Genomic DNA, 57,274 nt, shown 5'->3' on the forward strand with positions numbered 1-57,274 from the left:
CGAGGTCCGAGACGCTTCGTGCCGCGCAGCAATCCGCTGATTGGCAGTTCCGCCGACGGATCGACGAGGCGAGGGCCGCGGCGCTCTATCGGGTGCGGATGCGAGGCGCGATTCTGGCCATGCTGTGGGCGGCGCTCACGGTCGTCCTCGCCGGTTCGGCGCTGTCGGTGCTCGAAAACGGCCTGGCCGCAGCGGTGCCCTGGGGATGGATGGCGCTGGCAGGCCTCGTTCTGACGGTGTGGAGTGCGTCAGCGCAGCGACGAGCGACCCGCGTGACTGCCAGACAACGCAGACGAGGCTGGCCGCCGATCGATGACGAGTCGTGGTTCGTCACCGCGGCTCAGGTGCGAACTCCGAGACAATTCCGACGGCACTTCGCCGCCTGAGTCGTCTCGTGGACGAGTCGCCCTGTCAAGCGACCGCTATCGGGTGAGGGCCGCCCGTTCGTCGTCGCGCGGCGCGAGGACGACGGCGTCGTCGACCCCGTCGAAGGTGCGGACGGGCCGGGTGCCGTCCCAGCGCTGCCAACCCGGGTCGCCCGTCGTCGCGAACGCGACCCAGGCGTCGTGCATCGCGGTCGCGAGCGACTGCGGGGCGGACGGGCCCGCCATGCGGACGGCCTCCGGGGAGTCGAGGTGGTCGAAGACGAAACCGATCTCCATCGCGTGGGCGGCCCCGAGTGCACCGTGGCCGTCCTCACCGACCGGGCTTCGCCACGCGAATTCGTACACCCATGTGTCGGCGCCGGCGGCGGCCCGTGCATCGGCGACAAGGTTGAGCGGGACGCGCAGCAGGACGTCGGTCGCCATCGCGCCGAGGACCTCCCCGGTCGGCGCTTTCGGTCGGTTCCGTCGGAAGGTGCGGACTGTCGCCGCGGAGATCCCGAGCTTCAGGCGTGCCGCGAGCAGATGGACGCGTTTGATCGTCGGAAGGAGTCCAGTCGGGACGAACCACAGTCGGTACTCCTCGGTCGTGCTGCCGATGAGGACGGGGATGCCGGCCGCCCGCCCGGCGAGCAACGCGTCGAACGGACTGTCCGGTACGAGCGGTGCGGCCGTCGCGACCGCGAAGCCGGCGCCGCCGTTCAGCGGGTTGCCGCCCGCCATGACCCGCTCCTGCGCGGCGACGAGCCCCTCCGGTGGAACACGTCGGAACCCTGCTCGGGTGGTGGGGACCCCCAGATCCTTCGCCATGAGCTTCGAGATGCGGCCCGCCCGCTCGCGCGTCTGCGCCTCCAGCGGCCCGCTCTGGATGATCGCCCGCCGCATCACGGCCGGAGCGTCCGGGTGGGTGAGGAGTGTCGCCACCGAGGCTCCGCCCGCGGACTCGCCGAACACGGTGACGTTGTCGGGGTCGCCGCCGAACCGGGCGATCTCGTCCTGGACCCAGGTCAGGGCTGCCAGTTGGTCGGCGATGCCGAGGTTCAGCGGGACGTCGTCGAGCACGGAGAAGCCTTCCGAGCCGAGGCGGTAGTTGACGGACACGAGCACGACGCCGTCGCGGGCGAACGCGGTGCCGTCGTAGGCGTCGAGCGCGTTGGAGCCGTGGACGAACGAGCCTCCGTGGATCCAGACCATCACCGGGAATGGCCCGACCGACGGCTCGGCCGGCGCCCAGACGTTGACGTTGAGGATCTCGTTCCCCGGCACGGTGACCGTGGAGAGGAGGTCGCCGACCGCGCCGGTGTACGGGGCCTGCGGTGCGGTGGCGCCGGGCCGGGTCGCGTCCCGCGGCTCGTCCCAGGGCTCGACCGGCTGGGGGAGCCGGAACCGGTCGTCGCCGAACGGCGCCGCCGCATACGGGATGCCGAGGAAGCTGGAGACACCGCCCGCGCTGCGTCCGGTGACCGGGCCGCTGCCGGTGTCGACGGTGATCGGCGTGGGGTGGTCGTCCGACCGGGTGTCGTCGTCGGCCGGTTCCAGCCCAGGGTCGATGCTCATACGCGTCCGTTCGTCGATGCTCGGGTGACCAACTGTATCGACGGCGGTCGTACGCGTGCCTGTGCATCGGACGGGAGACGGGTGCGGAAGACTGGAACGATGCAGATCCGTCCGTTCACCCCAGCCGACACCGACGCCGTCATCGCCCTGTGGAACACCGTCGGTCTCACCCGACCGTGGAACGACCCGGCGAAGGACATCGAGCGGAAGTCGACGACGCAGCCCGAGCTGTTCCTCGTCGCGGTGGATGCCGATGGCGCCCTCATCGGCACGGCGATGGTGGGGTACGACGGCCACCGCGGGTGGGTGCACTACCTGGCAGTGTCGCCGGCCCAGCAAGGTGGTGGACTCGGTCGGGTGCTCATGGCCGAAGCCGAACGCCTGCTCATCGAACTCGGGTGCCCGAAGATCAACCTCATGGTCCGGACGGGCAACGACCGGGTGATCGGGTTCTACGAGGCGCTCGGGTACGGCACCGACGAGGTCGCGCTGCTCAGCAAGCGGCTCATCCCCGACGCCTGACCGCGGTTCGTTCGCCCATTCTTGGGCGAGGGAGGTCTCGTTCGCCCAAGAATGGGCGAACGAACGGGTCAGAAGAGGGTCGGTTGGACCTGCAGGCCCGTCGTGACGAACTCGGGGGCGCGCTTGCGCAGCTCGGCCCGCTCGCCGTACCCGTCGCGCAACATGCCGAGCGCTGACGAGCGGACGCCCCCGGTGGCGGGGTCCTCGGTGCCGCGCTCGAGCCCGTGCTCGCGGATCATCGGGCGGATACGCGCGGCCAGCCACTTCCGGTACTCCTTCGGGGCGTAGGCGCCGTCGGCGTACATCGAGGTGTAGCGGTCGACGAGCTCGGGGTGCTCCCGCGACAGCCACTGCATGAACCAGGGTTTGACGCCGGCCTTCAGGTACAGGGTCGAGAAGAGGACGGTGCTCGCGCCGGCCTCGCGGATGCGCGACAGGGCGAGGTCGAGGTGGTCGACGGTGTCGGTCAGGTAGGGAGGATCGGCATCATGAAGACCCCGACGTCGAAGCCGAGGTCGGCAGCGGCGCGGATGGTCGCGAGTCTGGCCGCCGCCGTCGGGGTGCCGGGTTCGATCGACTGCTGCAGCTCGTCGTCGTAGATCGCGATCGACATGGCGAGGTCGACCGGCACGCGCTGAGCGACCTCGGCGAGGAGGGGCAGGTCACGCCGGAGCAGCGTGCCCTTCGTCAGGATCGAGAACGGGGTTCCCGAGTCGGCGAGGGCCTTGATGATCCCCGGCATGAGCCGGTACTTGCCCTCGGCGCGCTGGTACGGGTCGGTGTTCGTGCCGAGTGCCACCGGGTGCCTGCCCCAGCTCGCCTTCGCGAGCTCCTTCTCGAGGACCTCGGCGACGTTCACCTTGACGATGAGCTGTGAGTCGAAGTCCTTCCCGGCATCGAGGTCCAGATATGTGTGAGTCGGTCTAGCGAAGCAGTAAAAACACGCATGCGAGCAGCCCCGATAGGGGTTGATGGTCCACCCGAACGGCATCACGGACTGGCCGGGTACGCGGTTGAGTGCGGACTTCGCGAGCACCTCGTGGAAGGTGATCCCGGCGAACTCGGGCGTCTGGACGCTGCGCACGAGGTTGTTCAGCTTCGCGAGGCCCGGCAGCGCCGACGTCGCCTCGACCCCGAGTTCCTGTCCGCTCCACCGCATGTCTCCATTAGAACATATGTTCGAGTTCTACGGACGACTCCGGGTGATCAGTTCCGGGCGACGGGACCCGGACCGACGGCGAGACTCCACCAGAGGAGGGCGGCGCTCACGAGCCAGAACGCGACCATGAAGCACCAGTCGCGGGTCCGGAAGGGGATGCGGGTCCGCTCCGTGCGCTGCGGATGGGCGCCGAACGCGCGGGAGTCCATGGCGAGCGCGACCCGCTCCGCGTGACGGATGGCACCGGCCAGCAGTGGCACGACGGTGCCGGCGGCGCGGCGGACGGCGGCGATCGGTCCGCGACCCTCGGCCATGCCGCGGACCCGGTGGGCGGAACGGATCACCTCCAGCTCGTGCCCGAACCGCGGCACGAACCGGTAGGCGGCGAGCGCCGTGTACCCGATCCGGTAGGGCACGTGTAGCTGCTGGATCATCGCGCGGACGAACTCCGGGCCGGTCGAGGTGAGGCCGCCGATGCAGGCGAGGACGAGGAGGGCCGCGAGCCGCAGTGCCGTCGAGAGACCGACGAGCAGCGCGCCGAGGAAGAACCGGTAGTCGCCGACCTGGAACAGCAGGACGGACTGGTCGACGCGGCTCGGGTCGGTCCACAGGCCGAAGCTGAACGACATGATCGCGACGAGGAGCGGCAGCGCCACGAAGAGCAGGAGGGCGACCGTCCGCGTCAGGCTGCCTCCGACGAGGATGACGACGACCGCGAGGGCGATGAACAGCGCCGGCGTGACCGGGTCCCTCGTGAACGCGAGCAGGATCATCACCGGGAGCGGAGCGCCGAGCTTCGCGAGCGGGTTCAACCGGTACAGGAATCGACCGGCGGGTGCCGTGCTCGAGGCGTACGGGTCGATCGTCGTGGCGCTCATCGGGCGGCCGCCCCGGGCAGGTCGTCGAGTCTCGACAGGTGCCGCCAGTCGGGGTGGTTCGTCAGCGAGCGCATCGCCTGGGCGAGCGGCGGTGGCCGGAGCCCCGCGCGGCGCAGGAGCTCCTCGTCGCTGAGGACCGCGGCGGTCGTGTCGTGGGCGAGCAGGCGACCGCCGGCCATCACCGCGACGTGACTCGCGTGATCGGCGACGAGCTGGAGGTCGTGGGTCACGACGACGACCGTGGTGCCCTGCGCGTTGAGGCCGGCGAGGAGGTCCAGGAGCTCATTCGCCCGTGCCCGGTCCTGACCGAAGGTCGGTTCGTCGAGCGCGAGCACCGGGGCTCCGGCGATGAGGGCGCTCCCGACGGACAGTCGGCGCTTCTGGCCGCCGGAGAGGAGGAACGGGTGCACGTCGCGTGCGGATTCCAGGCCGAACCGCCGCAGCAGGTCGCCGACGCGCCGCTCGATCTCGGTGTCGTCTACGCGCCGGATCCGCAGGCCGTGCGCGAGCTCCTCGTGGACGGTGTGGGCGATGAACTGGTGCTCGGGGTTCTGGAAGACGAATCCGATGTGTGCCGCGATCGTCCGGACGTCGCTGCGCCCCGGGTCGATCCCGCCGACGTCGATGCGGCCGCGGGGTGGCCGGACCACCCCGGCGATCGCCTGGAGCAGGGTCGTCTTGCCGGCACCGTTCGTCCCGATCACCGCGAGGAAGTCGCCCGTCCCGACCTCGAGGCTCACCTCATGGAGGATCGAGGTGCGCCGGCGGCCGCGACCGCGATCGACGCTGAGCCGGTCGACGTGGACCGCCACCGACCGCTCGGCGGTGACCGGGGCGACGGGCGCCGTCGGCAGCGTCGGCAGTGCGGTCGAGTCGAGTGCGGTGGTGAGCTCGGCGGGTGTCAGGGGGAGGTTCGGCACGATGACACCGCCCTCCCGCAGCCGCAGGGCCGCGAGCGTCGCGACCGGCAGCCAGACCCCCATCGCGAGCAGTTCGTCGAGGTACCCGAGCAGGACGTCGCGGGTCGGGCCGTCGAAGGCGAGCCGTCCGTCGCGATCAAGGACGACGACCCGGTCGACGAGGTCGATGGCGGCGTCGAGGTTGTGCTCGACGAGCAGGATCGCGTGCCGCTTCCCGGCGCCGTCCGGTCCGGAGACGAGTGAACGGAGGGCTGCGTATACCTCCTCGATCCCGGCCGGATCGAGGTTCGCCGTCGGCTCGTCGAGGACGAGGAGGTCGCTCCCCATGGCCAGGGCGCAGGCGATCGCGAGTCGCTGTCGGCCTCCGCCCGAGAGCCGGTCGGGGTTCTCGGCCCGGCGCTCCCAGAGCCCGACCTGCCGGAGCGCGCGTTCGGCGCGGGACAGCACCTCCTCGACGGGGAGCAGGAGGTTCTCCGGGCCGAAGCACACCTCGTCGAGGACCGTTCCGGTGACGATCTGCGCGTCGGGGTCCTGGAACACCATCGCCACGTGCTCGCTCAACTGCGCGACCGTCGAGGTGGCCGTGTCGAGCCCGCCGGTGATCACGGCACCCTCGAATTCGGCCGGTACTGCGTGGGGGACGAGACCGTTGAGGGCCAGCGCCAGCGTCGACTTCCCCGAGCCGCTCGGCCCGAGCAGGAGCACCACCTCACCGGGTGCGACCTGGAACGACACGTCGTCCGGGGTCCACTCCTCGCGTTCGTCGTGACGGATGCGCACCCGCCGGACGACGGTGGCGGGGTGCGTCGGCGGTACGGGGTCCACTCAGGCCCGCGTGCCGGCCGAGCCGCGATCGCGCTGCAGGGGTTTCGCGATGGACCGCCCCACGCCGGCTCTCGCGAGGGCCGCTGCGACCGCCCGCCCGAGCGCGGTGAAGGCGATCGGGCTCAGGACGAAGAGGGCGATGTAGACCGTCTGGGCGAGGGGCGCGAAATGCTCGATCCCGAGGACGACGAGCACGGAGCCGCCGAAGACGAGTCCCGCGATGCCCGCTGCCAGGTAGAAGACCCAGGCCTTCCAGACGCGGTAGCGCGACACAGCGAAGGGGATCTCCTGCAGGAGCCCGATCGCGAGGCCGGTGCCGAAGTAGCGGAAGAACCACTGCGGGCTGAACGCCGCCGAGACGAGGCCGGCGGTGAGCCCGGTCATGAGGGCCACACCACCACGTCGGAGGAGCGCCTGCGAGACGACGCCCGGCAGGAAGTACACGCCGATGATGAGGCCGTAGAGCACGGGGGCGGTCGCGGAGATCGTGCCGCCGACGTACCCGGAGACGACGAAGACGAGGCCGCCGCCGACGCCGATGGCGGCGCAGGTCAGCAGCAGTCGCGTACTCAGACGTTGCATGAGCCCACCTTCACGAGCAGCCGATCTCCTGAGGACAGCCTATCCTTTATCAGCCCGTCGAGACGCCGACGGACACCGCTCGGAACGGGGTCCGGAGCGCCCGATCCGAGCGGTCAGATCGAGCGTCGGCGCGGGGTCAGACGGACGTTCGGCAACGGAGGCGCCGGGATGCGGTCCGTACCGTGGCCGGCGACCGACCCGAAGCGCGGCGACCCCGCCTCCCAGTCCTCCCGGGCGGATGCGATGTCCTCGTGACTGCGACCGACGAAGTTCCACCACATGACCAGCTTCTCCGGGAACGGCGTCCCTCCGAGGAGCACGAAGCGGGCACCGGTCGCGCTCCGGAGCTCGAGGCGATCGCACCCGGGCGGCAGGTAGAGCAACGGGCCGGAGCCGAGTTCGACGCCGCCGACCTCGAGCACCCCGTCGAGTACGAGGACGCCGTGCTCGAAGGCCGGATCCACCGGCACCTCGACGACGGTGTCGGCCTCGAGCGTCACGTCGGCACCGAGCAGGGGCGAATGGACGGTCGCGGTCGACGTCACCCCGCCCAGCGTGCCGACGAGGACGGTCGCCTCCAAGCCCGGAGCGCGGTGCACGGGCAGGTCCGTGTGCTGCTCGAACGCGGCCGGCACCGAGGCGGCGGCCTCCGGGAGTGCCACCCACAGCTGGAGGCCGTGCATGGCGGCCTCCTCCTCGCCCACCGAGAACTCGGAGTGCGACACGCCTCGGCCACTCGTCATGAGGTTGAGCTCGCCCGGGCGGACGACCACGTCGCTGCCCACGCTGTCGCGGTGCCGGATGTCGCCGACCAGCGGCCACGTCACGGTCTGCAGGCCGGTGTGCGGATGCGGCAGGACGCGCATCAGCGATCGGTCCTCGTCGAAGCGGTCGAGGAAGCACCAGGCGCCGATCATCGGCAGCTCCCGCTGCGGGAGGGTGCGATGGACGCTCAGGCCGCGGATGCCGCCGAGTGGGACCTCGCGAGCCTCGAGGAGTCTCGTCCCGGATCCGTCGGATGCGTGGCAGACGCTGGGTACGGGGTCGGCGTCGAGTCTCGTCATGAGCGCCTCCTTATCACGGACAACGCTACTCCCGCTCGGCCTGACCTCGGCCCGCACCGACGTGGTTGACTGGGCGCGGGGCCCGTCCGGCTCCGCCGCTGCCGAGATTGGGGATCCCATGGGCCTGTTCGACAAGCATGAGGACGCACCGGAGCCGCTCGCCCGCGGCCTCTGGCACGACCGCATCGGCACGTTCGCGACCCGGAGCATCCAGACGCTCGCCATCGTCGCGGTCGCCGCGCTGATCGTCTTCGCGCTGACCCAGCTCTCGCTCGTGATGATCCCCGTCGTCATCGCGCTCATCCTCGCCTCGGCGATCTACCCGCTCATGCGGTGGATGCGGTCGAAGGGGCTCCCGTCGATCCTCGCCACCTGGATCGCCCTCGTCTCGATCCTCGTCGTCCTCGGCGGCATCGGCTGGCTCATCGTGTGGGCCGTGCGCAGCCAGTGGGACGACCTCGTCGACTCCGCCTCGAAGGGCTTCGGGCAGCTGCAGGACTGGCTCGGCACCCTGCCGTTCGACATCGACGAGAAGCAGATCGAGGACGCCAAGCAGACCGCGGTCGACTTCCTCACCTCGAGCCAGTTCGGCAGCGGGGCACTCGCCGGCGTCTCCGCGACGGCGAGCTTCCTCACCGGCCTGGTGCTCATGGTCGTCGTCCTGTTCTTCTTCCTCAAGGACGGGCCGCGGCTCTGGGAGTTCCTGCTCCGCCCCTTCACCGGAACCGCGTACGACCGCGCCAAGCGCATCGGCGGCAAGACGGTGGACACCCTCGGCGGGTACGTGCGCGGCACCGCCACGATCGCGGCCGTCGACGCGATCGGCATCGGCATCGGCCTCGCGATCATCGGGGTCCCGCTCGCCCTGCCGCTCAGCGTCATCGTGTTCCTGACCGCCTTCATCCCGATCGTCGGTGCGACCGCCGCCGGCATCCTCGCGGCCCTCGTCGCGCTCGTCGCCAACGGTCCGGTCGCCGCCCTCATCGTCGTCGGCATCGTCGTGCTCGTGAACCAGCTCGAGGGCAACTTCCTCCAGCCCGTCGTCATGGCACGCTCGCTCAAGCTGCACGCCCTCGTCGTCCTCCTCGCCCTGACCGCCGGCACCATCCTCGGCGGCATCGTCGGCGCGGTCCTCGCCGTCCCGATCGCGGCGGTCGCCTGGGGCATCATCGGCGTCTGGAACGGGCCGGACCAGCCGGCCGAGCCCATGCGGCAGAAGCGACCCGAGTCCGTCTGAGGGAGCCCGTCAGGGTCGTGGGTCCGCCCGCCGGATAGCATGTGACCGTGGACCCCCACGATCTCCTCGGCCTCGTCTTCGAGGTCTTCACCTGGATCGGCTTCGGCAGCGCCGTCGTCGTGCTGCTCGTCATGCTCATCGCGCGGGCGGCGGACGGCAGCTGGGTGGAGACGCACGGAGTCATAGTGGACGTGCCGGAGGACGCGGGCGGCGGGGACGTCGATCGAGGTCAGGGGCGCGAGGTCCGCTGGATGACCGAGGCGGCCGAGCTGTACTCACGGCCCGTCACGGATGCGGAGTTCGACGCCCTGCGCGACCCCGAGGAGCCGAACGTCTTCTACGCCCGCCGGGAACCGTCTCGCGCACGCTTCCGCCGGACGGCCGACCATACGAGGGCGCTCCGGCTGCTCTTCGGCGTGACCTTCGGCATCGGCGTCGTCTGCTCCATCGCCTCGATCGTGCTGCTGTTCGTCGCCGACACCGGGGCCTGAGCACCTGCTCCTCCTTCCGGTCACTGAGTACCTCTTCCCCGGTCCCTGAGCTCCCGCTCCCCGGTCCCTGAGCTCCCGCTCCCCGGTCCCAGAGCACCCCCTCCCGGTCCCTGAGCCTGTCGAAGGGCCATCCTCCCGGTCATTGAGCCTGTCGAAATGCCCCCGAGTGCCCCCTGGTCCGGGCTCCGATCGTCCTGGCCACCCCCTCCCCGGTCCCTGAGCCTGTCGAAGGGCGACGCTCGGGTAGGCTGTGAACACGAGCGTCGACACCTGGTCCGCTCGCTCTCCCGGAGGCATCGCATGACGGAACGGTGGGCCCGTGTCGCCCGCGGCACCGCCGCAGCCGCGTTCGCCACCTTCGCCGCCGCCCTCTCGCACACGATCGGCGGGGCAGCCGCACCGTCCGCGTTCGTGCTCCTGGTCGGTGGCACCTTCGCCGTCCTGGTCTGCGTCCTCCTCGCCGGCCGCCGCATCACCGCACTCGGGGTCGTCGCCTCCGTGCTCGTGAGCCAGCTCGGCTACCACGCGCTCTTCACCCTCGTCCCGAGCACCGTCAGCGCCACGGTCGCATCCGGCGGTGCGACCGGCCCCGCGAACTGGCACCGGCACGGTGTCGTCGAACTCGCGACCGGCGGCGTCACCGCGGCGCACACCCACGGCGACACCACGATGTGGGCGGCGCACCTCGTCGCAGCCGTCGCGACCATCGCAGCCATCCTGTTCGCCGAACGCGCGACGCTCGCCGCGCTCGCCGCCCTGACGGTCCGGATCCTCGCCCGCCGTGCCGCACCGACGCACCTCGTCCCCGCGCCCCGCCGGGTGCGCTGGGTCCGCGTCAACCGTCGTCCCCGCAACCTCGGGGTGGTCCTGCTCCACCTGCGACACCGCGGTCCGCCGGCGCTCGCCGCCGCCTGACCGACGCACCACCCTCCGACCGGGACGGGTGCCGTGCGTGGCCGGGTCGGCCGCAGCACAGCAGCACCCTTCGGCGCGCCATCCGGCGTGAGCCACCCCTTTCCGCACGCTCGACGCCGTGCGGATCAGTCGACAGGACGATCATGAACGCAACCACCCCCGCCCGACCTTCCGCAAGCCCGCCGTACTCGGTGCCATCGCCATCGGCGCCGGAGCGCTCCTTGCGGTCGGCGCACCGCTCGCCGCCAGCGCCCACGTCAGCGTCACGCCGACCTCCACGGCCGCCGGCTCCTACACGGTGCTGAGCTTCGCCGTCGGTCACGGCTGTGACGGTTCGCCCACGACGAGCCTCTCCTTCGAGATCCCCGAGGAGATCAACGCTGTGACGCCGACGGTCAACCCGAACTGGACCATCGACAAGCAGATGGCCCCACTCGCGAAGCCCATCACCGACAGCCACGGTGAGCAGCTCGCCGAGCGCGTCGGCACCGTCGTCTACACGGCCAAGACGCCGCTCGCCGACGGCTACCGCGACACGGTCTCCTTCCAGGTCCAGCTGCCGGCCGACGCCGAGGGCAAGACCCTCGTCTTCCCGGTGACGCAGACGTGCGAGGTCGGCCAGACCGACTGGACCGACGTCGCGAAGGACGGTCAGACCGAGGACGACCTCGAGTCGCCGGCGCCGGTCGTCGTCGTGACCGCTGCCGAGGCGGGCGACCACCACGGTGGTGCCGCCATGGACGACGACGGTGACGGCGACCACACCGAGGCCGCCGCCGCGAGCGACGCCGGCACCACCGACGTGCTGGGCCGCGTGCTCGGCATCGCCGGTCTCGTCGTCGGCGCCGCCGGCATCGTCATCGCTGCCTCCGCACGCCGCGCAGCGTCCGACGCGAAGCGCCAGGCCTGATGACGGTCTCCCGTCGTCGCCGTCTCGTCGGCACCGCCGCGACCGCGTTCCTCGCGGTCGCGGCGGTGCTCGCGGTGGCCCAGCCGGCCTCAGCGCACAACAGCATCATCTCGACGACGCCGGCCGAGGGGTCGACGATCACGGAGCAGCCGGAGCAGCTCGTCATCACGACGAACGACAACCTGCTCGACCTCGGCGAAGCCGGCCAGTCCAACCAGATCCAGGTGACCGGTCCCGGCGACGAGCGGCTGTACTACGGCACCGCGTGCGCAGCCGTGAACGGCCCTGCGCTCGTCATGCCGCTGCAGCTCGGGCAAGCCGGCGAGTACACCGTCGTCTGGCAGCTCGTCTCGACCGACGGCCACCCGCTGTCGGGCAGCTACACCTTCGAGTGGGCGCCGGCCGAGGGCCAGGAACTCGCCGCGGGGAGTGCGAAGCCCGCGTGCGCGACGAGCGGTGCCTCCACGGTCGAGCCCTCGTCGGAGGCGGGTGGTGTCGAGCCGGAGTCGTCCGCTGGCGGGCTCAGTGGCGATGTGTGGTGGATCGTCGGCGCGATCGGCGTCGTCCTGATCGCCGGCATCGGCGTCCTGCTCGTGACCCGGCGGAAGCCGGAGCCGACCTCGGACGACCAGGGCACGGACACCCCCGCGTCCTGAGCCGCACCCGGTCCGGTCCCTGAGCCGCACCCCGTCCGGTCCCTGTGCCGCGCATCGTCCGGTCCCTGTGCCGGCATCCCGCGCGTTCCCTGAGCGCCACCCCGTTCGGTCCCTGAGCTTGTCGAAGGATAGTCCGGTCGGTGGTGCTTTCGGCTGGTGAGGTTCTTCGGGGGGACTTCGACAGGCTCAGTGACCGGGGGAGGTGACACGCTTCGGTCCCTGGGCTTGTCGAAGGGTAGTCCGGTCGGTGGTGCTTTCGGATGGCGAGGTGTCTCGTGGGCACTTCGACAGGCTCAGTGACCGGGGTCGGGCGAGCGGGTCCCGGTCCCGACACAACGCAACAGCCCCGCCATCCTCGAGAGGATGACGGGGCTGTTCGGTTGTTACCGGTGTAGCGTGCGGGTGAACCCGCGGTCGGCTACTTTGCCGGCGGCATCAGCACCGAGTCGATGAGGTACACGGTCGCGTTGGCGGTCTTGACGCCACCGCAGATGACCTTGGCACCGTTGACGGTGATGTTGTCACCCGAGCCCTCGACCTTGACGGTTCCACCCTCGACGGTGGTCTGCTCACCATCGATGTCGGACGGAGCGATCTGGCCGGGGATCACGTGGTACGTGAGGATCGAGGTCAGCGTCGCGGCACCCTCAGGCGTCTTGAGGCTGTCGATCGTCGCGGCGTCGATCTTCTTGAACGCGTCGTCGACCGGGGCGAAGACGGTGAACTCGGAGCCGTTCAGCGTGTCGACGAGGTTGACGTCGGGGTTCAGCTGGCCGGAGACCGCAGCGGTGAGCGTGGTCAACAGCGGGTTGTTGGACGCGGCGACGGCGACGGGGTCGGCCGACATGCCGGCGACGGAACCAGCACCGTCCGGGACGGCGTCAGCGTAGGCGGCGCAGCCCGAGCCGACGAGGTCCGCTGCGGGGTCTGCAGCCATCGACTCGGTGGGAGCGGAGCTCGGCTCCATCGAGGAACCGCTGTCGGAGCTGGAGCCGCTGGAACAGGCTGCGAGGCCGAAGGTCGCGACGGCGGCGAGTGCGAGCACTGCCATGTGGTTTCGCTTGATGGTACGCATGTGATTCTCCTTTGATGAGGTTTGGACCGGTTGTCGAGTGCCTCTCAGAACCGGCCCTCGATGACACTTCGGAGCCCCCACGGGGGTGGTTTGGAAAAAGATCCGATCGCGTGTCGGGCGGGGTCGTGCATTAAGAGGAATGAAATTCTTCGGATCCGATCCTGTGGAGGGGCGCCTGGGTGTCAGCCGCTGCGGCTACGATCGACGGATGAGCTGGAGCACCGAACCCGACTGGATCCCGGACGACGCGGACGCTCCCGACGACTTCGACGCCCCACCGCCCGACGATGCGTACCTCGGCGGTGGTGTCGCGTGGGGGAGTGGAGCGGTCGCGTCCGCTCCGTCCGCTGTGCCTCCGGTGGCCGCGCGTGCAGCGGGCCAGAAGTTCGCCACGGCGCAGGAGGCACTCCACACGGTCTTCGGGTACGACGCGTTCCGCGGCGAGCAGCAGCAGATCATCGAGCAGGTCGCCGGCGGCGGCGACGCGGTCGTCCTCATGCCGACGGGTGGGGGCAAGAGCCTCTGCTATCAGATCCCCGCCCTGCTCCGACCGGGCACCGGCATCGTCGTCTCCCCGCTCATCGCCCTCATGCAGGATCAGGTCGACGCGCTGCTCGCCGTCGGCGTCCGCGCCGCGTTCCTCAACTCGACGCAGGATCCCGCTGAGCGCTCCCGGGTCGAACAGGCCTACCTCGCCGGCGAGCTCGACCTCCTCTACGTCGCGCCCGAGCGCCTGAGCTCCGAGGCGACGCGCCGGTTCCTCGGCCAGGGCACCATCGCCCTGCTCGCGATCGACGAGGCGCACTGTGTATCGCAGTGGGGGCACGACTTCCGTCCCGACTACCTCATGCTCGGCGAGCTCGCCGAACGCTGGCCCGACGTCCCGCGCATCGCGCTCACCGCGACCGCCACCGACGCGACGCACCAGGAGATCACGCAGCGGCTCCACCTCGGCGAGGCGAAGCACTTCGTCTCGAGCTTCGACCGCCCGAACATCCAGTACCGGATCGTCGGCAAGAACGAGGTCCGCAAGCAGCTCGTCGCGTTCGTGAAGGAACAGCCGGCCGGCACCGCCGGGATCGTCTACTGCCTCAGTCGCAAGACGGTGGAACAGACGGCGCAGCTCCTGCGCGACAACGGGGTGGACGCCGTGGCGTACCACGCCGGACTCGACGCCTCCGTGCGAGCGGCTGCGCAGTCCCGCTTCCTCCGCGAGGACGGCGTCGTGGTCGTCGCGACCATCGCCTTCGGCATGGGGATCGACAAGCCGGACGTCCGCTTCGTCGCCCACGTCGACCTCCCGAAGAGCGTCGAGGGCTACTACCAGGAGACCGGCCGTGCGGGGCGCGACGGCGAGCCGTCCATCGCCTGGCTCGCCTACGGCCTCCAGGACGTCGTCCAGCAGCGGCGGATGATCGCCGAGTCGCCGGGCGACCTCGCGCACCAGCGCAACCTCAGCGCCCACCTCGACGCGATGCTCGCCCTGTGCGAGACCGTCGACTGCCGCCGGGTCAACCTGCTGCGCTACTTCGGTCAGCCCTCCACGCCGTGCGGCAACTGCGACACCTGCCTCGAACCCCCGGTCACCTGGGACGGCACCGTGCCGGCGCAGAAGCTCCTCTCGACGATCGTGCGTCTGAAGCGCGAGCGCAACCAGTCCTTCGGCGCAGGGCAGATAATCGACATCCTCCGCGGCAAGCGGACCGACCGCGTCGCCCAGCAGCGACACGACGAACTCGCGACCTTCGGCATCGGCGAGGACCTCAGTGACCAGGAGTGGCGCGGCGTCGTCCGTCAGCTGCTCGCACGCGACCTCCTGGCCACCGTCGGCGAGTACGGCACGCTCGGCCTCACCGACGGGAGCGCCGAGGTGCTCGCGGGGAACCGACCGGTGGCCATGCGTCGCGAGCCGGAACGTGCCGCCCGCTCCTCGTCGAGGTCGTCCTCCCGCTCGTCGAGCGCGAACGCCGAGCTCGAACCGGCCGCGGCCGAGCTGTTCCAGGCCCTGCGTGCCTGGCGGGCCGGGGTCGCGAAGGAGCAGGGCGTCCCCGCCTACATCGTGTTCGGCGACGCGACCCTGCGGGAGGTCGCGACGGCGAAGCCCGACTCGCTCGGTGCGCTCGACGGCATCAGCGGCATCGGTGCGAAGAAGCTCGACGCCTACGGGCAGGCGCTCATCGAGGTCGTCGCCGCCAACGCCTGACGCCGCTCCTGGGAGCGAGCTGCGACAGCTGTGGGGAGGACCAAGTCGATCGACGACGATCGGGCGGCCCCTTGTCCACATCCCACAGGCGCTTTCACCCATCGTTATGACAGTCCTACCATTGTGGGAGGTTTTCATGGGTGAAAGGCAGGACATAGCGATGGTCGACACAGCGATCCGGACGAGCGTCAGCGGTACCACGGCAGCGACGGTCGAGGTGGCGCCGTCCGACGCGCGGATCGATGTCCCGACGCTCGCGCACCAGCTGCTCGGCACCTGGCCGGAGGCACGTGTCGCGTCGCGCGCACTCGCCGCCAAGCCGGAGATGCAGCGCATCGAGGGCCAGTCGATGGACGACCACCGCGACCGCGTCTTCCACCAGCTGAAGCTCCTCGTCGAGAACGGCCAGGTGCTCAAGGCGTTCCCGAAGCGCCTCGGCGGTGCCGATGACCACGGCGGCAACATCGCCGGGTTCGAGGAGCTCGTCCTCGCGGACCCGTCCCTCCAGATCAAGTCCGGTGTCCAGTGGGGCCTCTTCGGTGCGGCGATCCTGCACCTCGGCACCGAGCCGCACCACGACGCGTTCCTGCCCGGCGCGATGAACCTCGACGTCCCCGGTGCCTTCGCGATGACGGAGTCCGGTCACGGCTCCGACGTCGCCTCGATCGCGACCACCGCGACGTACGACCCGGAGACCCAGGAGTTCGTCATCGACACCCCGTTCCGCGCGGCGTGGAAGGACTACCTCGGCAACGCGGCCGTGCACGGCAAGGCGGCGACCCTGTTCGCGCAGCTCATCACGAACGGCGTGAACCACGGCGTTCACTGCTTCTACGTGCCCATCCGCGACGACGAGGGCGCATTCCTCCCCGGGATCGGCGGCGAGGACGACGGCCTGAAGGGTGGGCTCAACGGCATCGACAACGGCCGGCTGCACTTCACCGGTGTCCGCGTGCCGCGCACCAACCTCCTCAACCGCTACGGCGACGTCGCCGAGGACGGCACCTACTCCTCGCCCATCACGAGCCCCGGGCGACGCTTCTTCACCATGCTCGGCACGCTCGTCCAGGGTCGCGTGTCCCTCGACGGAGCCGCGACGTCGGCCTCCGCCCTCGCCCTGCAGATCGCGATCACCTACGGCAGTGAGCGTCGGCAGTTCAACGCGGGCAGCGACACCCAGGAGGAGGTCATCCTCGACTACCAGCGCCACCAGCGCCGGCTCCTGCCGCGCCTCGCGACGACGTACGCGCAGATCTTCGCCCACGACCGACTGCTCGTGAAGTTCGACGAGGTGTTCAGCGGCAAGGCCGACTCGGACGACGACCGTCAGGACCTCGAGACGCTCGCGGCGGCGCTCAAGCCGCTGTCGACCTGGCACGCGCTCGACACGCTTCAGGAGGCGCGCGAGGCGTGCGGTGGTAACGGCTTCCTCGCGGAGAACCGCCTCACCGGCCTGCGCGCCGACCTCGACGTCTACGCGACCTTCGAGGGCGACAACAACGTGCTCCTGCAGCTCGTCGCCAAGCGTCTCCTCACCGACTACAGCCGGAAGTTCGCGAAGGTCGACGCCGGTGCGCTCGCCCGCTACGTCGTCGAGCAGGCGACCGACCGCGCCGTCCACAGCAGTGGACTCCGGAGCCTCGCGCAGACGGTGAAGGACTTCGGGTCGACGGCCCGCTCGGTGAGCCAGCTGCGCGACACGAACGTCCAGCGCGAGCTGCTGACCGAGCGCGTCGAGTCGATGATCGCCGAGGTCGCGACGAAGCTGCGCGGCGCGAACAAGCTCTCGAAGCAGGCCGCGTCCGACCTGTTCAACGCGCACCAGAACGAACTCATCGAGGCCGCGCGGGCGCACGGTGAACTCCTCCAGTGGGAGGCGTTCACCGAGGGTGTCGAGAAGATCCAGGACCCCGGCACCAAGCAGGTGCTGACCTGGGTGCACGACCTCTTCGGGCTCTCGCTCATCGAGAAGCACCTCGCCTGGTACCTGATCCACGGGCGCCTCTCGCCGCAGCGCGGTCAGGCCGTCAGCGCCTACGTCGACCGCCTCATCGCGCGGCTGCGTCCGCACGCCCTCGACCTCGTCGAGGCGTTCGGCTTCGCCCCCGAGCACGTGCGCGCACCAATCGCGACCGGTCAGGAGGCGCAGCGCCAGCAGGAGGCCGCCGACTACTTCGCCGAGCTCCGTGCCTCGGGCGACGCACCCGTCGACGAGAAGACGCTCACGAAGAAGTCTCGCTGACCACGCGCGGTTGACGGGAGGCAGATCGTCGTCGGCGCAAGGGTCCGGCGACGATATGCCTCACCTCACGCTGCGCGATAGGGTGCCGACATGACGTTCAACGACAACGCCGACATCAGCGAGAACAAGGTCAAGCGACGGGGCCGCACGACCGGCATCGCCGTCGGTGGCGGCGCGGTCGGCGTCATCGTGATCGCCCTCATCTCGCAGTTCCTCGGGGTCGACGTGTCGGGCATCCTCGGCGGCGGCATCGGCGGGGGTCAGCAGGAGGAGAGCCAGCTCTCCGACGAATGCCAGACCGGTGCCGACGCGAACGCGAGCGTCGACTGCCGCATGGGCGGTGCCTACTCGTCGCTCGACGCGTACTGGGCGGAGGAGCTGCCCGCGCTCGGCGCCGACTACACCTCGCCGGCCGACTTCATCATCTTCGACCAGCAGACGAACACGGGCTGCGGCGCGGCGACGAGTGCCACCGGCCCGTTCTACTGCCCGCCGGACCAGACCATCTACATCGACACGAGCTTCTACAACGAACTGCGCGACCGCTTCGGTGCCTCGGGCGGACCGCTCGCCGAGATGTACGTCGTCGCCCACGAGTGGGGTCACCACATCCAGGCGCTCACCGGTGTCATGGACCGCGCCGACCGCAGCGGTACGGGTCCGGCCTCCGACTCCGTCCGCATCGAGGTGCAGGCCGACTGCTTCGCCGGTGCGTGGGTCGCTGCGGCGTCCGACACCGAGGACGCGAAGGGGGTCGCCTTCCTGAAGCCCGTGACCCAACAGGAGATCGACGACGCGCTGAGTGCCGCGGCGGCCGTCGGGGACGACCGCATCCAGGAGGCCGCGACCGGCCAGGTGAACCCCGAGGCGTGGACCCACGGCTCCGCCGAGCAGCGGCAGCGCTGGTTCATGACCGGCTACCAGTCCGGTCCGTCCGCGTGCGACACCTTCTCGGTGTCCGCCGACCAGCTCTGATCGGCGCGCCGGGTGCGGCATGCTAGATGAGACACGTGTCGTGAACACAGGAGGAAGTGGACCGTATGGGTGAGCCATATCCCGAGATCGAGCCGTACGAGACCGGCATGCTCGACGTCGGCGACGGGCAGTCGCTGTACTGGGAGACCTCCGGCAACCCCGACGGGAAGCCCGTCGTGTTCCTCCACGGCGGCCCGGGCGGCGCGACGAGCCCCATCCACCGTCGGCTCTTCGACCCGAAGCGGTACCGCATCGTCCTCGTCGACCAGCGCGGCTGCGGCAAGAGCACCCCGCACGCGAGCGACCCGGCGGCCGACCTGTCGACGAACACCACCTGGCACCTCGTCGCTGACCTCGAGGTGCTCCGGAAGGCGCTGAAGATCAAGCGCTGGATGGTATTCGGCGGGTCCTGGGGCTCGACCCTCGCGCTCGCGTACGCGCAGAAGCACACGAAGCGCGTCACCGAGCTCGTGCTCCGAGGTATCTTCACCCTGCGCGACGCCGAGCTCGACTGGTTCTACGAGGGCGGTGCCTCCGCGGTCTTCCCCGACCTGTGGGAGGGCTACCTCGAGCCGATCCCGGTCGGAGAGCGCCGCCACCTCATCGAGGCCTACCACCGGCGTCTGTTCGACGAGGACCCGGCCGTCCACGGGCCGGCGGCCGTCGCCTGGTCGCGGTGGGAGTCGTCGACGATCACCCTGCTGCCGCAGGAGGAGACCGTCGCCCGGTTCACCGACCCGCACTTCGCGGTGGCGTTCGCGCGCATCGAGAACCACTTCTTCACGAACAAGGGCTGGTTCGAACCCGAGCAGCTCATCCGCGACGCCGGCAAACTCGCCGGGGTCCCCGGCGTGATCGTCCAGGGCCGCTACGACATGTGCACCCCGGTCTTCACCGCGTGGGACCTGCACCGGGCCTGGCCGGAGGCGGACTTCACGATCGTCCCCGACGCGGGGCACGCCTTCGACGAGCCGGGCATCCTGTCGGCGCTCATCGACGCGACGGACCGCTTCGCGAAGGACTGAGGGGCTGCTCCGGTCCCTGACGACGCCCTTCGACAGGCTCAGGGACCGGGGTCGGCTCAGGGACCGGGGATGATCACTCCGTGAAGCGCGCCCGGCGGACGGCCTTGCCCATCCGCAGCGCTTCGCCGAGCGAGCGGCCGACGAGGCCTTCGCGGGCGAACCCGCTCAGCAGCTCGGCTGCGAGCGCACCGCGGTCGACCTCGGGTTCCGGGCCGTCGTCGACTCCGTCGGCCGGGCCGGCGAAGCCGTCGTGGGCGAGCAGGATCGAGCCCTGGTGGCAGTGCCGGACGGCGTGGGCGACGCGCTCGTGCTCACCGACGTCCTTCACGTCCCAGGCGGTCGCCGTCCACAGCACCGTCTGCAGGCCGGCCCGTTTGACCGCCTGCCACGTCTCGATGCTCTGCGCGCCGTACGGCGGCCGGAACCACTCGATCGTCTGGCCGCTCAGCTGTTCGAGCTCCTGCTTCGCCGCGAGGGTGCGCCGGTAGGCGACTTCCTCGGGGAAGTCGGTGAGGCGCACGTGGTCGTCGCCGTGCAGGGCGAGCTCATGCCCGCCTGCGACGATGCGTTCGAGGAGCTCGGGGTGCTTTCGCGCGCGGCCGACGAGGACGAAGAAGGTCGCGGTGGCGCCGGCTTCGGCGAGGGCGTCGAGGACCCCTGGCGTGCCGTCGGGGCTCGGGCCGTCGCCGTAGGTCATGACGACCGTGCGCTCCTCGGTGGCGACACCGACGATGGAACCGTGGACGGGGAGCGAACCGGTGAGGCGTGCGAGCAGTGCCTGCCGAGCCTTCGTCATGTGTCCACCGCCCTGTGAGTCGATCCGTCCAACAGTACCTCGCTGTCGTGGCGAACGGGAGCGCGGGCGCGGCGGCGGGACGGACGGTGGGAAAGGCGGGTGTCAGGCCTGGACGAGCGTGGTGTCGAGCTCGCGCTGCTCGTCGAGGTGGGCGAGCGCCCGGCGGAGTGCCGTGCTCGAGGTGCTCATCGTGTACGGGAAGTAGACGACCTCGACGCCGACCTTGGCGAACTCCGCCTCGAGCCGGAGGCCCTCGGCGGTCCCGCGCCAGTCGTCGCCCTTGAAGAAGATGTCGAAGCGGAGCGCCTCCCACGCCTGGAGCTTGTCCTCCCAGGTCTCCTCGACGGCCTCGTCGACGAAGCCGATGTGGCGGACGATCTCGAGACGCTCCGTCAGCGGGACGATGGGCTCGATGCGCTTGCGGGTGCGCAGCAGTTCGTCCGAGACGACCCCGGCGATGAGGTAGTCGCACGCGCTCTTGGCGTGGCGCAGGATGTTCAGGTGACCGACGTGGAAGAGGTCGAAGGCCCCTGCGGCGTAGCCGACGCGTCCGACTGCACTGCGATCCGTCATGGTCTGCCCCCTGGCATGCTCGTGGTGGTGTGCGCACGGAGCCGTCGGGATCGACTCCGTGCATCCGGCACATCCATCGGGCCTGTTGCGAGCCTATGAGGGTCATCAGCGCTTGCCGAGTCCACTTTCGAGTGGCACCCGGACGGGGCGCAGGGGCGATCCCCGCCGAGCGCAGCCGGGAGTCAGGAGGAGAAGACGGCGCTCTTCACCGCGCGCCCGTGCACGAGCGCATCGGCGAGGGACCGACCGACCCAGCCTCGCGCCCGGAACTCGGCGAGCAGGGTCGCGGTGAGCGCCCCGCGGTCGACCTCGGGCTCGGGGCCGTCGTCGACACCGTCGGACGGGCCGGCGAAGGCGTCGTGCGCCAGCAGGATCGTGCCGGGGCGGCAGGCGGACAGGGCGTGGGCGACACGCTCCTCGGTGGCCACCGCGCGTGCGTCCCAGGTGGTCGCCGACCAGAGGACGGATTCGAGGCCGGCCCGACGGATGGCGCGCCAGGTCGCGAGATGTTGCGCGCCGTACGGCGGCCGGAACCATCGGACGGGCATGCGGGCGAGGTCCTCGAGCTCGTGCTTCGCGTCGACGGTGCGACGGGTGACCTCCTCGGCGGTGAACGCCGTGAGACGACGGTGGTCGACACCGTGCAACGCGATCTCGTGCCCCTCCGCGGTGATCCGCGGGATGAGCTCCGGGTGACGGCGAGCGCTGCTCAGCAGGACGAAGAACGTGGCGGTTGCCCCGGCGTCGGCGAGGGATCGGAGGACGCCGTCCGTGCCGACCGGATGCGGCCCGTCGTCGTACGTCAACACGACGGTCGGGGTGGACGTCTCGACCTCGATGATCGAGCCCAGGGCCGGCAGTGACCGCTTCACGCGGTCCTTCAGCCGTGTTCCGAGACCGCTCATGACCGCTCGTCCCGCGCATACTCCCGGAAGACCACGCCGAAGGCGCCGACGAACATGCCGCCGCCCTTCCGAATGGCTCGCGCGCCACGCGCCCGGTGATGGAGCGAGCCGGTGAGCGTCCCGAACACGGAACGTGCCACACCGACCGCGGCCCGAGCGGCACCGCCCACCGCCGCGACCACACGGATCCGCGCTCGGTCACGGCGCCCCGCCGCGAAGTACCGCTCCACCGTGATCCTGGTGTTGCCATGGCTCCACGCGCGCTGCAACGCCCAGCGCTTCGTCGCGCGGTCCCGTTCGACGAAGTCGTGGGTGACGGACTCGTTGCACCAGACGATCCGCCCGCCACGACGGACGAGGTGCTTGCTGAAGAGCGTGTCCTCGCCGCCGCCCAGCTCGAGCTTCGACTCGAACCGCACGCCGAGGGCGCGGACCTGGTCGAGGTCCAGCAGGAGGTTGCCCGCCGCGGCCTCGCCGATGACGGTGCCCGTCGTGCGCTGCACGCGGTCGAAGAACCCACCCGCGACGACCCACGGGTCGGTGCCCTCCGGCAGGTGCGACTGCACGCGGCCCATGACTGCCGCAGCTCCCGTCGCCCGCCACGTCTCGACGATCGGGAGCAGCCAGTGTTCGCCCGGTTCCTCGTCGTCGTCGATGAAGACGAGGAGCTCGGCCGGGTCCGCCTCCGAGAGCGCGCGGTTCCGCGCCGCCGCGATGCCCGGTGTCGGTTCCACGACGTAGCGGACGCCGGGCGTCGAACCGGCGACCTCCCTGGCGCTCGCCGCGGGGTCGTTGTCGATCACGAGGACCTCGGTGCTCACGACGGACGCGTCGGCGTCGCGGAGCCACCGGGTCTGCTCCAGCACCTTCGGCAGGCTCGCGGCGAGGGTCGCCGGGCGTCGGAAGGTGAGGATGCCGACGACGAGGCGGACCTCGGCCGTGCGGGCGTCGGGCCTGTCGGCGGACGACCCGGTCATCGCGCGGCCTCGACCGCGGGCGCCGGAGTCCCACGTCGCGCGGCGATCGCGCGTCGGTAGGCCTCGACGTGTCGAGCGGCTCCGAGGTCCCAATCGCGGTCGACGAACGTCACCGGGCCGCGCGTTGCGGCGCGGACGTGCTCCATCGCCGAGAGCAGTGCCTCGGCGTCGAGCTCACCGGAGAACCGATGCACCCAGCCGGGCCCGACCTCGGCTTCGAGGAGTCGGTTCACGGCGTTGTCCGGCACGAGCACCGGGCGGTCCAGTGACAGGGCGGCGAGGGTGCTGCCGGAGTTGTGCATGAAGCGGTACGGGAGGACCACGAGCTCCGACGAGGTCGCGATGTCCACGAGTTCGTCGTCACCGAGGAAGTGGAGGTCGAGGAGGACGTCGTCTCCCTCGCCCGCGAGCGCGGTCAGGGTTTCGGCGAGTTCGGTGGTCGACGGCTTGCCGCCGATGCGGAGCGAGAGTCCTCGGGCCGTCGACGCCGCGGAACGGAACGCCTCGATGAGGGTCTCGACACCCTTGTAGCGGCGGATGAGCCCGAAATACCCGAACCGGCCGTCCTGCTGTGCCGCGCGCGGGTGACGGGCGAACCATTCACGGTAGTGGCCGTGCGGGATCAGGATGGACGGTTGGTGCTCGGGCAGGGTCGTCGTCTCGTTGAGCGTGATCCGGAAGTCCGTGCGTCGGTCGATGAGGCGGAGCAGTGCGATCTCGACCCGCGAGATGCCCTGCGGGAGTTCGACGTTGTGCACCGTCCTGACGATGGGGGTCCGGGTGATCGCGAGCCGGATGACGAGCAGCACGGTGAGGCACTGGCGGAGGAACTGCTTCAGCGGGGTGTGCCCAGACACGAGGATCTCGGGCCAGTGGATGTGGAACGCGTCGTACCGCCCGAGGAGCGCGCCCTTCCAGGTGAAGTTCTGGACCGCGACGTCGGGGACCGCGCGGAGGTGATCGGCGAGCATCACGAGATACGGGTTCGTCGTCGGGCGTGGCACGGGGAACTGCTGCAGGACGGTCAGGTGTCCGCTCATGAACCCTCCAGGGGTCGGTGCTCGGGTGCATCGGTCACGCTCGGCGTCCGTCGGTGCCTTCCGGCATCCGAGGGTCCGCTGCGAGATCGGGGAGGCGTCGGGTGGTGTGAGCCATTGTGACATGGGCGACGGCCGAGGTCGCGAGCCGGACGAGGCTCGGGACGAAGCCGAGGCAGTACACTCGGGGCATCGAGCGCCGGGTGGCCGTCGTCGAGGAGAGGTACGGGCGTGAGCGAGCCGGCAGCAGAGCAGCAGGACCATGCGTCGAGCACACCCGACCCGCGGCGCCGACGCCGGGTGGTCGTCATCTCGGTGCTCGCAGCGGTCGTCGTCGTGATCGTGGCCGTGGTCGTGGTGTTCGCGGTGAACGCCAACCGCGTCGGCACCGGCGACGTCGTGAACCCGCCTGCCATCACAGGCACTCCCACGCCGAGCCCCATCATCACCGACCCTGCCGAAGCACTTCCCGAGCGCGACCCGGTCGCCGGCGACGCACCCGTCGAGATCGTCAGCGGCGTGACCGTCAGCCTGGGCGCGCTCGAAGCCGTCGACGGCGAGGCGAACGCACCCGGTGAGACCGCGGGACCGGCGGTCCGGTTCACGGTCACGATCGTGAACGACACCGACGCGAGCATCGACCTCAGCACCGTCGTGGTGACCGCGTACTCCGGAGCTGACCGCGTACCCGCGGAGCCCCTCACCGAACCCGGTGCCGTGCCCTTCGAGCCGGAGGTCGCGGCCGGTGAGACCGCGACCGCGACGTTCGTGTACACGGTGCCCGTCGAGCAGCGGGACGACGTGACGATCATCGTCGACTACCAGGCCGGCGTGCCCGCCGCCGTGTTCCAGGTCACCGCTCCCCGCTGAACCGATCCGGGTCCGCGCTGACCCCCGCAGGATCCCCGAGAAATCGGACCTGTTTTGGGGGTGACGCCCCTGATGCCCCCCGCGTTATGGTTCACGAGCGAGGCACCCCTGCACCTGGCCGGCGATCGTGGATCCGAAACACGATCGCACCCCTCGGCCCGTCCGCGGAGCCCTGTCGCGCCCCGAGCCCGCCTCCAGCGAAACCCGAGAACCCGTGTCCAGATTTCTGCGATCCCAGGATCGACCGAGCGCACACGCGCCGAGCCGCAACGACGCCCGCAGCGTCCCGTCCAAGCTGAAGAAGCCCCTGGCGCTCGGCGTGATCGGTGCGGTGTTCGCCGCGCTCCTCACGTTCACCACCACGGCGGCTCCGGCGGTGGCCGACACGGTCCCCCAGGGCGCAGGCGAGGCGTCGACCGTCTCCGCGGACGCGCTTCCCACGGTGCAGATCAACAAGACCGTGTGGTCGCAGGTCGTCGTCGGGAACACCGTCTACGCGGGTGGAACCTTCACCAAGGCCCGTCCGGCCGGCAACGCAGCCGGCGTCGGCGAGGTCGACCGCACCTACCTGCTCGCCTACGACCTGACCACCGGCGTGCTCATCAACTCCTTCGCCCCGGTCCTCAACGCCGAGGTCAAGGCCGTCACCGCTTCGCCGGACGGCAAGACCCTCTACGTCGTCGGCAGCTTCACCAAGGTCAACGGGCAGGACCGCTCGCGCATCGCCGCATTCGACACGGCGACGGGTGCCCTCAAGTCCTTCGCTCCGATCCTCAACTACATCGGCTACAGCGTCGCGGCGACGAACAGCACCGTGTACGTCGGTGGCGGCTTCACCAACGCGGCCGGCCAGACCCGCAAGGGAGCGGCGGCGTTCACGAACGCCGGTGCTCTCCTGCCCTGGGCTCCCGTCACCGAGGGCGGCGTCGTCCGCGCCCTCGCGATCGCGCCCGACCAGTCCAAGGTGATCCTCGGCGGAGCCTTCACGACGCTCAACGGCAGCAGCAATCCCGGTTACGGCCTCGGCGCCGTGGACGCGACCGCCGGTGCGCTCCTCCCGTGGAACGTCAACGGCCTCATCCGCAACGGTGGCGCGAACGCCGCGATCTATTCGCTCACGAGCGACGCGAACAACGTCTACGGGACCGGCTACGTCTTCGGTTCGGGCGGCAACCTCGAGGGGGCCTTCAACGCCGGCTGGGCGAACGGCGACATGAACTGGGTCGAGGACTGCCACGGCGACTCCTACTCGGTCGCCTCTCACGGCGACGCCGTCTACATCGCCGGCCACCCGCACTACTGCGGGAACATCGGCGGTTTCCCGCAGACGCAGCCGTGGACCTTCCAGAACGCACTGGCGTTCTCGAAGACCACCACCGGCACGGCCACGGCAGACCCGTACGGCTACTACAACTACGCCGGTCAGCCGACGCCGAGCATCCTGAGCTGGTTCCCGGACTTCACGCCCGGCACCGCGACCAACCAGAACCAGGGTCCGTGGAGCGTCGCCGCGAGCACGAACTACGTCGTCTACGGCGGAGAGTTCCTCGCCGTCAACAACAAGTCGCAGCAGGGACTGGTCCGGTTCGCGACGAAGGCGGTCGCACCGAACCTCGAGGGTCCGAAGCTCAAGGGGAGCGCCTTCCCCATCACCGCGATCTCCCTCGCCAGCGGCACCGTGCGCGTCTCCTGGAAGACGAACAACGACCGCGACAACGAACTCCTGAAGTACGAGCTGATCCGCAACAACCAGACGGCCACGCCGATCATGACGAAGTCCGTCCGCTCGACCTTCTGGAAGGTCAGCAACCTCATGTACACCGACAGCGGCCTGGCACCGGGGACGACCGTCAACTACCGCGTCAAGGTGACCGACCCGCTCGGCAACTCGACGATGAGCGACAACGTCCCGGTGACCGTGTCCGCCGACGGGTCGACGTCCGCGTACGCGCAGGCCGTCCTCGCGTCCGGCCCCACGTCGTTCTGGCCGCTCGGCGAAGCCAGCGGCACCGCGGGTTACGACTGGGCCACGGGCGACGACCTGACGCTCACGAGCAACACGACGCGGGGGACGGCGGGCGCGATCATCGGCTCGAACACGACCGCGACGACGTTCGCCGGCACGAGCGACAGCGCCGCCTCGACCACGACGGCACAGCCGTCGCCGAACACCTTCACCGCTGAGACGTGGATCAAGACCACCACCGATCGCGGTGGCAAGATCCTCGGATTCGGTGGATCGTCGACCGGGACCTCCGGGAACTACGACCGCATGATCTTCATGAACAACGACGGGCGCCTGATGTTCGGCGTCTACCCGGGCTCCGTCCGGACCGTCCAGTCCTCGAAGGCCTACAACGACGGCGAGTGGCACCACGTCGTCGCGACGCTCGGCTCCAACGGCATGCAGCTCTTCGTGGACGGCAAGAAGCTCGACAGCCGCACCGACACGACGAGCGGCCAGGACTTCACCGGCTACTGGCGGGTCGGCGGCGACAACCTCGGTGGTTGGCCGGGCTCGCGCTCGAGCGACTACTTCGCCGGCGCCATCGACGACACCGCGATCTACCCGACGGTCCTCGACCGCGACACGATCGTGAACCACTACGTCGCCTCCGGCCGCACCTCGCCGGTCCCTGCTGCTCCCACCGACGCGTACGGTGCCGCGGTGTTCAACCTCGATCCGACGTCCTACTGGCGCTTCGACGAGACGACCGGCACCACGGCGAAGGATGCCGGTAGGAACGAGAGCCCCGCGACGTACTACGGTGACGTCGCCAAGGACCAGAACGGCGCGCTCGCCGGCGTCGCTGGGAACCGCTCCGCACAGTTCGGTCCCGATGGTTCGGGTGTCGCCAGCGACACCGCCTACACGAACCCGACGAGCTACGCGCTCGAGGCGTGGTTCAACACCACGACCACGAACGGTGGCAAGATCATCGGTTTCGGCGCCAACCAGCAGGGCGGCTCCGGCGGGTACGACCGGCACGTCTACATGGAGAACGGCGGTCAGCTGACCTTCGGGACCTGGACCGGTCAGACCAACACCATCACGACCCCGGCCGCGTTCAACGACGGCACCTGGCACCACGTCGTGGCCGAGCAGTCGTCGGCGGGCATGAAGCTCTACGTCGACGGTGTCCTCCAGGGCACCAACCCGCAGACGGGTGCGCAGGACTACACGGGCTACTGGCGCGTGGGATCCGACACGACGTGGGGCGGCACCGCCGGCACGTTCAGCGGGCGCATCGACGAGGTGGCCGTCTACGCACAGCCGCTCACCTCGGCGCAGGTCACGCAGCACCACGACCTCGGCCTCGGCATCCTGCCGAACGTCGCTCCGACCGCCGGCTTCGCCGTCACGAACACCGACCTCACCGCGCACTTCGACGCCTCGAGCTCGGTCGACACTGACGGGACCATCGCGACCTACGCCTGGGACTTCGGCGACGGCACCACCGGCACCGGGGTGACGGCCGACCACGCCTACGCCGCAGCCGGCACCTACACGGTGACCCTCACCGTGACCGACAACCGCGGCGGCACGGGGACGCTGCAGCACCCGGCGACCGTCGTCGCCCCGAACGTCGCCCCTACGGCATCGTTCACCGCAGCGGTCAACGCGCTCGGCGTCCAGTTCGACGCCTCGGCGTCGAGCGACTCCGACGGCACGATCGCCTCGTACGCCTGGGACTTCGGCGACGGCACGACCGGGACCGGGGTCAACCCGAGCCACACGTACGCCGCCGCCGGCTCGTTCACCGTGCACCTCACGGTGACCGACGACAAGGGGCTCCTCGGAGAGACGAGCCAGGCGGTCGTCACGACCGTCCCCGTGAACCAGCCGCCGGTGGCAGCGTTCACCCCGACCGCCACTGGCCTCACGGTCACGGTCGACGGCTCGGCGTCGAGCGACCCCGACGGCACCATCGCCTCGTACGCCTGGAACTTCGGTGACGGCGCGACCGGCACCGGTGCGACGGCAGCCCACGCCTACGCCGCCGGAGGGACGTACACGCTCGCGCTGACGGTCACCGACAACGGTGGGGCGAGCACGACGACCTCGCAGTCCGTGACCGTGGTCGCTCCGCCCGCGGCGACCGTGCTGGCGAAGGACACCTTCGCCCGCTCGGTCACCGGCGGATGGGGTTCCGCCGATGTGGGAGGAGCCTGGACCCTCGATGCGGCGTCCAACTACTCCGTCGCAGGTGGCAGCGGTCTCATCTCGACCGCGGTCGGCCTGACCAGGACCGCCAAGCTGACCACGGTCGGCGCCACGGACACCGAGACGCAGGTCCGCCTGTCCTTCGACAAGAGCTCCACCGGTGGCGGGAACTACGCCTCGGTCATGGGCCGCGTCGTCGGAGCCGACAACTACGCCGCGCGGATCTGGATCCGCAACAACCAGGGCGTGCAGCTGCAGCTGATGAACGGCAACACGATCCTCAAGGCGGTGAACATCGACGGCTTGACCTACCTGCCCGGCACCCAGCTGCAGGTCCGGTTCCAGGCCGTCGGGACCTCGCCGACCGAGCTCAAGGCAAAGGTCTGGGCGATCGGATCCACGGAGCCCGCGGCCTGGCAGCTCACGGCCACGGACAGCACCGCATCGCTGCAGGCGGCCGGCTCGGTGAGCCTCCGCTCGTACATCTCGGGGACCGCCACCGGCGGCACCGTCGTGACGCGCTTCGGCAACCTGATCGCGCAGCCCTCCGGCTCGGTCACGGCCCCGCCGGCGAACGTGCCGCCCACCGCGGCGTTCACGCAGGCGGCGACGTTCCTGACCGCCTCCTTCGACGCTTCGACGTCGACCGACTCGGACGGCTCCATCGCGTCCTTCGTCTGGGACTTCGGAGACGGTGCCTCGGGGACGGGAGTGACCGCGAGCCACGCCTACGCGGCCGCCGGGGCTTACCCGGTGAAGCTCACCGTGACCGACAACGCGGGAGCCTCCGCCACCAAGACCAGCACGGTCACGGTGCAGGCGCCGCCGCCGAACGTCGCACCGACCGCCGCCTTCACGACGAGCGCGACCGGTCTCGCCCTGACGACCGACGGATCGGGATCCACCGACGCCGACGGCACCGTCGCCGCGTACGCCTGGGACTTCGGAGACGGGGCCACCGCCACCGGTGCGACCGCGAGCCACACCTATGCGGCCGACGGCACCTTCACGGTGACGCTGACCGTGACCGACAACGCCGGCGCCACCGCGGTGACCCAGAAGCAGGTCACCGTGGCCGGAACGGTCGTCGTGCCCCCGGTCACCCCCGCCACCGCGCAGGACGCCTTCGAGCGTCCCGCCGGTGCCGGGTGGGGGACGGCCGAGGCGGGTGGCGCGTGGACACCGGCGAACAACCCGTCCGCGTTCAGCCTCGCCGACGGCAAGGCCGTGATCACGACCCCGGCCGGCCAGACGCGGGCCACCACGCTCAACGGCGTGAGCCAGACGAGTTCCGACAGCAGCGTGAAGGTCTCGTTCGATCAGGGACCGACCGGCGGCGGCAACTACGTCTCGGTGATCGGCCGTCAGGTCGGTTCGGCGAACTACGCGGCGCGGGTCTGGATCCGCTCGAACAGCGGGGTGCAGCTGCAGCTCCTGCAGGGCGGGACCACCCTGTCCGCGGTCAACATCGCGGACCTCGTGTACGTCCCCGGCCAGCAGCTGCAGGTCCGCCTGCAGGTCTTCGGCACGTCACCGACCACGGTGCGGGCGAAGGTCTGGGCGGCCGGCACGACCGAACCGACGAACTGGCAGCTGACGAGCGTCGACTCGACGGCCGCGCTGCAGGCGGCCGGCACGGTCGGACTGAGCCAGTACATCTCCGGTACTGCGACCAACGGACCGATCATCGCCCGGTTCGACGAGTACCTCGTCAAGCCGACGGTCTAACCCACCGCAGATGAACGGCCGGTCGTCCTTCGGGATGACCGGCCGTTCGACGTTCGGGGGCGTTCACGCGCAGCGGCGACGCCGAGGCGACGGCCTGCGTGTGCGCGTGACGGTGTACGTCAGCGACCGCGCGCGGCGGCCTTCGAGAGCCGGAGCCCATCGACGACCCCGCGGATGCCGGCGCGGAGCGGGCTGCGGGTACTGAGGAACTGCCGGCGACCACCCTGCAGGAGCACGGACCAGGCCACGGGGATGGTCGAGCGTCTCCAGGCCCGCACCTCGGCCGGCGAGAGATGCTCGGCCGCGTAGAGGAGTCGGTTCCGGATGTTGAAGTAGTAGTAGGTCGTCGACTTGGCACGCGCCGAGGCGGCGTCCGAGCGGTCGTGGGTGCCGCCTTCGTCGTGGACCGCGGTGGCCTCCTCGACGACGGCCAGCGAACCGCCGACGGCGACCACTCGGTGCGACAGGTCGACGTCCTCCCAGTAGAGGAAATAGGCGTCGTGGAAGCCGCCGGTGCGCGCCCAGAGTTCCGCGCTCAGCATGAGGCAGGCGCCGCTCAACCAGGGCGCCACGGCCGCCCTGGGTGGTCCTCGCGTCGTCTCCGCGATCGGATCGTCCCGTCGTGCAGGTACAGGTCCACCCCGTCGAACCAGAGGCTGCCGTCCGGTCGCTCGATCCGCGGAGCGAGCATCGTCATCGGCTGCTCAGCGCAACGATGCGAGAGCACGTCGAGCGCCGCGGGCGTGAGGGTCGCGTCCGGGTTGAGGAGCAGCACCTGCTCGACGCCGAGTCCGATCGCCCGGGCGACGCCGAGGTTCATGCCGGCGCCGAACCCGAGGTTGTCCTCGGGCAGGAGGAGGTCCCAGCACTCCGCGTCGGCGAGCCGCGTGACGGCGTCGCGTGCGGCAGGGGAGGAGTAGTTGTCGACGACGACGGTCCGGAGGCCGGGTACGGCGCGGGTCAGGGCAGCGAGGTTCTGCTCGAGGAGTGTGGGGTCGCCGTAGTTCACGACGACGATGCCGATCCGCTCGGGTGAACGCACGGGTCCGGTCATGCTGCGTCCCCGCGGCGGTGCTCGGACGCGAGGGCCGCCGGGTGTCGTCCCGCCGCAGGGCCGTCGGTGCCGACCTTCAGGACGAGGGCGAGCCCCAGGAACAGGGTGAGCGTCGGGACGGAACTGTAGAGCGGACTGAAGAAGAGGTCCCAACAGGTCCGCACCCCCAGGAAGATGACGACCGCGCTCGCGTTGCGTCGCGCGATGCCGTGCCCGAGGCCGTAGATGGTCAGCCAGGCGATCAGTACTGCCAGGGCGAGCCCGATCAGACCGAAGCGGACCCAGAGGTCGCCGATGGTGGAGTGGACCTCGAACCCGGTCCCGAACATGAAGCGTTCGACATAGCCGTTGTTCGGGTCGTACCCGATGGAGGCCATACCGGTCTTGGCGACCAGCACGTCACTCAGGGAGGCGTAGGTGCCGCTCCCGTACCCCGTCGGCTGGTGGAGGAAGAGGGCGGCGGTGGCGGCGAGCTCCGGTCGTCCGCCGAGCAGGATGGATCCCGACTGATCGAGTTGCGCGACGGTGCGACTCTGGGTCTCCGCGCCGAACACCCCGTCGAGGAGGAGGGCCTGGCCGATATTGAACACGAACGCCGCGGCGATGCCGATCCCGATGATGACCCGGGCGGTCGACGCCTTGCGGCTCTTGCCGGCGGATCGCATCTGCCAGGCGACGAGGCAGAGGGTCAGGAGCAGGATCGCGAACAGCGACCGCGAGTCGTTGAGGATCGACACGGCGGCGAGGGCGGCGACGACGGCGACCTCGATCCAGCGGCGGCGGGTCGCCAGGGCCAGTCCGAGCAGGATCACGGTCAGCGGCACGGAGTACTGGAACTTCCACACGTTCGACATGTAGGCGGTACCGCCCGGGCCGGCGATGACGGCACGGACGAGCAGTCCGAGGCCGTAGAACACGATGATGTGCGACGGTGTCAGCACCGTCCGCGTCCACACGATGCACGCGACCGACACGAGCGGGCCGAGGAGCACGATGGTCGCGCCGATGGCGACGCCCTGGCCGGTCTGGTGGTCGTCGGCCATGGCAGCCGTGAGCCAGAGCCCCGATACCGCTGCAGCGACCCCTCCGAGGAGCAGGACCACCCCGCCGCGGTACCTCCGGAGCTCGCCCACCCAGAGGGGGAGCAGGATCAGGGCCACGCCGAAGCCCACGGTGAAGCCCTGGAAGACCTGGAGGCGAGCGCCGAGGAGCACGAGGAACACGATGGCGATGACGCGGTGGACCGTCGCCATGGTCGGATCGGTCGGTGGCCGGAGGACGGGGAGCGGTTCGAGTCGCTCGTCCGCGGGTGCTCCGACGACGCCGCGGGACGCGGGACGGGGCCGCGCCGCACGCCACCGCGGGACGGCGTTCGTCCTCGGGTCCGCGCTCGTCTGCGGGCCCAGGTTCGTCTTCGGGTCACTGAGCGACATCGACGGGCTCCGCTTCCGCAGCGAGCCTGCGTCGCTTCGCGAGATCACGTTGGACGTACCAGAGGTTCGGGACGACCTGGCAGATCGCGACGGCGACCGCGGATCCCACGATGGGGCCCGCGGCGCCGAGGACGGGGATGAGCACCCAGGAGAGGCCGAGGTTGAGCGGCACCATGAACAGGATGGGGAGGACCTGGAACTGGAGGCCCTTCGCGTCCGTCATGTACATGCCGACCGGGTACTTCGCCGCTTGGAGGGCGACGAACACGACGTAGGAGACGAGGATCGGCCAACCGAGGGTGATCTCGCCGTCGGAGACGAACCCGGCGATCCACGGGGAGATCGCCGCGAGGACGACCGCGAGGGCGAGCCCACCGCCGAGGAACCACAGCGTCGGGACGAGTGGCGATTCCACGCGCTTCGCTGAGCGCGCCTTCGCGTAGATCGGCCACAGCGCCAGCCCGGCCGCTCCGATCGTCTGGATGACGAGGCCGAAGAGCTGCGTCGCGAGGTTGTACTGGGCGAGTTCCGGTCCGGTCGTCAGGTGGCTGAGCAGCAACCGGTCGGTCTGCATGGCGATGGGCAACGCGATCATCTGGACGACCATCGGCCAGGCGAGGGCGAACGCGGGGACGCCCGGAGCGCTGCGGAGCTTCGGTACCTCCTTCATCGCCTGCCAGACCTGCGGCTTGATCGAGCGCGCGGCGAGTACCAGGCAGACGGCGGCGACGACGCCGCTCGCTGCGTAGGAGAGGACGGCGACGAAGGAGCCGCCGTCGAACCCGGTGACGACGAAGAGCCACACGCCGAGGAAGATCGCCGGAGCGGCGATCGCCTGCGTCGCGACCTGGGTGCTCGTCTTGCCGACCCCGATGAGGATGCGTTGACCGACGGTCATCGGCAGGACGAGTCCGAACGTCGCGAGGCACAGGAACGCAGCGACGCTGCCGCCGTCGGGTGCGAGGCCGTTGCCGAGGATGGCAGGCCACAGGTCGAGGACGGTGATGAGGATGGCGACGAGCATGATGACCGCGCCAGACACGGTGAGGATCCGGAACGCCGTCACGATCGAGCGCCGCACCTGCAGGTCGCGCTTCGGGTCGTCGGATCCGGCGATGGCGTTGATGACCACGGCGGCGATGCCGAGGTCGGCGAACGGCAGCAGGGCCGGCAGGCTCGTCAGCAGGCCGTACTGTGCGTAGGCGCCGGAGCCGAAGTGCTCGATGATCATCCGGCTCGTGAAGATGCCGAGGACACCGGAGAGCCCCATCACGAAGATCTTCGCGATGGCCGTCTGGCTGACGGAGGCCCAGATGCCACCCCTGCCGCGCGCCATCAGCGATCACCGCCGGCGTCACGGAACAGCCAGGTGTCCGCGGCAAGACGGCCGTCGCGGGCGGGAAGGTCCGCGAGCACGTCCTCCGGGGTCCGGGTGCTGGCGAGCGTCGTCAGGATGGCCTCGGCGAGCACCACCGCGTCGTCCCCCGGCTCGACGACCCTGTGGCCGTGCTCCTCCAGCCAGCCGGCGATGCCGGTCTCCGTCGTGGTCACCACGAGGCAGCCGGCGGCGAGGCCCTCGACGATCGGCAGGCCGACCTGTTCGCGCCAGTCGGGACGCGGCTGGGACGGCAGGACGAGCGTGCGGCTCGCGGCGAGGGTGTCGAAGATCACGGAGCGGGCCGGGTCGCGGTGGAAGGTGACGGACGGGTGGCGATCACTCAGCGCGGCCGCCGCGGGCTCGAGCTCACCGGAACCGAGGATGACGAGGGAGGCGCGCGGTTCGCGCTGCAGGACGGTCGACCACGCCTCGACGAGCAGGGGGAACCCCTTCCGTCCGACGAGGGCTCCGAGGAAGACGATCTGCATGGGGTCCCGGACGACGTCGCGCCGCTCCGGCATGGGCGCGGGCAGGGCTTCGATGACGGTGGACTCGAGGTCGCGTCGTGTGGGCAGGACCCGGGCGTGCAGATCGCGGGCCCCGGTTGTCCCGTAGACGATGCGGTCGAGACGACGCCACACACGACCGGCGGCCCACCGCTGTGCCCGGAGTTTGACGCGGGACCTGAGCCGGGCGGGACGAGCGGCCATCGGGTCGAGGTTCTCGATGGCGTACGTCACCACGAGTGGACGTGTTCCACGGAGGCGTCCTCGCAGGTCGAGGGCGATCAGGGTGCTCAGTGTGGCGATGGCGGAGGACAGCTGGAGCGGTTCGTTGACCTCGAGCGCGGTCACGCCGGAGCGGACCAGCAGCCGTGCTGCGGCCATCGGCTCGGCCTGGACGAGCTCGACGCCCGGGGCGACGCTCGGATCGAAGTCGTAGCGGCGGCGACGGTAGACGATGCTCGCAGGCGCCAGCTCACGAGCGCGCTCGAGGTGCGCGGTGCGGACGACCTCGTACAGCCTGGCGCGGGGATGGCTCAGGCGGGCGGGTGTTGGCATCGTTCCTCGGTCCCTTCGGGCGCGTCGTCGGGCAGCGGCTCAGCGGCCGGCCATGGACGGCGTGCGCGCCGAGTCGTTCGCCGCGGGGGCGGCCGTTCCCGTCGCGGCGGGGCCGAGCGGGACGGCGTCGGGAGCCGACCGGTACGAGTTGTAGCGGTAGTAGGAACTCGTCTCGTCCTGCTTGAGGCCGTTGAGGACCAGCCCGATCGTGCGGGCGTTCGCGCCGTCGAGGGTCTCGAGCGCGCGGTGGAGCTGCTGGCGGCGGGTGGACTTGTACCGGGACACGACGATCGCACCGTCGGTCATGTGCGTGAGCCAGAGCGGGTCGGTGACCGGGATGATCGGCGCGGTGTCGATGATGACGAAGTCGTACGACTCCTTGGCGCGGTCCACCAGCTGGCGCATCGCGTCGGAGGCGAGGAGCTGGCTCGGGTTCGGCGGCACCCCACCGGAGGCGAGGACGTCGAGGTTGCCCCGACCCCAGGGTTGCACGGCCTCCTCGAGGGTGATGTCGCCGACGAGGACACTGGTCAGGCCGACTTCGCCTTCGATCTGCGTGTAGCCGGCGATGGAGGGGCGGCGGAGGTCGGCGTCGATGAGGAGGACGCGCGGTGCGCGTTCGGTCATGGCGAGGGCGAGGCCGAGCGCGACGGTGCTCTTGCCCTCACCGGGGAGCGCGGAGGTGACGATGACGGAGGTGATCCGTTCGTCGACGTCGGCGAAGCTGAGGTTCGTCGCGAGACTCCGGAACCCCTCGGCGATCATGCCGTTCGGGTTCCGCATCATGGCCTGCGTCGGCAGCTCACCCTTCCGCGTGCGGGCGACCGTCGTGAGGACGGGGGTGTCGGAGACCTGCTGCAGCTCGCGCAGCGACCGGATCCTCGTGTCGAGGAGCTCCCGGCCGAAGGCGTACAGCACGCCGATCAGCAGTCCGCCGAGTCCGCCGCCGGCGACGAGGAGTTTGGTGTTCGGCGCGAAGGCGAAGATGGGGAGCTTGGCCGGCGCGATGATCGTGAGTTGGACCGCGGGGCGGTCCTGATCGTCCCTCGGGGAGATGCCGTCCACTGCGGAGGACAGGGAGTTCGCAACGGCCGCCGCGATGCTCTGCGCCTGCTCGGCGCTCGTCGACACCGCGGAGATCTCGACGATCACGGTGTTGAGGGGAGCGTCGGCGCTGACCGACTCCGCGAGGTCCTGGACACTCATGTCGAGGCCGAGCTCGTTGATGACCGGCTCGAGCACGATCGGGGAGGACGCGAGGACGGCGTAGGACTGCACGAGGTTCTGCACGTACGTGGATCCCTGGACCAGTTCGGTCGTGGAGTTGCCGGCCTCGGTGGTCACGAACACGCTCGTCGTGGAACGGTACTGCGGTGCCATCGTCTGTGCGAAGACATAGGCTCCGGTCGCGCCGACGAGTGCGAGCACCACGATGACGATCCACTGCTTGCGCAGCGTTGCGATGTAGTCGCCGAGATCCATCTGACTCCCCCTGGTTTGTTGACACCCAACACCTCAGCGTACCGACGATTTCCCGGTTTATCAGGGGAAAGACGCCCCCACTCAGGGGGTACGGGCCGTTTGATGACCCCCAGTCCGAGGGTGTCCACCCCCGCGGATGACCCCCGTTCGACGGGGTGCACAGAGGCCTCGGCCGGCTTCGGTCAAGGGGGTGTGGCGCTCACGCTACGATTGTCGGAATTCTTCCCCCGAGCGAAAACCGAAGGACGTCATGGCGCGGATCCTCGTAGTGTGCAGTGCCAACGTCTGTCGCTCCCCGCTCGCGGAACAGCTCCTCCAAGCCCGACTCTCGACCATTCCCGGCTTCGACCGCCTCGTCTGCTCGAGCGCCGGCATCGAGGTCAGTCGCGGGCACGAGATGTGCGCTGACGCGGCCGCGGTCCTCGGCCTGCCGTCGGAGGGCCCGAAGTCGTCCGCCCATCGCGCACGACGAGTGACGAAGTCGATGATCGGCGGTGCGGGGCTCGTGCTGACCGCGAGCCGCACCGAGCGCTCCGCCCTCGCCAGGCTCTCTCCCGAGGCCCGATCGAAGGTCTTCACGCTCCGCGAGGCGGCCGCGCTCGCCGAGGCGCCCGACCAGGCGATCGCCACATGGCGCCCCGGTGCCGGCACGACGGCCGACCAGCGTCTGTCCGACCTGGCGGCCCTGCTCAACGCCCGTCGAGGTCTCGCTCCTGCTCCGAAGCCGGAGCGCACCGGGCTGTTCGCGCGATTCGGGAGCGACGTCGACCCGCTCGACATCGCCGACGGACACAACCTCGGCAAGCGGGCGCACCGGACGACCCTGCGGTCCGTCCAGCGCTCGGTCGAGCGGTTCGGCGCCGCCGTGGAAGCCCTCACGCGGTAGCGGTTCGAGGGTCATCACTACCCCTGTCTTTGGGGGTACGCAGGGCGCGATTTTCCCGTTTTCCGACGAATGTTGGGCGGTAGGCTCTTCAGCATTCCAGCCGAGACACGCTTCGTGTCCGCGCCGCCCGAACGGCGCCTGGAGCGATGAGGAGAAGCTCGATGGGGGACAACGCTGCACGGCGTCAGGGGCAGCCGACGGTTCGCATCCTCGGCACGCACGGGATCCCGGCGGCCTACGGCGGGTTCGAGACGGCAGCCGAGAACATCGCCGTCTTCCTCCGGGATCAGGGGTGGCGCGTCATCGTCTACTGCCAGTCCGACGGCGACGGGCCGATCGTCGAGGACGAGTGGCGCGGCATCGAACGCGTGACGATCCCCGTCGGTCCAGACGGGTGGAAGGGCACCTCGCTGTTCGACCTGAAGTCGATCAGACACGCCTCGCGGTTCGACGACGTCTGCCTCACGTTCGGCTACAACACCGCCGTCTTCAACGTCCTGCAGCGTCTCAAGGGCATCCCGAACGTCATCAACATGGACGGCATCGAGTGGTCACGGGCGCGCTGGGGATTCATGAAGCAGGCGATCCTCTACGTGAACGAACGCATCGCCTGCTGGGTCGGGAACACGCTCATCGCGGACCATCCCGAGATCGAGACCTACCTCGCGAAGAAGGCGAAGCGGTCGAAGCTGACGACGATCACCTACGGCGCGCACCGCGTCGACTCGGCACCCCTCGCCCCGCTGACGGCCCACGGTCTGACGCCGGGGGAGTACCTGACGCTGATCTGCCGCCCGATCCCGGAGAACACGATCCTGGAGCTGGTGCAGGCGTTCTCCTCCGAACGACGCGGCGTCACCCTCGCCGTCTTCGGCACCTACACCCCGGAGACGGATCCGTACCACCGCGCCGTCGTCGACGCCGCGAGCGACGAGGTCGCGTTCGTCGGGTCGGTCTACGACCCCGATGAACTCGCCGCCCTCCGATTCCACGCGCTCGGCTACCTCCACGGGCACACCGTGGGCGGCACGAACCCCTCGCTCGTCGAGGCGATGGCCGCCGGGAACGCCGTGATCGCCCACGACAACCCGTACAACCGATGGGTCGCCGGCGACGGCGCCCTCTACTTCACCACCGCAGACGACGCCGCCGCACGCATCGGCGAGCTGCTCCAGAACCCCGCCCGTCGTGCCGCCCTGTCCTCCGCCGCGTCCGCGCGGCACGCCGAGGAGTTCACCTGGGAGCACGTCGCCGGCCAATACGAAACCGTCCTGCAGACCTACCTTGGAGGTGCACGTGTCGCACGTGTCTGAAACGAACGCCCCGGCCGCGGAAGTGCCCATCGAGACGGCCCGCGTGCGGGTCGGCGTCATCGGCCTCGGCAAGATGGGCCTCTCCCACCTCGCCATGATCAAGGCCCACCCGTGGGTGAGCGTCGATGCGGTCGTCGACTCGACCGGCTACATCCTCGACGTCCTCGGCAAGTACACCGGCCTCACGACCTTCACCTCGGTGGACGACATGCTGGCCGCGGTCGAACTCGACGCGGTCATCATCGCGACCCCGACCAAGTTCCACGCACCCATGGTGAAGTCGGTGCTCGAGCGCGGTCTCCACATCTTCTGCGAGAAGCCGCTCAGCCTGAGCGCGGCCGACTCCGACGAGCTCGCCGCACTCGCCGAGCGTCGCGGCGTCGTGACCCAGGTCGGGTACCACAACCGCTTCGTGGGTGCCTTCCGCGAGGTCAAGCGTCTGCTCGACCTCGGCGCCATCGGTCGCGTCACGCACATCCAGGCGGAGGCCTACGGTCCCGTCGTGCTGAAGTCCCGCGGCTCGACCTGGCGGAGCAACCGCAACGAGGGCGGTGGCTGCCTGTACGATTACGCCGCCCACCCCGTCGACCTCCTCACCTGGTACGCCGGCGAGCCGATCGGCGTCGGCGGCACGGTCCTCGGGAGCGTGTTCTCCGAGCACACCGAGGACGAGGTCTTCTCGACCCTCTTCTTCGACGCCGGCGTCAGCGCGCAGCTCTCCGTCAACTGGTCGGACGAGTCCTACCGCAAGATGACCACGCAGATCACCATCACCGGCACCGCCGGTCGCATCCACGCGGATCGGCAGGAATGCCAGGTCTACCTGCGCGACACCGCGCCCGAGATCGACGGCTACGAGACCGGCTGGAACGTCAAGTACACCACCGAGCTCACCGACGAGGTCTGGTACTACCTGCGCGGCGAGGAGTACAGCGCACAGCTGGACCACTTCGTCACCCGGGTCGTCGAGGGCGCCGTGCTGGGGACGAACTCCTTCACCAGCGCGGCCGCCACCGACCACGTCCTCGAACTCCTCACCATCGACGCGGCGGCAGGCCCGTCCACCCGAGCCGCGACGGCCGCACCCGCTCCCGTCGCGAAGAAGAAAGGCCTCCTCCCATGGCGACGAGCGTAGAGACCCAGACCGGCGCGGCCGCGACCGCTGCCCCGAAGCTTCCCCGGCTCCTGTTCGGAGACAACCAGTTCTTCGGCGTCAACCACATGTCGGAGGAGAAGGCGCGCGCCCAGGCCATGCGCTTCCAGGACACCGGCGCGATCATGGACGTGCTCGACGTGGCGTACGACGAGGGCATCACCTCGTTCATGTGCACCACGCACGATCGGATCGCCGAGGTCGCGGAGCGGGTACGGCTCGACCCGACGCGATACGCCGACTTCACGTTCCAACCGTGCATGCCGTACGCGCACAAGTACGCGGACGCCGTCACGGAGAACGGCATGCTCGGCGCGCTCAAGCGCTTCCTGCCTGAGGAGGGCCTGATGAACGCGGCCCTGCGTGGAGGGAAGGCGTTCGCCACGAAGGACGTCGAGGGCATCATCACGCTGCTCATCGACGCCGAGATGGCGATGTTCCGAGGCGTCGACACGCCGGTGATCTGGCTGCAGAACGTCGTCGTCGACCTCCTGCTCGGTCTCGGGTTCAAGGACGCGTTCGCCATCTTCGACCACCACGTGCGCACGAAGTACCATGCGCAGCCCGGGTTCATCACGATGAACCTGCCCCTCCTGCTCGACGCCCTGGACGAGGCCGGTCTCGAGAACCCGATCGTCTGCTCGAACATCAACAAGATCGGGTTCCGCATGTCGGGCGGTATCGAGGGCTACCAGCGGGTGCTCGCGGAGCGTCCGTTCCGTGCCGTCGCGATGTCCGTCTACGCGTCAGGCGCGATCCCGCCGCGCGAGGCGATCGAATGGCTCTCCGAGCAGCCGAACATCGAGTCGATGGTGTTCGGAGCGTCCAGCCGGCAGAACATCCAGAGCACGCGACGCCTGGTCGACGAGTTCTTCGGGGTGTGATCGGGCGCGAGCCCAGCTGACACGAGGAACGGCCCCTGGCATGCCAGGGGCCGTTCCTCATGTGGTCGGTGCGCGGGACCCGTCGTGGACCTCGCCGTCAGACGCGGACGCGACGGACGGACTCGACCACCTGGATGATCTCGGAGCGGTACCGCTCGGGGGAGAAGTGCTCCTGCGCCGAGCGGCGGGCCCGGTCGGCGATCCGTGCGCTCCGGGCCGGGTCGTCGAGGAGCTCGGCGACCGCTGCTGCCATGGCCTCGGCGTCACCCGCCGGCACGAGCAGGCCGGTCGCGCCGTCCTCGATGCTCTCCAGATGGCCGAGCGCCGCTGATGCGACGACGGGCCGCAGCGCCAGCTGGGCCTCGACCACGGCGTTGCCGAAGGGTTCCCGCAGCGAGGGGGCGACGACGAGGTGTGCGCGTTCCAGCGCAGACCAGATCGGCGAGACGTAGCCCGAGAAGGTGACCGCACCACGGAGGTCCGCTTGGTCCGCACGGTCCCGGAGCTGCTGCTCGAACCACTCGTACCCCTCGAACGGCGTACCCGCGATCTCGATCCGGACGTCGCGTCCGGCACGGCGCAGGATCCCGACCGCGTCGAGCGCGATGTCAGGCCCCTTCCGTGGGGAGAGCCTGGCCACGATCGCGAGTCGATGCGGTTCGGAACCGATCGGGGCCGGCGTGGGATCGACGTCGGGGCCGGCGACGCCGTTGAAGACGAGCCGGACCTTCCGGGCGAGTCCGGGTGCGGCCGTGGTGGTCGCCTCGACCGCCGCACGGCTGATGACGATGAGCGCGTCGGCGAGGATCAGCGGCGAGTTCAGGGCGAACCGGACCAGCCTGCCGTCCGCGGTCTCCGCCTCGTGCACGTGGCAGACGACCGGTGTGCGCGTCAGGCGTGCGGCGAGGATCCACCACGGGAGCGTCACCGTGTTGACGTAGACCGCGGTCGGCGCGATCTCCTCGATGACCCTCCGCAGGAAGCGGACGGAGCGCAGGCCTTCCATCGCGAGCGAGGCGACGCCGCCCAGCGAGGCGTTGGCCCGCCGGAGGACGGGGAAGGGGACGAACCGGACCTCCGCGCCGCGGGCGAGCAACCTCGGGACCAGCTTGCCGTCGGCGGGGAGGGCGACGATCACCCGGTACCCGCGCCCGACGAACGCGCTGATGCTCTCGAGCATCTGCAGGTCCGACCCGTAGACGTCGCCCGACGGATTCGCGATGAGGACCGTCTGACCGGCATCGGTGGCCGAGGTGCCGGCGAGCTCGTGAGCGTCCAGGGTGGTCTCCGATGCGTCGATGGCGGTCACCGGCCGAGCGCGACGGGCTGGCCGCCGGACGCGGTCCCGACCGAGCCGAGCCGCTCCATGTCACGGAACCACTTCACCGACGCGAGCAGCAGGTGGCCGGCGTTGGCGAGGAACATGAGGGTGTAGGCGGCGAAGAACACCTGCGGGGCACCCAGGAGGACGAAGATCAGGCAGAGGAAGCCGTAGTCGGTCGGGATGACGAGCAGTGAGCGCAGGATGGTGCTGTGGCCGTTCTCCGGAGCCGGGTCGGCGCCGTAGACGCGCTTGAGCTGCTCGTTGAGGATGATCGCGAAGAACGCGACGGCCGCCACGACGCAGTAGCCGATGGGGATGAGCAACAGCGCAGGGGTCGGCAGCTCGAAGAACCGGAACGCGCTGATGAGGACGGCGAGGTGCAGGGACGAGATCTTCGTCGCATCGATGACGTGGTCGAGCCACTCACCGGACGGTGACCCGCCGCCGCGCAGTCGCGCGACCTGGCCGTCGGCCGAGTCGAAGGCGTACCCGATCGCGAGGCAGAGCCACACGCCGACACCGAGACCGATGCTCGGGGGCAGGGTCGCGAGCATGATGATGCCGCTGAACGTGAAGACCGCACTGATCACGGTGACCATGTTCGGCGTGAGACCGAGCTGGTACGCCGCCGCGGCGAGGTAGCGACCCGCCTTGCGGTTGACGTAGATCGAGTACGCCGGAGCGCCTCGCGTCCGCTTCTTCTGTGCACCGGCGAGACGGGCGACGATGTCGGAGTACCGCTCGGCGACTTCGGGGTCTTCCGTGGGCTGAGTCATGGGGGCAGTTCGGGTCATGCCGGTCCTTGTGTTCTCATGTGGGCGCTGCAGGCGATCGCTGATTCGGGTGAGCGGTCGTGAGCGGTCGGGCGACGAAGGCGCGCCCGGGTTCGGGTGTTCCGCGACCGGGCGGGTGCCGGAGTGCGGGAATCGTGGCGAGGCGCGCACGGTGCCGGACGTGATGCGCCGACGGCTCGGGTAAGTCGTCGCAGCAGTGCGTCGCGGGAGGGTTCGGGTGTGCGGGTCTCGCCAGTGAGCAGCTGTGCGATCGAGCCGTTTTCGGGTGACTCGTCGTGCGACTGCGGGCGGTGATGGAGACGACTGTATCGAAGTGTTGCCCCCTCTGGAAGGGGATTTGTCCTCTTTTCGAAGGACACCCCTCGCTTTGGGGGCATCACCGACAGCAGTCCTGACATCAGTACGCGCCGACCGGTTTGAGCACGACCTTGACGGTCTGCCACATGATCATCAGGTCGCCCGTGATGGACCAGTTCTCGACGTAGTAAAGGTCCAGGCGGACGCTCTCCTCCCACGTCAGGTCGGAACGTCCGGAGACCTGCCACATGCCGGTGAGGCCCGGCTTGATGTGCAGACGCCGGTGGACGTCCTTCTCGTACTCGGCGACCTCGCTCGCCAGCGGCGGCCGGGGCCCGACGAGACTCATGTCGCCGGTGAGGATGTTCCACAGCTGCGGCAACTCGTCGAGGGAGTACTTGCGCAGGATGCGACCGACGCGGGTGACGCGCGGGTCGTTCTTCATCTTGAAGAGCACGCCGTTGCCCTCGCTCTGCGCCATGAGGGCTGGGAGGACGGCTTCGGCGTCGGTGACCATGGACCGGAACTTGAACATCGTGAAGCGCTCACCGTTCCTGCCGACGCGTTCCTGCCGGAAGAGGACCGGGCCCGGGCTGTCGAGCCTGACGGCGAGGGCGACGAGGGCCAGCACTGGCGAGATGAGGAGGATCCCGAGGCTCGTGAGCCCGATGTCGAGTGCGCGCTTCATGATGTGGTGACCGCCCTCGAACTGCGGGATCTCCACGTGGATGAGTGGCAGCTCCTCCACCGGGCGGAAGTGGATGCGGGGCCCGGCCACGTCGGTGAGTCGGGCCGCGAGCACGAGCTCGGTCGCCGTGCCCTCGAGGTCCCACCCGAGTCGGCGGACGTAGTCGCTGCCGCCGTCGACGGGGCCGGCGATGATGACCGCGTCGGCGGTGAGGTTCGCGGCGGCCTGGGCGACGCCGTCGATGTGCGCGATGACCGGGACGGAGGTTCCCCGGCTCGAGAACGGCTCGGCCGTCTCCTGATCGACCACGGCCGCACCGACGACGGTGTAGCTCATGCTGTGCTGTTTGGCGACCTGCTCGAGGACGTAGGCGACGTCGTCACGCTTGCCGACGACGACCGTCCGCGCGGTGTACTCGCCCACCCGACGGCGGCTGAGCAGCCAGCGTCGCCACATCCATCGGGAGGCGAGGAGCGCGAGTGTCCCGGCGGGGAGCGCGAGGATGAAATACCCCCGTGCGATGTCGATCTTCAGGATGAGGAAGACGATGGCGAGGATGCCGAAGGCGAAGGCGCTGGCGTTGACGACGCGCTTGTACTCGGCGACACCGGAGCCGATGATGCGGCTGTCCCGGGTCCTGGTGAAGCCGAGGAAGGCGAGCCAGACGAGCACGATGACCCCCGACAGCAGGATGTAGAGCTGCTGGGCCTCGGGGCCGACCGGGTCGTCGCCGAACCGCACGACGAACGCGGCGGAGACGGCGAAGAGCGCGATGACGCTGTCGGTGAGGATGAGCCAGCGACGGTAGCGCTTCGACCACTCGCGCTGCGTCATGGACTTGACCGCGACGGTGGAGGACTCCGCGCCGAGCGCAGCAGCTCGGCGTCGGACGAGCGCGATGGGGCCCGTGATCGGGAAGGCGTTGTCGTTCACGTCGGCACTCATGCTCGGGTCGACCCCTCGCAGCGGAACTGGGCGAACGCCGCGCTTCGGGTGCGCGGACGGGTCTGTCGGGAGGACCGACGGCGGTTCGGGTACGTCGTCATGAGGTTGCTATCCACTTGTGGGGTTCGGGTGTGCTTCGGATGCGCGATGCGCAAGGGCGGTTCGGGCCGCCCGCGGAGAACGCGACGTCGCTCGTGTGCCCACGACCGACCGGCGAAACCGGTCGAGATGAGCGTCCCCCTTGGATATCCCTCAACTGTAGGAAGCGGGGGTCATCGGCGGATCCCCCACTCCAGGGGGGTCGCCGCCCCCAATGCTGGGGGTGTGGAGGGCCTCCGACGCGCGATTCCGTCGTCATCGGCCGAGATGACGACGGACCTCGTCGGTCGCTCTCGTCGCCGCCCGGTGGGGGACAGCACCTACTGCCGACGTCACACCGGTCGTGGGTGGCGGCTCGGCCGTAGGCTCAGCGACTACATTGGTGCCATGGATGGAGCGCGCGCGACCGAAGGCGTGATCGCCGACGCCGCCCGCGATCCCATGGCCGATTGGCCGACCGGACGGCTCCTCTCCACGGCGTCGCGACTGATCGAGCACACCTGGCAGCAGGCCCTCGACGGCATCGGTGTGACCCACGCCGGGCTCATCGTGCTGCACCTGCTCGACAGCGGCCCCGCCAGTCAGAAGGAGCTCGCTCGACGAGCCCGCGTGCAGAACCAGACGATGTCCCGCACGCTCGACCGACTCGAGCGGGCCGGCCACATCGAGCGGATCGCCGCGGCCGACGACCGTCGTCGTCACGTGGTGAGCCGGACGCCCGCAGGCGACGAGGCCTGGCTGGCCGCACACCGGCTCGAAGCCGATGTCTTCCCAGAGCTGCCCGACGAGTCGGCGTTGCGGTCGCAGCTGCTCGCGATCATCCGTTCTGGCGAGTCCGCCCGTTGGTCACCCGAGGACGTCGAACCCGCCTGACCCGCCTGCCGGGGCTGCCCTTCGACAGACTCAGGGACCGTTCCGGGTCCGGGTGTACCTCTCCCGGTCGCTGAGCTTGTCGAAGCGCCCACGGGGAACCTCCGTGATGCGAGGGTGTCCGGCCGGGGTTGCCCTTCGACAGGCTCAGGGACCGTTCCGGGTCCGGGTGTACCTCTCCCGGTCGCTGAGCTTGTCGAAGCGCCCACGGGGAACCTCCGTGATGCGAGGGTGTCCGGCCGGGGCTGCACATCGGGTGTCCGCTCAGGGGCACACCAGGCGCCCCCGTGCCCCGTCCGGGGGGATTCGAGCTGGTGCTCCGGGACGAGAGTGGCTAGTGTGATCAAAGTTTCTATTGTGACTGTTGTGACAGGATGACGGCCGCGACCCGCCGAGGTCGCCGTGATCGTGTCGTCGGACTGGAGAATGATGACCCCCGCACGAACGCCCGGTGCGCAGTACGGCCGCCGCCGTCCCTGGCTGGCGATGGCCCTCTCCGTCGGCGTCGTCACGGCGTCACTCACCGTCGGCGCCCTGCCGGCCCACGCGGACGACTACCCGAGCTGGGCCGATGTCGAAGCGGCCAAGTCGAGTGAGTCCGCCAAGGCCGCCGAGATCACGAACATCACCGCACTCATCACCTCGCTGCAAGAGCAGTCCGACGCCGCGTTCCGCACGGCGCAGATCGCCGCCGAGTCTTATCGTCAGGCGCAGGACGCCGTGACCGAGGCGACCGCCCGCGAGTCGGCGCTGCGCGAGCAGGCCGAGGCCGCTGCGGCCGCCGCCAAGGTCTCGAAGCAGCGCGCCGGTGCGCTCATCGCACAGCTGTCGCGTGGCGGCGGTGGCGACGTCTCGCTCGACCTCGTCCTCGGCGCGGGGAAGTCCGACGACCTGCTGTCCCGGCTGTCCGTCATGGACAAGCTGGGCGAACGGAACGCCGCGAGCTACGCCGAGGCGGTGACCGACCGCAACGCGGCGAGCGGGCTGACCGACCAGGCGGAGGTCGCGAAGACCGAACGCGAACGCCTCGAGGGCGAAGCGCAGACGAAGTACGACGAGGCGGAGAGTGCCTCGGCGGCGGCATCCGCAGCCGTGGCCGCCCAGGAGCAGCAGGCCGACCAGCTCTACGCGCAGCTCGCCTCGCTGAAGAACACCACCGCCGAGACCGAGCGCGGGTACGCGGCCGGCGAGTCCGCTCGTCAGGCGGCGGAGGCGGCGGCAGCCGCTGCGGCTGCCGCCGCGGCCAACACCCCTCCCGCGCCGTCCGGCGGTTCGTCCGGTGGCGGCGGCGGATCGAGCAGTGGTGGCGGCGGCGGTGCGTCCAGCGGCGGTGGCGGTGGCGGCGGCTCGGTCGCACCTCCGAACTCCGCCGGCGTCGAGTCGGCGATCGCCTTCGCGCTCGCCCAGGTCGGCAAGGGCTACCAGCTCGGCGGTTCCGGCCCGAACGTCTGGGACTGCTCGGGGCTCACCCGCGCGGCCTACGGCAGCGGCATCGGGACGCATTCGGCGACGAACCAGTACTACACGATGCAGTCGCAGGGACGCCTCGTGCCCTACAGCCAGAAGCAGCGCGGCGACCTCATCTTCTGGTCGAGCGGCTACGACTACTACCACGTCGCCATCTACCTCGGGAACGGCCAGATCGTCGAAGCGGCCAACGAGCGCGCCGGCACCCGGGTCGGCGGCATCTGGGGATCCGGCGACGTCGCACCCTACGTCGGTCGCCCGACGGGTTGATCCCATGAGCTCCGCCGAGGTCGACGCCTACCTCACCTCCCTCACGCACCAGCTGAAGCCGGCGGTCATGCGGCTGCGCGAGGCGATCATGGCCTCGGACGAGGGCATGTCGGAGCACCTCAAGTGGAAGGCGCCGAGCTTCGTCTACGACGGCGAGGACCGCGTCACCTTCGCCCTGCACCCGGCGAACCGCATCCGGATCATCCTGCACCGGGGCGTGCATCAGCGGGACGACACCGACGCCTTCCGGTTCGACGACCCCTCCGGTCTCGTGGTGTGGGCGGCACCGGACCGCGGTGTCGTCACCTTCTCGACCATCGATGCGGCGGCGGACGCCGAGCCCGCCCTGCTCGAACTCATCGGGCGCTGGGTGCGGGCCTGACACCTGTCGACGAGCGCGGGAGCACGCGGTCGGCGAGCCGTCGTATGATCGACTGCCGAGCGGGCGACAGCGCACCGACGGACCGGTGGTGAAGGAGGCCTCGTGCGCAGTGCCGTGCTCGGCGTCGTGCTGCTCGTCATCGGGACGATCGCGATCCTCACCGGTGTCCTCCCCGCCCCGGAAGCCCTCGGCATCGCCGACCGCGTCTGGCCGATCCTCCTGTTCGTCGTCGCCATCACCGTCGTCGCCGAACTCGCTGCGGACGCCGGCCTGTTCACCCTCGTCGCCTCGCGGCTCGTGCGCTGGGGTCGGGGGAGCACCTGGTTGCTCTGGCTGTTCGTCGTCGCGCTGGCAACGCTCAGCACCGTCTTCCTCTCGCTCGACACCACGGCCGTCCTCCTGACGCCGGTCGTCATCACGCTCGCGAGGCACGCCGGGCTGTCGCCGGTGCCGTTCGCCCTGACCACCGTCTGGCTGGCGTGCACGGCGTCGCTGTTGTTGCCGGTGTCGAACCTCACCAACCTCCTCGCGGAGCACGCGATCGACGAGGCCGCCACGGCGTCGGGTGGCGGTCCGCTCGGCCCTGGCGGATTCGCAGCGCTCATGGTCGTCCCCGCGATCATCGCGGTCGTGGTCCCGTGCGTGGTCCTGGCGATCGTGTACCGCCGTCAGCTCGCCGGTGCCTACACGGTGGACGTGGAGGCGCAGGACGACGACCGGGTGCTGCTGTGGACGTCCGGGCTCGTGGTGCTCGTGCTCCTGCCGCTGCTGGTGTCCGGCATCCCGGTGTGGATGTCTGCGGTCGGTGCGGCGGTGATCCTCGTCGTCGTCTTCCTCGTCCGGCGTCCGGCGGCGCTGCGTCCGGCGCTCGTCCCGTGGCAGCTCGTCCTGCTGGCCTCAGGACTGTTCCTCGTGGTGGAGGCGGCTCACGCCCTCGGACTCGCGCGGGCGCTGGCGTCCATCGCGGGGACCGGCGACTCGCTCCTGGCGCTCCTGCAGCTGGCGGGGGTCGGCATGGCGAGTGCCAATCTCGTCGACAACCTGCCGGCCTACCTCGCCCTCGAGCCGGTGGCCGGTGACCCCGTGCGCTTCGCCGCCCTGCTCATCGGCGTGAACGCGGGCGCGCTCATCACCCCGTGGGCGGCGCTCGCGACGCTGCTCTGGCACGCGCGGCTCACCGCGGCGGACGTCGAGTTCGGTTGGGGCCGGTTCATCGCGCTCGGGTTCGTGGTCGCCCCGCTGACGGTGGCCCTCGCCACCGTCGGGCTCTGGCTGGCGCAGGGTGCCGGCGCGATCCTGCCCTGAGGTCCCTGAGCACCCTTCCCGGTCCCTGAGCACCCCTCCCGGTCCCTGAGCGCCCTTCCCCGGTCCCTGAGCCTGTCGAAGGGCGGCGACGCGTCGCTCTCCCTCAGTGCTCGTGTCGTGCGTCGCCCGCGCGCCGCCGCTCCAACAGCTCCGTGACGATGCGGTCGATGAGCTCGAAGGGGATCGGCCGGCTGAACGGGAACTGCAGCGTGTCCTTCGCCGCCCGGTAGTCGGCGACGGCGTTCTGGAGGGGGCCGTCGAACGGCGGGATCGAGTACAGGGCGATGTGGTGTTTCCAGGCGCCGAGGTAGAGCAGGTATCGGTCGTCGAGCATGAAGGTCGGCATGCCGTAGCGGATTGCCTCGGTGACTCCAGGCACGATGCGGTGGACGCGGAGTCGGATCTCCTCGATGGCGTCCGCGGCGTCGGTGGGTTGCGCGGCGAGGTAGTCGTCGATCGTGGTGGGTGCACCCGGCATGTCTCTCCTCCTCGGAACGGAGACGGCACGGGAGCCGCTTCCCCCGTGCCGTCATCGTCCCATGTCCGCGTCCCGCGCGACAGGGGTGGTTCTACCGCTTCGCGAGTGCGCGGCGCACGTCCTCCTGGACGAGGTCGGCGTTCATGATCGCGCCGGCCATCGATCCTGCGGCCGCCGCCTGGAGGACCTGGGTGCGCAGGTTCGTGACGTCTCCGGCCGCCCAGACACCCGGCACCGAGGTGGCGCCCAGCTCGTCGACGCCGATCGCGTCACCGAACTCGGCTCCCCGCGGGTGCGGTCGCGTGTGGAGCCCGAGACCGGTGAACGCGTCGGCGCGCACCCGGTTGACCGGGCCACGGCCAGCGCCTCGACGGGGACGGTGCGGCCGTCGTCCAGACGCACGCCGACGAGCCGGTCGTCGGCGATCTCGAGCCGCTCCACGACGCCGTCGACCACCTCGATGCCGCGCGCCGCGAACGCCGCCTCCTGCTCCGCCGTGAAGGCGCCCGCGGTGTTGCGGAGCACGACGACCCGGTCGCTCAGCTGCCGGAACAGCTGCGCCTGGTGAGCTGCGGCCTCCGCATTCGTGCCGAGGACACCGATCACGCGGTCCTGGACCTCCCAGCCGTGGCAGTAGGGGCAGTGGAGGGCGTCGCGGCCGAACCGCTCCCAGAGGCCGGGGATGGGCGGGAGCTCGTCGGCGGTGCCGGTGGCGATGAGGAGACGGCGGCCCTGGACGATCGTGCCGTCCGCCGTCGTCAGGATGAACCCGTCGCCGTCGCGCCCGGCATCGACGACCTGGCCGTCGACGATGCGGACGCCGTACGACACCACCTCCGCTCGGCCGAGGCGCAGGAGTTCACGAGGCGGGGTGCCCTCGCGGGTCAGGAAGCCATGCACGCCGTCGGCGGGTGCGTTCCGCGGCTCGCCGCCGTCGACGACGATCACGGACCGTCGTGATCGTCCGAGCATGATGGCTGCGCTGAGCCCGGCGGCGCCACCGCCGACGATGACGGCGTCGACGAGGTCGGTGCTGGTTGCTGGGGTGACGGGGGTGCTCATGGATCGTTCCGTTCGGTCGACGTGCTGGGAGGTGTCCAGGGTGCGCCGACCGGTGCCGAAGTGGCAAGAAGACTTGCCGAAGCGGCAACGTGGGAGCGAGAATCGACCCATGGCGCATGCACACGACGAGCAACGGTCCATCGACGGCGTGCTGGATGCCGTCGGGCCGAGGCTGCGAGCCATCCGGCAGCATCGTGGCACCACCCTCGCCGCGCTGTCGGCCGAGACGGGCATCTCGGTCTCCACCCTCTCCCGGCTCGAGTCCGGCCAGCGCCGACCGAACCTCGAGCTGCTCCTGCCACTCGCCAAGGCGCACCAGGTGCCCCTGGACGACCTCGTCGGTGCTCCGCAGACGGGTGATCCCCGCGTCCATCTGAAGCCCGTCCAGCGGTACGGCCAGACGATCGTGCCGCTGACGCGTCGATCGGGCGGCCTCCACGCGTTCAAGAGCATCATCCACGGCGGCGACGGTCCGCAGACGCCCGAGACACAGAAGGTCCACGAGGGATACGAGTGGCTCTACGTCCTCAACGGTCGGTTGCGGCTCCTCCTCGGCGACCAGGACATCGTCCTCACCGCGGGTGAGGTCGCCGAGTTCGACACCCGTGTCCCGCACTGGTTCGGCCGGGCTGAGGCCGCACCGGTGGAGTTCCTCAGCCTGTTCGGCAAGCAGGGCGAACGGATGCATGTCCGTGCGACGTCGACGAGGAGGAGCGCGTGATCGGACACGACGACCAGGATGGCGCGAGCCCACCCGAGGACGGCCGGCCGTTCGCGGAGCAGGTCCTCGAACGCCGCGGGTTCGCGATCACGGCAGCCCTGTTCGTGATGCTCGGAGGGCTCGTCGTGCCGTTCGTCGGCTGGGTGGCCGGCATGGTCATGCTGTGGCGGTCGCGCGCCTGGACGACCAAGCAGAAGGTCTGGGCCACCGGCGGACCGATCCTCGCGAGTGCCGCGGTGCTGCTCGTCCTGGCCCTCCTGACCGCGAACTGGAAGTCGACGGACGCCGGCGTCGGTGGCTCGCCGGTGATCCCCGTCGTCTCCGACCTCGGGTCGACGGCCGTCGTGCTGCTACTGATCGGGTATGCGGCGGCGGGTGCCTGGTTGCTCTGGCTCGCGCTCCGGACCGTGGGCCGGTGCGCCTGATTCGCGGTCGTCGCTCAGGTGGACCGGGCAGCATGGGGAGATGCCCGACTCCTCGCGATTCCGCCGCCCCCTGCCCGTCCAGCCCGGACCCGGTGAGGAGTCCGTCTGGGAATACCCGCGTCCACCGCGGGTCGAGCCGCGCGACGAGCGCGTCGTGATCCGGTTCGGCGGCACGGTCATCGCGGAGTCGACGGCCGCGGTCCGGGTCCTGGAGACGAGCCACCCGCCGGTGTACTACGTCCCGGCGGCGGACTTCTCGCCGGGGGTCCTGGTGCCGGTCGACGGGACGACCATGTGCGAGTTCAAGGGCGAGGCCCACTACCTCGACGTGCGGGTGGGCGACGCGGTCGCCGGTGCCGCCGCGTGGACCTACCCCGATCCGCGTCCGGGATACGCGCCGCTGTTCGGCATGATCGCCGTCTATCCGGGACGCATGGACGCCTGCGAGGTCGACGGCGTGCCGGTGCAGGCGCAGGAGGGCGACTTCTACGGCGGATGGATCACGCCGGGGATCGTCGGTCCGTTCAAGGGCGCCCCGGGCACGCGCGGCTGGTAGCAGACGCCGCAGTCCTACACCCCTCCTCCTTCGCGCGCAACGCCCTGGAGCACCACGCACCCTCGTGCCACGCTGAGCGCCAAGCGCCGTCGACGACGAGGCGCGCAGGAGGCGGTCGAGGCCATGGACGCATTCGATGAAGCAGGGGACCCGGGTTGGTCCCTCCTCCGCGTCGTCCCGCTGTTCGGCCTCGCAGTCAGCGTCGGTGCGGTCGCCGGTGCGGCCCTCGCGGCCGGTGCAGAGCTCTTCGGGACGGTCGGGACCGTCTCGGTGCATCCGGCCGATCTCGGCGGGATCGCCCTCCTCGTCGGCGGACTCGTCGGTGGGATGCTCGCAGCCGTCGGGGCGGTCGGTGCGCTGCTGGCGCTCGGCATCCTCGACCACTGGGGCGAGCGGGGCCCGGTCCACCGGGCCTGGATCGCCGGCGGTGGTGCGGCCTTCCTCGTCCTGATCGTCGGCGGCCTCATCGCCGCACCCATCGGACTCGCCTCGACGATCGGGGTCGTCGTGTTCGCGGTGCTCGCCGCCGGGGTGGCGGCCGGCGGTGGGCTCTTCGCCTTCGAACGGGCGCTGGCCCGTCGTCGAGGCGGGTGGGCCGGCCTCAGCCGGTAGCGGGGACGGTCAGCCGGCGAGCTGCTGAAGGCGTGCCCGGTGCCAGTCGGTCTGCGTGAGGGCCGAGACGCGGAGGAGACCCGTCAGCGCGTCCCATCCGGCCGACCAGCCGATGCGGGAGGCGATGGTCCACACGCTCGCGTCGGGGTCGTCCGCGAGGACGGCGCGCACCTCGTCCGCTCGCCGCAGATGGTGCGCGGCCAGCTCGTCGCACCGGTCCGCGAGTCCCGTGAACCGGAAGCCGTGTCCGGGGATCACCTGATCGCCGTCGTACGCGCGGACGCGGTCGAGCGACGACAGATAGGCCGTCACCGGGTTCTCCGAGGTGCGCGCCCCGAGGCCGAGGCCGGAGAAGATCGTCGGCAGCACGTGGTCACCGGTGAACAGGTAGCCGCGGTCCTCATCGCGCAGGGTGAGGTGACCCGTCGTGTGGCCGGGTGTGTGCAGGACCCTGATCGAGCGACCGGGGAGCGTCAGCAGCTCGCCGTCCTCGAGCGTCCGGTCCGCGCGGGTGTCGCCGAGGTGCCCGGCGGGCGCCGTCGCACCAGTGGCCCAGGGTCGCACGGTCGTGTCGTCCGCCGGAACGCCCCACTCGTCCAACGCTGCAGCGAGGTCGGCCGGGCGCGGGGGCGTCGAGCCGGCCGCCTCATCCTCGAGACGGTGCATGAGGACTGGTGCGGCGAGCTCGTCGCGGAGCGTGCCGGCGAGGCCCAGGTGATCGGGGTGCAGGTGGGTCACGACGACACCCGTGAGCGTCGTCACCCCGATGCCGCGGAGCTCCCGCAGCAGGTGTTCACGGCCCTCGGGGGTGTCGGTCCCGGGGTCGACGACGATCGCACGACCGTCGGTGCCGAAGAGGACCGAGCAGAGGGTGAAGGGATTGCCGGGGTCGCCGGTCGGGACGGCGATGACGACCGTGTCGGCGTCGAGGTGCTCCGTCGCAGGAATCCGGCCGTCGCGGAAGGCGGCAGCCTGGGATTCGCTCGATGAGGTGATCATGGTGCTGCTCCGGGTGGTGTCGGGGGACGGACCAACCCTAGTCGTGGGGCCCGTCGGGTTCAGTACGATGGGTGCATGACCGTCAACGACATCCTCATCGGCGTGATCGCCTTCATCACCGTCTTCGGCGGCATCGGCCTGGTCGGGGCGCTCGTCGCCATGGCCAAGTCCGGCTACCACGGCTGATCCTCCCCGAAGGGAGTCTCGGCTGGTTCCGCCATGGCTCAGCGGGCGACGGCCTCGTCCGTGGCACGCTGTACCGCCGCGATCGCTGCCGCGACGGCAGAGCGCTGCAGTGAGCCCTTCCTCGCCGTCGCGACGATCTTCCGCTCGCTCATCCCGGCGATGGGCTTCCGCACGACGTCAGTCCGCGAGCCGATCGCGATGTCCGGGAGCACGGCGATCGACAGCCCGGCCGCGACGTGGTCGATGACGACCTCGTAGCTCGTGAACCGTCCTGCCACCCTCGGCTCGAACCCCGCGCGGCGACAGATCAGCGGGACGAGTTCGCCGAGGTAGGTGCCCGGTGCGTCGAGGGCCCACGACTCCGTCTGCAGCTCGCTGAAGGTGACCTGCTCCCGCTCGGCCAGTCGGTGGTCGAGCGGCGCGATGAGCAGGAGGGGGTCGGTGGTGAGCGGCACGCTGTGCACCGAGGGGTCGAGGAGGAACCCGTCCTCCTGATCGACGGTGATCACGACGTCGCACGTGCCCCGCTGGACGGCGGTGGTGCTCTCGTGCGGTTCGACCTCGATGAGTTCGACCTCGAGTCGCGGGTACTGTCGTGCGAGGGAGCGCGCGGCGGGGATGAGGATGGGGGCGATGACGCTCGCGAACCCGGCGATGCGGAACCGACCGGACGGCTCGGACTCGACCTCGGCCAGTTCGACCTCGATGGCGTCCATCTGCGCGAGCAGGGCCCGAGCGCGCTCGACGAGCAGCGCACCGGTCGGCGTCAGGGTGAGCGTCCGGCCGCGTCGTTCGAGGAGCGCGGCGCCGGTCTCGGCCTCGAGCACGGAGAGCTGCTGCGAGACGGTCGAGGGGCTGAGGTCGAGCTCACGGCCGACGGCGCGGATCGTGCCGAGGCGGTCGAACGCCTCGAGCAGTCGCAGTCGCACGGGGTTCAGGGCCATGCTGCAACAGTATCGAGCGCGCCAGGGCGCCCTCCACACGGGTCCCAGTCCGATCCGGGTCCCGTGGCTCCCGGAGGGTGCTGACCGTCGCCGCCCGGGTCACTCCCAGACGAGCTCCTCCGGCAGATGGCCGGGCTCGGCGAGTCGGGCGTTCCGGAGGACCGCGCCGTCGGGGCCGAGCGAGAGCGCCGTCACCGAGAGTGAGGCGAGGCGCAGGCCGTCATGGTCGTCGACACGGACGATCGCCTCGTCGGCGTCGGCGGGGACGGTCGTCGTGGAGCGCAACGTGCGCAACCACGGCTCCCAGGACGCGGCCGTCGCACCGTCCAGCGGACCGATGGGCGACGGGATGTCGAGGAAGGCCGGCCGCCACCGGTGGACCCGTGGGACGTCGAGGTGGTCGGGGCCCTCGTGCGTCACGAGGTGGAGACCGGGTGCGACGTCGATCGACCGGAGCGAGGTACCGTCCCAGCTCGTGACGGTGACGCGGTCAGGGCGCAGCTCCACGAGGTTCCAGGACCGGGCGCTGCGGGCGTCGTCCGCATCGAGGCCGGTCGTGACGGCCTCCAGCGGCAGCACGCCTCGCGAGGTCCACCCGGCGGCGGGCATGTCGAGGTCCTCGCGTCGGTTGAGGACCACCGCCGCCCGGGGGCCGCCCGGAGCGTCGTCGTTCGTCGCCAGCCACGCGCCGCCCGCTTCGCGGTCGTGGATGCCGCGGACGCTGTCACCGAGTCCGGGCCACCAGGCGCCGGGTGGGTCCCAGGCACGCCCGGGCTGTTCGTCGCGCAGCCCGAGAACGGCGATCGGCCACGGGCGCCCCGGCTCGAAGTCGATGATGACGGTGCACACGCTGGTTCCTCCTCGGCCGGCCGGACTAGGACAGACTAGACGAGGACCCGGCGCGGGAGCGCCGGAAGCGAGGAGGCGGCATGGGCGTGCAGGACGCATCGCGGGAGGCGGCAGGGCGCACGGTCGTCGTCGGGATCACGGGCGGGATCGCCGCCTACAAGGCGGTCGGCGTCGTCCGCGGGTTCGTCCTCGCGGGCTTCGACGTCCACGTCGTGCCGACCGAGAGCGCCCTCCGGTTCGTCGGCCTGCCGACGCTCGAGGCGATCAGCCGGAACCCCGTCACGACCTCGCTGTACGACGGCGTCGCCGAAGTCCGGCACGTCGCCCTCGGGCAGCGCGCGGAACTCATCGTCGTCGCGCCGACGACGGCCAACACCCTCGCGAAACTCGCGGCGGGACTCTCCGACGACCTCCTCGGCACCACCATCCTGGCCAGCCGGGCACCGGTCCTGCTGGCGCCGGCGATGCACACCGAGATGTGGGAGCACCCGGCGACGACCGCGAACGTCGCCCTCCTGCGATCGCGCGGGGTGGCCGTCATCGGGCCCGCGCACGGTGCGCTGACGGGCGGCGACACGGGGCCGGGACGCATGAGCGAGCCCGACGACATCGTGGCCGCCGGCTTGGCACTGCTCGCCGGACGTGCCGGCGGAACCGACGCGCACCCGGACGACCTGCGCGCCGAGC

50 protein-coding genes and 2 pseudogenes (2 of these 52 only partly in view) are annotated in these 57,274 nt (G+C 70.3%); 26 read left to right on the forward strand and 26 right to left on the reverse strand.

All coding sequences use genetic code 11. The annotated features are described in order from the left end of the window. A protein-coding gene (locus tag FGL15_RS13315; protein WP_168223402.1) for an exodeoxyribonuclease VII large subunit crosses the window boundary here: on the forward strand, positions 1-386 show its 3' portion. It extends 346 nt beyond the left edge of the window; only the last 386 of its 732 coding nucleotides appear in the window; its start codon lies beyond the left edge, outside the window; its stop codon occupies positions 384-386. A gap of 36 nt (positions 387-422) precedes the next feature. On the opposite strand, the gene FGL15_RS13320 is transcribed toward FGL15_RS13315, so the two are convergent. Next, positions 423-1,940: a carboxylesterase/lipase family protein gene (locus tag FGL15_RS13320; RefSeq protein WP_138946400.1), complete on the reverse strand. Its 1,518-nt coding sequence runs from the start codon at positions 1,938-1,940 to the stop codon at positions 423-425. Between the two features lie 99 nt (positions 1,941-2,039). Here FGL15_RS13320 and FGL15_RS13325 point away from each other — a divergent pair, with 99 nt between their 5' ends. Further along, positions 2,040-2,462, forward strand: coding sequence for a GNAT family acetyltransferase (locus FGL15_RS13325; RefSeq protein WP_138946401.1), 423 nt, complete (start codon positions 2,040-2,042; stop codon positions 2,460-2,462). A 68-nt stretch (positions 2,463-2,530) separates the two neighbouring features. Here FGL15_RS13325 and FGL15_RS13330 read toward each other — a convergent pair. The 5 genes and pseudogenes from FGL15_RS13330 to FGL15_RS13350 all read right to left on the reverse strand — a co-directional run bounded on the left by FGL15_RS13330 (position 2,531) and on the right by FGL15_RS13350 (position 7,890). Next, positions 2,531-3,621: pseudogene (locus FGL15_RS13330) on the reverse strand (Rv2578c family radical SAM protein). Positions 3,622-3,668: 47 nt separating this feature from the next. After that, on the reverse strand, positions 3,669-4,499 hold the full coding sequence (locus tag FGL15_RS13335) for an energy-coupling factor transporter transmembrane protein EcfT (RefSeq protein WP_138946402.1): 831 nt from the start codon (positions 4,497-4,499) through the stop codon (positions 3,669-3,671). After that, positions 4,496-6,244, reverse strand: coding sequence for an ABC transporter ATP-binding protein (locus FGL15_RS13340; RefSeq protein ID WP_138946403.1), 1,749 nt, complete (start codon positions 6,242-6,244; stop codon positions 4,496-4,498). The genes FGL15_RS13335 and FGL15_RS13340 overlap by 4 nt, the downstream gene beginning before the upstream one ends. Then, positions 6,245-6,826, reverse strand: a complete 582-nt coding sequence (locus tag FGL15_RS13345; protein WP_071259786.1) for an ECF transporter S component — start codon at positions 6,824-6,826, stop codon at positions 6,245-6,247. It lies immediately after the preceding gene. A 113-nt stretch (positions 6,827-6,939) separates the two neighbouring features. Continuing rightward, positions 6,940-7,890, reverse strand: coding sequence for a pirin family protein (locus tag FGL15_RS13350; protein ID WP_138946404.1), 951 nt, complete (start codon positions 7,888-7,890; stop codon positions 6,940-6,942). A 118-nt stretch (positions 7,891-8,008) separates the two neighbouring features. Between FGL15_RS13350 and FGL15_RS13355 the strand changes: the two genes are divergently transcribed. The 5 genes from FGL15_RS13355 to FGL15_RS13375 all read left to right on the forward strand — a co-directional run bounded on the left by FGL15_RS13355 (position 8,009) and on the right by FGL15_RS13375 (position 12,099). Further along, positions 8,009-9,127, forward strand: coding sequence for an AI-2E family transporter (locus FGL15_RS13355; protein ID WP_079705105.1), 1,119 nt, complete (start codon positions 8,009-8,011; stop codon positions 9,125-9,127). 47 nt (positions 9,128-9,174) lie between these two features. Next, entirely contained in the window at positions 9,175-9,618 is a 444-nt protein-coding gene (locus FGL15_RS13360; protein ID WP_168223403.1) for a DUF3592 domain-containing protein, read from the forward strand. A 300-nt stretch (positions 9,619-9,918) separates the two neighbouring features. Next, positions 9,919-10,533: a hypothetical protein gene (locus FGL15_RS13365; protein ID WP_138946406.1), complete on the forward strand. Its 615-nt coding sequence runs from the start codon at positions 9,919-9,921 to the stop codon at positions 10,531-10,533. Positions 10,534-10,651: 118 nt separating this feature from the next. Continuing rightward, positions 10,652-11,443 (forward strand): YcnI family protein, encoded by a 792-nt coding sequence (locus FGL15_RS13370; protein ID WP_138946407.1) that lies wholly within the window; start codon positions 10,652-10,654, stop codon positions 11,441-11,443. After that, complete coding sequence (locus FGL15_RS13375) at positions 11,443-12,099, forward strand: copper resistance CopC family protein (protein ID WP_138946408.1); 657 nt, start codon at positions 11,443-11,445, stop codon at positions 12,097-12,099. The genes FGL15_RS13370 and FGL15_RS13375 overlap by 1 nt, the downstream gene beginning before the upstream one ends. 418 nt (positions 12,100-12,517) lie before the next feature. Here FGL15_RS13375 and FGL15_RS13380 read toward each other — a convergent pair whose 3' ends face one another. Beyond that, positions 12,518-13,174, reverse strand: a complete 657-nt coding sequence (locus FGL15_RS13380) for a fasciclin domain-containing protein (protein WP_079705110.1) — start codon at positions 13,172-13,174, stop codon at positions 12,518-12,520. 208 nt (positions 13,175-13,382) lie between these two features. Between FGL15_RS13380 and recQ the strand changes: the two genes are divergently transcribed. The 4 genes from recQ (at position 13,383) to pip (ending at position 19,619) form a co-directional block, all read left to right on the forward strand. After that, positions 13,383-15,377, forward strand: coding sequence for a DNA helicase RecQ (recQ, locus tag FGL15_RS13385; protein ID WP_138946409.1), 1,995 nt, complete (start codon positions 13,383-13,385; stop codon positions 15,375-15,377). A 160-nt stretch (positions 15,378-15,537) separates the two neighbouring features. Beyond that, entirely contained in the window at positions 15,538-17,619 is a 2,082-nt protein-coding gene (locus tag FGL15_RS13390) for an acyl-CoA dehydrogenase (protein ID WP_138946410.1), read from the forward strand. Between the two features lie 90 nt (positions 17,620-17,709). Beyond that, complete coding sequence (locus FGL15_RS13395) at positions 17,710-18,594, forward strand: neutral zinc metallopeptidase (protein ID WP_138946411.1); 885 nt, start codon at positions 17,710-17,712, stop codon at positions 18,592-18,594. 65 nt (positions 18,595-18,659) lie between these two features. Then, complete coding sequence (gene pip, locus FGL15_RS13400; protein WP_079705114.1) at positions 18,660-19,619, forward strand: prolyl aminopeptidase; 960 nt, start codon at positions 18,660-18,662, stop codon at positions 19,617-19,619. 73 nt (positions 19,620-19,692) lie between these two features. Here the strand turns inward: pip and FGL15_RS13405 are convergent, their stop codons facing one another. The 5 genes from FGL15_RS13405 to FGL15_RS13425 all read right to left on the reverse strand — a co-directional run bounded on the left by FGL15_RS13405 (position 19,693) and on the right by FGL15_RS13425 (position 23,910). Further along, positions 19,693-20,415 carry a polysaccharide deacetylase family protein gene (locus FGL15_RS13405; protein ID WP_138946412.1) on the reverse strand — a complete coding sequence of 241 codons (723 nt, stop codon included), beginning with the start codon at positions 20,413-20,415 and terminating at the stop codon, positions 19,693-19,695. A gap of 102 nt (positions 20,416-20,517) precedes the next feature. After that, on the reverse strand, positions 20,518-20,988 hold the full coding sequence (locus tag FGL15_RS13410; protein WP_138946413.1) for an adenylyltransferase/cytidyltransferase family protein: 471 nt from the start codon (positions 20,986-20,988) through the stop codon (positions 20,518-20,520). A 182-nt stretch (positions 20,989-21,170) separates the two neighbouring features. Further along, the gene (locus tag FGL15_RS13415) at positions 21,171-21,893 is read right to left on the reverse strand and encodes a polysaccharide deacetylase family protein (protein WP_138946414.1); all 723 of its coding nucleotides are present in this window, start codon (positions 21,891-21,893) and stop codon (positions 21,171-21,173) included. Further along, positions 21,890-22,870: a glycosyltransferase family 2 protein gene (locus FGL15_RS13420; RefSeq protein ID WP_138946415.1), complete on the reverse strand. Its 981-nt coding sequence runs from the start codon at positions 22,868-22,870 to the stop codon at positions 21,890-21,892. Before FGL15_RS13420 ends, FGL15_RS13415 begins: the two co-directional genes overlap by 4 nt. Continuing rightward, positions 22,867-23,910 carry a glycosyl transferase gene (locus tag FGL15_RS13425; RefSeq protein WP_138946416.1) on the reverse strand — a complete coding sequence of 348 codons (1,044 nt, stop codon included), beginning with the start codon at positions 23,908-23,910 and terminating at the stop codon, positions 22,867-22,869. Before FGL15_RS13425 ends, FGL15_RS13420 begins: the two co-directional genes overlap by 4 nt. A 228-nt stretch (positions 23,911-24,138) precedes the next feature. On the opposite strand from FGL15_RS13425, the gene FGL15_RS13430 reads away from it, so the two are divergent. Then, the gene (locus FGL15_RS13430; protein WP_138946417.1) at positions 24,139-24,777 is read left to right on the forward strand and encodes a hypothetical protein; all 639 of its coding nucleotides are present in this window, start codon (positions 24,139-24,141) and stop codon (positions 24,775-24,777) included. A 214-nt stretch (positions 24,778-24,991) separates the two neighbouring features. Continuing rightward, complete coding sequence (locus FGL15_RS13435; protein WP_138946418.1) at positions 24,992-30,670, forward strand: PKD domain-containing protein; 5,679 nt, start codon at positions 24,992-24,994, stop codon at positions 30,668-30,670. A 119-nt stretch (positions 30,671-30,789) separates the two neighbouring features. Here FGL15_RS13435 and FGL15_RS20990 read toward each other — a convergent pair whose 3' ends face one another. From FGL15_RS20990 to FGL15_RS13460, 6 genes are read right to left on the reverse strand one after another with little or no spacing between them, the layout of a single operon-like run. Further along, on the reverse strand, positions 30,790-31,230 hold the full coding sequence (locus FGL15_RS20990; protein ID WP_240773542.1) for a hypothetical protein: 441 nt from the start codon (positions 31,228-31,230) through the stop codon (positions 30,790-30,792). Next, positions 31,227-31,724: a glycosyltransferase family 2 protein gene (locus FGL15_RS20995; RefSeq protein ID WP_240773543.1), complete on the reverse strand. Its 498-nt coding sequence runs from the start codon at positions 31,722-31,724 to the stop codon at positions 31,227-31,229. Before FGL15_RS20995 ends, FGL15_RS20990 begins: the two co-directional genes overlap by 4 nt. Continuing rightward, on the reverse strand, positions 31,721-33,157 hold the full coding sequence (locus tag FGL15_RS13445) for a hypothetical protein (protein WP_138946419.1): 1,437 nt from the start codon (positions 33,155-33,157) through the stop codon (positions 31,721-31,723). Before FGL15_RS13445 ends, FGL15_RS20995 begins: the two co-directional genes overlap by 4 nt. After that, a complete protein-coding gene (locus FGL15_RS13450; RefSeq protein WP_138946420.1) occupies positions 33,144-34,493 on the reverse strand; it encodes an oligosaccharide flippase family protein in 1,350 nt (449 codons plus the stop codon). Before FGL15_RS13450 ends, FGL15_RS13445 begins: the two co-directional genes overlap by 14 nt. Next, the gene (locus tag FGL15_RS13455; protein WP_138946421.1) at positions 34,493-35,596 is read right to left on the reverse strand and encodes a glycosyltransferase; all 1,104 of its coding nucleotides are present in this window, start codon (positions 35,594-35,596) and stop codon (positions 34,493-34,495) included. The genes FGL15_RS13450 and FGL15_RS13455 overlap by 1 nt, the downstream gene beginning before the upstream one ends. A gap of 39 nt (positions 35,597-35,635) precedes the next feature. Then, positions 35,636-37,078, reverse strand: coding sequence for a polysaccharide biosynthesis tyrosine autokinase (locus FGL15_RS13460; protein WP_138946422.1), 1,443 nt, complete (start codon positions 37,076-37,078; stop codon positions 35,636-35,638). Positions 37,079-37,328: 250 nt separating this feature from the next. On the opposite strand from FGL15_RS13460, the gene FGL15_RS13465 reads away from it, so the two are divergent. The 4 genes from FGL15_RS13465 (at position 37,329) to FGL15_RS13480 (ending at position 41,314) form a co-directional block, all read left to right on the forward strand. After that, the gene (locus FGL15_RS13465) at positions 37,329-37,964 is read left to right on the forward strand and encodes a hypothetical protein (protein ID WP_168223404.1); all 636 of its coding nucleotides are present in this window, start codon (positions 37,329-37,331) and stop codon (positions 37,962-37,964) included. Positions 37,965-38,125: 161 nt separating this feature from the next. Beyond that, on the forward strand, positions 38,126-39,277 hold the full coding sequence (locus FGL15_RS13470) for a DUF1972 domain-containing protein (RefSeq protein ID WP_168223405.1): 1,152 nt from the start codon (positions 38,126-38,128) through the stop codon (positions 39,275-39,277). Further along, a complete protein-coding gene (locus FGL15_RS13475; RefSeq protein ID WP_205858625.1) occupies positions 39,270-40,412 on the forward strand; it encodes a Gfo/Idh/MocA family protein in 1,143 nt (380 codons plus the stop codon). Before FGL15_RS13470 ends, FGL15_RS13475 begins: the two co-directional genes overlap by 8 nt. Then, on the forward strand, positions 40,397-41,314 hold the full coding sequence (locus FGL15_RS13480) for a hypothetical protein (protein ID WP_138946425.1): 918 nt from the start codon (positions 40,397-40,399) through the stop codon (positions 41,312-41,314). The genes FGL15_RS13475 and FGL15_RS13480 overlap by 16 nt, the downstream gene beginning before the upstream one ends. Positions 41,315-41,411: 97 nt before the next feature. Here the strand turns inward: FGL15_RS13480 and FGL15_RS13485 are convergent, their stop codons facing one another. From FGL15_RS13485 to FGL15_RS13495, 3 genes are all read right to left on the reverse strand, one after another. Continuing rightward, complete coding sequence (locus FGL15_RS13485) at positions 41,412-42,623, reverse strand: glycosyltransferase family 4 protein (RefSeq protein ID WP_205858626.1); 1,212 nt, start codon at positions 42,621-42,623, stop codon at positions 41,412-41,414. Continuing rightward, positions 42,620-43,414, reverse strand: a complete 795-nt coding sequence (locus FGL15_RS13490) for a CDP-alcohol phosphatidyltransferase family protein (RefSeq protein ID WP_138946426.1) — start codon at positions 43,412-43,414, stop codon at positions 42,620-42,622. Before FGL15_RS13490 ends, FGL15_RS13485 begins: the two co-directional genes overlap by 4 nt. Positions 43,415-43,829: 415 nt before the next feature. After that, positions 43,830-45,362 (reverse strand): sugar transferase, encoded by a 1,533-nt coding sequence (locus FGL15_RS13495; RefSeq protein WP_205858627.1) that lies wholly within the window; start codon positions 45,360-45,362, stop codon positions 43,830-43,832. Positions 45,363-45,848: 486 nt separating this feature from the next. Here FGL15_RS13495 and FGL15_RS13500 point away from each other — a divergent pair, with 486 nt between their 5' ends. The 4 genes from FGL15_RS13500 (at position 45,849) to FGL15_RS13515 (ending at position 49,755) form a co-directional block, all read left to right on the forward strand. Further along, positions 45,849-46,334: a MarR family winged helix-turn-helix transcriptional regulator gene (locus tag FGL15_RS13500; RefSeq protein WP_205858628.1), complete on the forward strand. Its 486-nt coding sequence runs from the start codon at positions 45,849-45,851 to the stop codon at positions 46,332-46,334. Between the two features lie 426 nt (positions 46,335-46,760). After that, complete coding sequence (locus tag FGL15_RS13505) at positions 46,761-48,068, forward strand: C40 family peptidase (protein WP_240773544.1); 1,308 nt, start codon at positions 46,761-46,763, stop codon at positions 48,066-48,068. A 4-nt stretch (positions 48,069-48,072) separates the two neighbouring features. After that, complete coding sequence (locus FGL15_RS13510) at positions 48,073-48,450, forward strand: DUF1801 domain-containing protein (protein WP_138946427.1); 378 nt, start codon at positions 48,073-48,075, stop codon at positions 48,448-48,450. 102 nt (positions 48,451-48,552) lie between these two features. Beyond that, complete coding sequence (locus FGL15_RS13515) at positions 48,553-49,755, forward strand: SLC13 family permease (RefSeq protein WP_138946428.1); 1,203 nt, start codon at positions 48,553-48,555, stop codon at positions 49,753-49,755. 103 nt (positions 49,756-49,858) lie between these two features. Here the strand turns inward: FGL15_RS13515 and FGL15_RS13520 are convergent, their stop codons facing one another. Together FGL15_RS13520 and FGL15_RS13525 are read right to left on the reverse strand one after the other, a co-directional pair. Further along, positions 49,859-50,233, reverse strand: coding sequence for an iron chaperone (locus FGL15_RS13520; RefSeq protein WP_138946429.1), 375 nt, complete (start codon positions 50,231-50,233; stop codon positions 49,859-49,861). A gap of 141 nt (positions 50,234-50,374) precedes the next feature. Further along, positions 50,375-51,295: an NAD(P)/FAD-dependent oxidoreductase gene (locus FGL15_RS13525; protein ID WP_240773546.1), complete on the reverse strand. Its 921-nt coding sequence runs from the start codon at positions 51,293-51,295 to the stop codon at positions 50,375-50,377. 109 nt (positions 51,296-51,404) lie between these two features. On the opposite strand from FGL15_RS13525, the gene FGL15_RS13530 reads away from it, so the two are divergent. From FGL15_RS13530 to FGL15_RS13545, 4 genes are all read left to right on the forward strand, one after another. Next, positions 51,405-52,016, forward strand: a complete 612-nt coding sequence (locus FGL15_RS13530) for a helix-turn-helix transcriptional regulator (protein ID WP_138946430.1) — start codon at positions 51,405-51,407, stop codon at positions 52,014-52,016. After that, complete coding sequence (locus FGL15_RS13535; RefSeq protein WP_138946431.1) at positions 52,013-52,441, forward strand: hypothetical protein; 429 nt, start codon at positions 52,013-52,015, stop codon at positions 52,439-52,441. The genes FGL15_RS13530 and FGL15_RS13535 overlap by 4 nt, the downstream gene beginning before the upstream one ends. Before the next feature lie 40 nt (positions 52,442-52,481). Further along, the gene (locus FGL15_RS13540) at positions 52,482-52,997 is read left to right on the forward strand and encodes a DUF427 domain-containing protein (protein ID WP_079705137.1); all 516 of its coding nucleotides are present in this window, start codon (positions 52,482-52,484) and stop codon (positions 52,995-52,997) included. A 123-nt stretch (positions 52,998-53,120) separates the two neighbouring features. Beyond that, positions 53,121-53,609, forward strand: coding sequence for a hypothetical protein (locus FGL15_RS13545; RefSeq protein WP_138946432.1), 489 nt, complete (start codon positions 53,121-53,123; stop codon positions 53,607-53,609). Positions 53,610-53,618: 9 nt separating this feature from the next. On the opposite strand, the gene FGL15_RS13550 is transcribed toward FGL15_RS13545, so the two are convergent. The 3 genes from FGL15_RS13550 to FGL15_RS13560 form a co-directional block, all read right to left on the reverse strand. After that, positions 53,619-54,608 (reverse strand): MBL fold metallo-hydrolase, encoded by a 990-nt coding sequence (locus FGL15_RS13550; protein WP_138946433.1) that lies wholly within the window; start codon positions 54,606-54,608, stop codon positions 53,619-53,621. Positions 54,609-54,832: 224 nt separating this feature from the next. After that, entirely contained in the window at positions 54,833-55,738 is a 906-nt protein-coding gene (locus tag FGL15_RS13555; protein ID WP_138946434.1) for a LysR family transcriptional regulator, read from the reverse strand. 99 nt (positions 55,739-55,837) lie between these two features. Continuing rightward, positions 55,838-56,587 (reverse strand): NRDE family protein, encoded by a 750-nt coding sequence (locus FGL15_RS13560; RefSeq protein WP_168223406.1) that lies wholly within the window; start codon positions 56,585-56,587, stop codon positions 55,838-55,840. Positions 56,588-56,667: 80 nt separating this feature from the next. Here FGL15_RS13560 and coaBC point away from each other — a divergent pair. Further along, a pseudogene (gene coaBC / locus FGL15_RS21000) lies at positions 56,668-57,274 on the forward strand (bifunctional phosphopantothenoylcysteine decarboxylase/phosphopantothenate--cysteine ligase CoaBC) (its annotated part continues 659 nt past the right edge of the window); the annotation flags it as partial.

This window comes from Plantibacter sp. M259, assembly GCF_006065115.1.
Taxonomy (GTDB): domain Bacteria; phylum Actinomycetota; class Actinomycetes; order Actinomycetales; family Microbacteriaceae; genus Plantibacter; species Plantibacter auratus.

Coding starts and splice junctions, on each gene's coding strand:
- FGL15_RS13550 (WP_138946433.1), bottom strand. CDS start 54,608: ATGATCACCTCATCGAGCGAATCCCAGGCTGCCGCCTTCCGCGACGGC.
- FGL15_RS13345 (WP_071259786.1), bottom strand. CDS start 6,826: ATGCAACGTCTGAGTACGCGACTGCTGCTGACCTGCGCCGCCATCGGC.
- FGL15_RS13355 (WP_079705105.1), top strand. CDS start 8,009: ATGGGCCTGTTCGACAAGCATGAGGACGCACCGGAGCCGCTCGCCCGC.
- FGL15_RS20995 (WP_240773543.1), bottom strand. CDS start 31,724: ATGACCGGACCCGTGCGTTCACCCGAGCGGATCGGCATCGTCGTCGTG.
- FGL15_RS13445 (WP_138946419.1), bottom strand. CDS start 33,157: ATGTCGCTCAGTGACCCGAAGACGAACCTGGGCCCGCAGACGAGCGCG.
- FGL15_RS13530 (WP_138946430.1), top strand. CDS start 51,405: ATGGCGCATGCACACGACGAGCAACGGTCCATCGACGGCGTGCTGGAT.
- FGL15_RS13525 (WP_240773546.1), bottom strand. CDS start 51,295: ATGAGCACCCCCGTCACCCCAGCAACCAGCACCGACCTCGTCGACGCC.
- FGL15_RS13325 (WP_138946401.1), top strand. CDS start 2,040: ATGCAGATCCGTCCGTTCACCCCAGCCGACACCGACGCCGTCATCGCC.
- FGL15_RS13490 (WP_138946426.1), bottom strand. CDS start 43,414: ATGACTCAGCCCACGGAAGACCCCGAAGTCGCCGAGCGGTACTCCGAC.
- FGL15_RS13520 (WP_138946429.1), bottom strand. CDS start 50,233: ATGCCGGGTGCACCCACCACGATCGACGACTACCTCGCCGCGCAACCC.
- FGL15_RS13365 (WP_138946406.1), top strand. CDS start 9,919: ATGACGGAACGGTGGGCCCGTGTCGCCCGCGGCACCGCCGCAGCCGCG.
- FGL15_RS13415 (WP_138946414.1), bottom strand. CDS start 21,893: ATGAGCGGTCTCGGAACACGGCTGAAGGACCGCGTGAAGCGGTCACTG.
- FGL15_RS13395 (WP_138946411.1), top strand. CDS start 17,710: ATGACGTTCAACGACAACGCCGACATCAGCGAGAACAAGGTCAAGCGA.
- FGL15_RS13510 (WP_138946427.1), top strand. CDS start 48,073: ATGAGCTCCGCCGAGGTCGACGCCTACCTCACCTCCCTCACGCACCAG.
- FGL15_RS13425 (WP_138946416.1), bottom strand. CDS start 23,910: ATGAGCGGACACCTGACCGTCCTGCAGCAGTTCCCCGTGCCACGCCCG.
- FGL15_RS13465 (WP_168223404.1), top strand. CDS start 37,329: ATGGCGCGGATCCTCGTAGTGTGCAGTGCCAACGTCTGTCGCTCCCCG.
- FGL15_RS13555 (WP_138946434.1), bottom strand. CDS start 55,738: ATGGCCCTGAACCCCGTGCGACTGCGACTGCTCGAGGCGTTCGACCGC.
- FGL15_RS13495 (WP_205858627.1), bottom strand. CDS start 45,362: ATGAGTGCCGACGTGAACGACAACGCCTTCCCGATCACGGGCCCCATC.
- FGL15_RS13410 (WP_138946413.1), bottom strand. CDS start 20,988: ATGACGGATCGCAGTGCAGTCGGACGCGTCGGCTACGCCGCAGGGGCC.
- FGL15_RS13460 (WP_138946422.1), bottom strand. CDS start 37,078: ATGGATCTCGGCGACTACATCGCAACGCTGCGCAAGCAGTGGATCGTC.
- FGL15_RS13455 (WP_138946421.1), bottom strand. CDS start 35,596: ATGCCAACACCCGCCCGCCTGAGCCATCCCCGCGCCAGGCTGTACGAG.
- FGL15_RS13320 (WP_138946400.1), bottom strand. CDS start 1,940: ATGAGCATCGACCCTGGGCTGGAACCGGCCGACGACGACACCCGGTCG.
- FGL15_RS13450 (WP_138946420.1), bottom strand. CDS start 34,493: ATGGCGCGCGGCAGGGGTGGCATCTGGGCCTCCGTCAGCCAGACGGCC.
- FGL15_RS13380 (WP_079705110.1), bottom strand. CDS start 13,174: ATGCGTACCATCAAGCGAAACCACATGGCAGTGCTCGCACTCGCCGCC.
- recQ (WP_138946409.1), top strand. CDS start 13,383: ATGAGCTGGAGCACCGAACCCGACTGGATCCCGGACGACGCGGACGCT.
- FGL15_RS13420 (WP_138946415.1), bottom strand. CDS start 22,870: ATGACCGGGTCGTCCGCCGACAGGCCCGACGCCCGCACGGCCGAGGTC.
- FGL15_RS13500 (WP_205858628.1), top strand. CDS start 45,849: ATGGATGGAGCGCGCGCGACCGAAGGCGTGATCGCCGACGCCGCCCGC.
- FGL15_RS13335 (WP_138946402.1), bottom strand. CDS start 4,499: ATGAGCGCCACGACGATCGACCCGTACGCCTCGAGCACGGCACCCGCC.
- pip (WP_079705114.1), top strand. CDS start 18,660: ATGGGTGAGCCATATCCCGAGATCGAGCCGTACGAGACCGGCATGCTC.
- FGL15_RS13405 (WP_138946412.1), bottom strand. CDS start 20,415: ATGACGAAGGCTCGGCAGGCACTGCTCGCACGCCTCACCGGTTCGCTC.
- FGL15_RS13545 (WP_138946432.1), top strand. CDS start 53,121: ATGGACGCATTCGATGAAGCAGGGGACCCGGGTTGGTCCCTCCTCCGC.
- FGL15_RS13540 (WP_079705137.1), top strand. CDS start 52,482: ATGCCCGACTCCTCGCGATTCCGCCGCCCCCTGCCCGTCCAGCCCGGA.
- FGL15_RS13470 (WP_168223405.1), top strand. CDS start 38,126: ATGGGGGACAACGCTGCACGGCGTCAGGGGCAGCCGACGGTTCGCATC.
- FGL15_RS13350 (WP_138946404.1), bottom strand. CDS start 7,890: ATGACGAGACTCGACGCCGACCCCGTACCCAGCGTCTGCCACGCATCC.
- FGL15_RS13375 (WP_138946408.1), top strand. CDS start 11,443: ATGACGGTCTCCCGTCGTCGCCGTCTCGTCGGCACCGCCGCGACCGCG.
- FGL15_RS13390 (WP_138946410.1), top strand. CDS start 15,538: ATGGTCGACACAGCGATCCGGACGAGCGTCAGCGGTACCACGGCAGCG.
- FGL15_RS13505 (WP_240773544.1), top strand. CDS start 46,761: ATGACCCCCGCACGAACGCCCGGTGCGCAGTACGGCCGCCGCCGTCCC.
- FGL15_RS13480 (WP_138946425.1), top strand. CDS start 40,397: ATGGCGACGAGCGTAGAGACCCAGACCGGCGCGGCCGCGACCGCTGCC.